This window comes from Pseudoalteromonas sp. AS71 (genome assembly GCF_038900275.1).
Classification (GTDB): Bacteria; Pseudomonadota; Gammaproteobacteria; order Enterobacterales; family Alteromonadaceae; genus Pseudoalteromonas.
In genome coordinates, this window is sequence record NZ_JBBMQZ010000003.1 from 1 (window position 1) to 57,671 (window position 57,671).

A 57,671-nucleotide genomic window follows, 5' to 3' on the forward strand; every position below is an offset into this window, starting at 1 on the left:
CTACAACGTTGATAGGCAAGATGTGGAAGTGGTGTGAGCCATTAAGCTAACTTGTACTAATTACCCGTGAGGCTTAACCATACAACGCCAAACGCGTTTTATGTGATAGTGAAACAAGCGAAGAAGTTAATATGACTAAAGTAGATATTACTTAGAAAGACTTAAAAAATATTATCAGATATTTTCCAAATTCAGTTAGTGCGTAGCGATACGGATTAACGCCCAAATTTGCTTGGTGACAATAGCGTTTTGGACCCACCTGATTCCATGCCGAACTCAGTAGTGAAACGAAACAGCGCCGATGATAGTGTAGCATTTGCTATGTGAAAGTAGGACATTACCAGGCTTCAAATTGTAGAAAGCCCGAATCTAACGATTCGGGCTTTTTTACGTCTGCAGAAAAGTGAAATACGCGCAATTAATACACACTCACATCAACACGCATCACGTAGGGCGGGCGAGCATAGCGACTCCCGACGCTGATATACTGCGTAGCGTACCGACTTTATATTGTAGAGCGTCTGAATCTAATGATTCGGGCTTTTTACGTCTTCAAAAAAGTGATTCAGGGATTCCTCTAGAGCGAAGGACTTCTTAGTAAATCATTTATATCGATCAGCAATAATATTTAATTAATTTGAGGGATTAAATCTGACGCTAACTGCGTTAAAAGCCTCATATATGAAACAACTGAATAACGAATTTTTTGCCCTTCTTTTATCGACTCCGCTTAGTTATTGCTCTAATCTCAATTTATGATCTGTTCAATTATGTAGTTTATAAAATGTGACAGAGTTCGTTTAGATAAAAATAGAATAATAAGGGTTTAATAATGAGTGAAATTGATAATCATCCACATGGCATTTTTTGTTGGTCAGAACTTTGTACACACAATTGGAAAGAAGGTAAGACGTTTTATACATCATTATTTGATTGGGGGTATGACGATCAACCTATTGGGGAGGACATATATTACACCATGCTACAAAAGCAAGGTGGTGATATAGCCGCTATGTATGAAATGCCTAAAGAGCAAATTAGTGAAGGGATCCCAAGTCATTGGTTGGCTTACATTGCCGTCGACAATGTTGATGATTGTGCGCTAAAAGCAAAAGAACTGGGTGCTGAAGTTATTGCAGGTCCTCATGATGTTATGAATGCAGGCCGAATGTTGATGCTAAAAGATCCTGTAGGTGCAACTGTAGCGCTATGGCAAGGCAATGAGCATAAAGGTTTTAAGCACTTAGGTGAATTAAACACGCCTTATTGGCATGAGTTAGCAACCAGAGATGGTAAAGTAAGTAGAGACTTTTACTGTGCTTTACTAGGCTGGGAAAGTGAAATAAAGCCAATGGAAGGTATGGACTACACTTTATTCTTAGTGGATGGACAGCCAATTGCCGGTATGCTTGAGATGACAAGCGACTGGCCCGAAGATATTCCTGCTCATTGGATGATTTATTTTGCAGTAGAGAGCTGCGATACGGCAGTAAATAAAGCCGCTAGCTTAGGTGGGCAAGTATGTGTTCCTGCAACAGATATCCCCGAAGTTGGTCGTTTTAGTGTTATATGCGACCCTCAAGGTGCGGTATTTTCGGTGATCGAATCTGTTATGGATGACGTTTAAACAACTACATTAGCTTTAGCGTTAATTTACTCGTTAGTTTGCTATAATACGCGCCAATTAAATCGTCAGAAAGTGCAGAGAACGCAATGGAATTTGAACAAGATAGTAATTTAACCCTCCCTTTATTTCTATTAGATGAATCATTAAGTAATAGAGACTTAGAGCAGCCTGATTTTGAAATATCAATTGGACTTGATGATGAGTTACTTGCTCAAATTTGCCAGAACCCAAGTGAAGATAGCAGTGTCGCTATTACTGTTAGCGGTTATGAGTTGCTTATAACTAATCCACTGTACTTAGCTATATTAGATCAAGAGCACGATGCGCAGATAACATTAACGCATGGCCCTCTTTTAAGTATTGTTTTGAATACTGAAGGTCAGAATACATTCGTTTCTCCTCAAATGGATATGATGCCCACCTTTGATTTAGGTGATGAGGACGACGAATGAGAAAAATACTAATAAGTACGATAGTACTCATTATTTTAAGTGGTTGTGCATATTTGGGAAATGCTCACTACGATGATCTTTTTGGACCTGAACAAACACAAGAGAGAATGGTGCCTCATACAACAGGTGCTGGTGCTGATTTTTTACAAAATGTAAAACCTGTACTCGATACCCGCTGCGTAGTTTGTCATGGTTGTTACGATGCACCATGTCAACTGAAGCTCTCATCCCCTGAAGGTATTGACCGAGGTTTGAGTAAAGAGCTCGTTTACGATGGAACTCGTTTATTGGCAACAACCCCAAGCCGTTTATTATTTGATGCAACTAATACTCAGCAATGGCGAGAGAAAAACTTTACGCCAGTGCTAAATGAGCGCGTGCAAAGTGAAGAAGCTAACTTAGCGGGCAGTGTGTTATTTAATAGCTTAGTGTTAAAGCAAAGCCATGAATTGCCAGTAAATGAAGTGTTAGGTGATGAGTTTGACTTTTCATTAGCGCGTTCGCAAACCTGCGCAACAATGGGTGAGTTCGATCGATTGGCAAGTGATCAACCTCATGGCGGCATGCCTTATGGTTTACCTGGTGTTTCGCGTGAAGAGTTTAATCACTTACAGAACTGGCTTAAAGGTGGTGGTAAAATGTCACATATTCAGCCACCAAGTAAATATGATCAGAATAAAATAGCGGGCTGGGAAGCATTTTTAAATCAAGATAGCTTAAAGTATCAGTTATCAGCACGGTATATTTATGAGCATTGGTTTTTAGCACATATTTATTTTACTTCAGAAAACCCACAAAGCTTTTTCAAATTAGTTCGCTCAAGTACGCCTCCTGGTGAGGAAATAAAGTTAATTAACACGCGCCGCCCATACGATGACCCTAAAGTTAGCCGTGTTTATTATCGTTTTATGCAAGAACGTACAACCATACTTTCTAAAACACATTTACCACTTGAGCTTAATGAAGCTAAATTACTGCGTTTATATGAGCAGTTTATTGCGCCAGATTATACTGTTACGAAAATGCCTAGTTATGAGGCTAAGGCAGCATCTAACCCTTTTAAAACTTTCGAAGTTATTCCAATTAATTCTAAGTATCAATTTATGCTTGATGAGGCAGAGTTAATTATTATGGGCTTTATAAAAGGGCCTGTTTGTCGTGGTCAGATTGCTTTAAATGTTATAAACGATCATTTTTGGGTGGCTTTTGCTGATCCTAATAAAGTAGCGACTCCGGCTGTAGGGGAAATGCTAATGCAACATGAAGAGGCATTAGAACTTCCTGCCGCTGAGGAGAGTAATGCCTTACCCATTTCTAGCTGGGTTAAATATTCAGTTCGCGAGAAAAAGTATTTACAGGCGAAAGTAGAGTTGGCTAACAAAATGTTCAAAGGTGGTGAGCACCTTACAACAGACTTACTTTGGAAAGGTGATGAGCATAATAAAAATGCGGCACTAACTATTTTCCGCCATTTTGATAGTGCAACTGTAGTTAAAGGTTTTATTGGTCAAGAGCCTAAAACCACCTGGATATTAGATTATGCTTTGTTTGAGCGTATTCACTATTTGCTTGTAGCAGGCTTTGATGTGTACGGAAATATAGGCCATCAATTAGTGACACGCCTATATATGGATTTTTTACGTTTAGAGGGAGAGCAAAACTTTTTAGCATTGTTACCTGAGGCTAAACGTAATCAAATCAAAAAGCAGTGGTATCGTAATTCACCACCTGACTTATCTAAGTTCTTTAAAAGTAACCGAGAATTTAGCCAGCCCAGTGGTATTAACTATGTAACAGATGATCCACAGCATGAACTATATACTTTGATGAAAGAAGCCTTAGCGCCAGTTTTAAGTGAAAGATACAACTACACTGAAGTACCAAAGCCGTTAAATGTAGTAAGTAATATGCCAGCAAAAGCGGTAAACTTGTTACCTCAGCTTTCTTTTGTACTTGTAAAGCAAAAAGATGATAGCCATAAGGGCTACACTATTATTCATCATAATGCGCACTACAATATATCTAGTTTATTAAACGAAGATGGCCAACGTGCTTATGATGAAGATACCGCGACTATTGTTCCTGGCTTTATCGGTGATTACCCTGCAGCTATTTGGTATTTAAATAACGAGCAGCAAGTAAATGCTTTTGCCGAGCAATTGCCTATGATGCAAATAGAAGCCGATTATGGTGCTTTGAAATCTAAGTTTGGTATTCGACGTACTCATCCACAGTTTTGGCAATACAGCGATATATTGCACGATACAGCTAAAAAGTATCGTGGGATAGAATATGGAATGTTCGATTATAATCGATTAGAGAATCGCTAATATAATTTTACTACTATGGCCCAGCTTGATGCTGGGCTTTTTTATTGGGTATTAATAATTCGCTTAATTATTTTGACTGATTCTTCGTTTTAAAAAATTAGTCTACACTTATATAAAAAAACTGGTTTATACATGTTCAATATTATTAAAAGCGTGAGAACACGTTACCGATGGGCACTAATTGCAATAGCGCTATTAATAAGTGGCTCTGCTTTATTAATGCAGCATAGTTTTTCTGTTCAAAAGTTTGATGCAAAAATTATTAACATCGCTGGTAGCCAGCGTATGCTCTCACAGAAAATTGCTTGGCACAGTAATGCTATGCTTAACATCAGTAATTACTCGCCAGCTCATACTGAGTCACTTGAGAAGTCCCTCAATACATTTAAAAAGTCCCATCAAACATTATTAACTAAAAACTCTGATGACGAATACATTTACTTAAATCCAGCGTTAGTAGACTTATATTTTGGTGAAACGATAGGGTTAGATAAAGCGGTATTTGACTATATAGAACAAACAGAGCGGCTTTTGTATCAGCAAGGAGAGATAAACCATTCAGTATTTTCTATTAAGCATGTTGAAACGTTATTAACAAAGCTTGATAAGGCAGTGAGCTTATTTGAATCTCAAGCTGTTAAAAAAGTAAATTGGGTCGCCAACCTAGAGATACTATGCTGGTTATTGGCAATGACATTATTACTTATTGAGTTAAGATTTGTTTTTATACCAATGGAAAAAGAGGTTTCAGACACGCTTTTAGAGCTACAAAAACAAAAAGATTTTGTTTATCAAACAAGTCAAAATAAAGAACATTTTATTGCCAGAGCTAGTCACGAATTTAGAACACCTTTGCAGGGACTTATTACGTCTATTGAGGAGCTAGAGGTTTCTGATAAACAGCAAAGCGTTAAAACCCAAGCTAACTATTGCGCGCTTAGGTTAATAGCCATATTAGATGAATTACAAGACTTGCAGGCTTTAAGTGCAGGTAAATGGGTACCGCATTTAAATGATGAAAACCTTTTAGAGTCGTGTAATAAAGTAGTAATAGCTTACAAGCATGCGTGTAAGCAAAAAGGCCTAAAACTAGTTAGTCGTTTAGATGAATCGTTAAATTGTGTATGTAAACTGGATCATCAACGTTTGCAGCACACACTTACAGAATTAATTAGTAACGCTATTAAGTTTACACAAAAAGGTGAAATTACTGTTTCAGCTAAGCTTTTAAATGATGAATTTCATTTAACGGTGAGTGACACTGGCAGTGGCTTTTCGAAGAAGATTACCAGTCTTGAATTTGACTCATTTAAACAAACCAATCACTTTCAAGGGTTAAGAACTGGCCTAACCCGGGTTCAATACGTTGTAAAAGCACTGCATGGTGAAATTACTTTTACAAATAATAAAACTCATGGTGCTTTGGTGTCTTTGTATTTACCAGTGACTATAAGTAAAGCCCTCCCAACACCTCTTAAAGTAAACGACAAGCTAACGTGTTTAGTCGTTGAAGATAACCCATTAAACACTATGTTATTAACCCGCATACTTAGTTTATTAGGTTTAAGCTATGATTGCGCAGAAAATGGTAAAGTCGCGTGTGATATGGTGAGTGAAAATCAGTACGATATTGTTTTTATGGACCTAAATATGCCTGTAATGGATGGGTTTGAGGCTATTAAAAAAATACGTTCCGATCTTAATAAAGTAATGCCAATTATTGTTATAACAGCAAATACCTCACAAAATGATATAGAGCGAGTTTATGAATACGGAGCTAACCTCCATATTCATAAGCCAATAAGCCAGCAAGCAATTAAAGACGCATTAAATAGTATTAGCGTTGTTAGTGAAATAAATTAATTTTGCGGATAACAAGCTTGCTAAGCACTTTTAATATACGTTAACTTGCTGTTTTAAGGTTTATTAGGAAAAGTTAGTGCAGTCAATTACGCTTGAGCAATTTAATGGTTACTTACAAGGGCAAGGTAAAAGCCGTTACGATATATGCAACCTAGATTGGCAAGTAAACCTAGGAGAACATTGGTTACTTTTAGGTGCTAATGGAGCTGGTAAATCTGCTCTGACAGCTGCGTTAATCGGTGAGGCTAAGTGCGAAAGTGGTAAGCGTATAAGTAGTATTAATAAGCTTATGCTCGTGTCTTCAGATTCGCATAAACAGTTACTAGCTCAAGAATTAGAGCATGATAAGCACAGCCTCGTTAAAGACCTTGTTTTTACAGGGCATAGTAATAATGATGAGTTATTAGCGCAGCTAATAGAGTTATTTAAATTTAGCTCATTACTAAATAGGCATTTTAGAGACCTTTCAACGGGTGAAACTCGTAAACTCCTACTTATAAAAGCACTCAGCTCCCATAGTGAGTTAGTCGTGCTTGATGAGCCATTTCATGGACTCGACGTACAATCTTGCCAGCAGCTTAATAGAATACTCATAGAACTTAGCCAAACTATTACTTTTGTTTTTGTACTAAACCGCCTAGACGAAATTCCTTCATTCATTACTCACTATGGCTATGTAAACCAAGGTTGCTTGTTACATACTTTGGCAAAGCCAGGCAGTGAGCAATTGAGTGATTTACTAAAACTACTTCATTTAGAACATACCTCATTGGATGTGCCATCTCCTGATACCGAACAAGAGCAAAAGGCATTCACTGGTAATACCTTAGTTAAATTGAGTAATGCTAAAGTTAGTTATAGTGATGTAAGTATATTCAAAAATCTCAATTGGACTATAAAAAAGCATCAGCATTGGCAGCTCAGTGGAGCGAACGGTTCAGGCAAAACATGCCTATTAAATTTAATAACAGGTGATAACCCACAGTGTTATAACAATGACATTGAAGTGTTCGGTTTTAAACGCGGAACCGGGGAGAGTATTTGGGATATAAAACAGCATATTGGTTTTATATCTAACGTGCTACATATGGATTACCGCGTAAGTATATCGGCTTTAAATACTGTTATTTCAGGATTTTACGACAGCATAGGTTTATATCAAAAACCGAGCGACGCACAAATTAATATTGCTAAGCAGTGGCTGGCATTTATTGGTTTAAGTGACAAGCAAAGCACCTCATTCACTCAGCTATCGTACGGCGATCAGCGTATGTTATTAATTGTGCGGGCTATGGTAAAACATCCAACGTTACTTGTTTTAGATGAGCCTTGCTTGGGCTTAGATGAAGCAAACAGGCAGCGTGTACTGTTACTAATAGAGAAAATTTGTGCTGCCAATACAAGTACTGTGATTTATGTAAATCATCATGCGGCAGACAAAATTAAAGGAATAGAAAATTACTTAAAAATGGAAGACTTTAGTTGTTAGTTCGTTTTTTATATTTTTTATTAATGCTTTCTATTAAGTAAATAACAATTTCAATCGCAATAAAAATAGAGGCAAGGATTAACCCACCACTTGGTTTAAAATACCCCTCTTGGTAGTAATATACTCCATTGATAAAAAGCATCGTGAGAAAAAATAAAATCTCAAATTGAAAACGTTTCATAATTTACCTAAACATTATGAGCTTACTTAGCGAGTTTGTTTACGTAAGCTCTATTGGGGTCATTTTTATTTTAAAGACGAGTAACGCTAAAGCCTTTATCTCGAAGTTGTTTAAGTAACCCGTGTTTTTCAGGTAAATGCAGAGCGCCTACAGCAATAAATAGCTGCTCGTTTGCTAAACGCGGTGTGAGTTGTTTAACCCAATTATTATTGCGGTTAGTTAGCATTACTTGCTCGCTAATTTCACCGTAATTACTGTCATCAAAACTCATGTTGTAGTAATCGGTTAGTGTGTCCATGTCACCGCTTTTCCACGCATTAACTAACTTGATAAAGTAAGTATTAATATCGGCTAGTTGCTCAAAGGTTTCTTCAATCATTTCATTGCTTAATAGCACCATACCATCAAACATTTGTAGTTGTTGTTCTAGGGTTTCAAGCTCGCCAATTTTAATATTATGCTCTTTAGCATAACTAAGCACTTGCTTGTCTATGCCGGTTTTATCTGAATAACCTGCATTTTGAAATTCAATTTGCATCATAGTCACCATAACAGCCCAAGGCTTTAAGCCATTAAACATAGCAATATCAATCGACTTTTTAGCAAAGTAATCTTTTAGCTTGGTATAATTTTGCTTTGAAAGCTCAGTTTGTAATGTTTTACCGTCACTTAGCATCATAAATGGCATTGAGCGCTGCTGCATTTCAAGTGGAGTAAGTTTGCTTATATCAACTTCAACAATCACTTCTTTGCTTGCACTAATTGCATCGGTTACATTTTTAGGTAAGCCTTTCATGCTGGCATCACCAACGTGTACAGTGCCAAACAAGTAAGAGCTGACGCCATTTTTTTCTATTTTATATAAAGCAGGAGCTGCATAGCTGTTAAGGCTAAATGTTATAAGTAATGCCACAATAAAAAAGTGGCTAACACGGATAAGAGCATTCATGGTTTGTCCTTAAAATCTCAAAATTAGTAGTGTAAATACTAACCTAAATTTACTTCAGAGGTAACGTTAATATAAACGTTAGCGTATTGCTTTCGGTATTACTGGCCGTAATAGTAAAGCCATTTAAGTTACATAAGCTCTGTACAATTGATAATCCTAAACCATGGCGCTGGTTATTAGTTCTAGATGAATCTAGCTGATAGAGCGGGTCAAAAATAGCAGTGAGCTGTTCACTACTTAGTGGTTTATTTACTTTGTTACTAACAGAGATGGTCATGTTTGTGCTGTTATTTACGGCAGTTAATTTAATTGGTGCCTCAGGAAGTCCATAAAATAGTGCGTTATCGATTAAGTTACACAAAATGGTATTTAAACTAAATTCGTCAGCATTAAGTGTAATCTCGTCACTTATTTCGTTATTTAAACGCGTTTTAATAGTTGGGTGCTTAAAGGTCAGCTCATCAATAATTTGATTTACTAAGTTATTTAGCATGATATTTTGTGCATTTAATTGCATTGCACTGCTACTTGAGCGCTGCAACAGTAATAGGTTACTAACAATTGTTTTCATGCGCTGTGAAATATTAAGTACATCACTTGTATAGGTGTCGCTAATACGTTTATCGTCAGGGTAGCGAATAGCCACTTCTGAAAGGCTTATGAGTTCAGCTATAGGGGTTTTAAGCTCGTGTGCAATGTCGCTTGTTAGGCGTTTTTCATTACTATAGAGTTGCTGATTAACGGTAATAAACTTATTTAGCTCGTTACGTATAGGTTCTATTTCTTCCACTTTAAAGTCGCTTTCTATTGTTTGCGCAACACCGGTAATATCGAGTAACTTAATTTGAACGTTTAAGTTGTGTAGTGGGTGCAGGCCTTTATTTACAATACGTGTCACTAAATAGCGCACACCAAACACACCAAGTACACAGGTTAAAATAAAGACCACATCAATAATAATCAGTACTTTATTAAGTTCGGAGGTGGGCGCTGCGATTGCAAGCGTCATGGTATTAAAAACAGCAGAGTGGGTGGGATTTCTATCATCTTTTTGGGCTACAAAGTGACTTATAAGTGCGCGGCCATCACGCCCGTTAGGAAGCTCGTAATCTATAATTTTAGATTCATTTATCGGCATTTCTAAAAAAGGCAGGTTAGCATTTTCATAAAGCGCTAATGAGTCCGAGCGCTCAAAAACATCACTGCCATGCCATAACTGGTAAAACTCCGTGGCATCTGCAGCTTCATACTCCGACATAAACTCACCAGCAAAATCAAATTCAACCACGTTGTTGTCATCTTCAACTAAGGTTTTTAAGTAGTTAGCTTTATTAGTTAAAGACTGATTGAACTGATCTTCCACCCAAGTATCAACACTTAAATCAACGGTTAAAAATATGGTGAATAAAATAACTGAGATCACAGCGCTAATATTATTAACGAGTTTACGTTTTATTGAGTGATTTTTATTTTGTTGTTGCGACATAACCAAATCCACGTTTATTTTTTATCGGGAGCTCGCCATCAAACTGTCTTACTTTTTTACGTATGGTTGAGATGTGTGCTTCAAGCGCATTTTTAGAGAGCATATCAAACTGACCTACCACCGCTTCACTTATAAGCTCGAGCCCTAATACTCGCTCTGGGGCGTTAAATAAGCATTCTATTATTTTGTATTCATTGCGCGTGAGCTCAATGGCATGTTGCTCGTAATGAAGAGTTTTAAGGGAGAGATCTAATACGCAATCACCTACGGTTAGGGTATTTTGTTGGTTTTGCAGTGAACCGCGACGAAGTAATGCAAGGACACGAGCATGGAGTTCTTCAAACGAAAATGGCTTAGTTAAATAATCGTCAGCGCCTTTCATAAGGCCGCTAATTTTATCTTGAGGCTCACTTCGTGCCGATAAAATTAGCACACGGCTTTGGCTATTACTGCTGCGCAGTGCTTGTAAAATACTCATGCCATCAACACTTGGTAGCATTAAATCAAGTACGAGGAGGTCGTAGTTTCCACTCAGTGCCATACTCAGCCCTTCTGAGCCATCACCAGTTTCATCTACGGTAAAACCAAGGTTGCTAAGGCCAACTTGCAAGCTGCGTCTTAGTGCTTCAGAGTCTTCAATAACGAGGATTTTCATGTTTACTCGGTTTATAAAAATAGCCTTGTTACTTTAACAAGGCTTTATTATCAAGTCACTTGGTTAATGATACCAACCATTTGTGTAGGCTAAATTACCCAAGTTCGCGTGGGCTAGGGCTTTTCTAACTAGTTGCTCATCATTTTCACATGGTACAAGCTGGTTATTGCTATACGTATAGGTTGTTGCTGGTTTTTGTGGTTGTAACACCACCACTTTATTATCGTGCATGTAGGCAAAGTTTTTGTCGTATTGCATCATTGCGCGTTGTTTGTTGTCGCTAATTGGCTTTGATAAATCATGACCTATCATTGGGTGCTTACCACTTGCGCCAATTAAAGACAGTAGAGTAACAGGAATATCGAGCTGACTGGCTAGTTGGCTATCTCGTTTATGGGTAATACCTTTTCCAAAAATAACGGCCGGAATTTTAAAGTGATCCACCGGTACTAAATTCGAACCCGATACGCGCGAGTCGTGATCGGCAATAACTATAAATACAGTATCATCCCAGTAGCTCGATTTTTTAGCTTTTTCGATAAACGTGCCTAGTGCATAATCGGCATACTTGGCAGCATTATTACGGGTTTGTTTTTGTTTATCGTACAGCGTTATTTTATCGTCAGGAAAGTCATACGGGCTATGATTAGAGCTTGAAAATATAAGGCTGAAAAAGGGTTTATTTTGTTTTTTAAGCTTAGTAAGTTCTATGTCGGCTTGGTCGTACAAGTCTTCGTCTGATACGCCCCACGAGCCATTAAAGTCTATTTTTTTAAAGTTATTTGTATCTACAATACTTTTAAAACCGTTGCCTAAAAAGAAGCTTCGCATGTTATCAAAATGGCTTTCGCCGCCATAAATAAACTGCGTGTTGTAATTTTGCTTCGCTAAAAAATCAGCAATGGTAAAAAAGTCGCGTTGTGATTTATCAAGCTTAACAACCGCACGCGAAGGCGTTGGTGTAAACCCTGTAATTACCGCCTCAATCCCACGAACAGAGCGTGTACCCGTAGCGTATAAATTATCAAACCCCCAGCCTTGTTTATAAAGGGCGTCTATATTAGGTGTAAGTGGTAAACCGCCAAGCGTGCCTACATAACGAGCACCTAAACTTTCTTGTAAAATAATGACTAAATTTTTGGGTTTACCTGTATTACTTGCGCCATGAAACGTTTTTGTAGGGGCAGTTACATCACTAAATGCGGCTTGCGTATTTTGCATGTTACTACGCACAATACTAAGCAATTCATCGGTGGGCATTTTACCGTAATAGTCTTGGCTCGATTGCTCATTAGAAAGTTGCTTAACTGCAAACGCGACGCTATAAAGTGAGTTAAGGGTTAAGTCGTTAAGTAAGTGATCAGTAGAAAACGAGACCATGGCGGGGTTAAGTGGTCTGTGTCCTAATGAGCTGCGGGCGCCAAAAATAGTTAAGCATACTAAAACAAGCGCTAAAATTGATTGATTTAAACCTGTTAGTGATGACTTGCTTTGCCATTGATTGCTAAATATTTTACTTGCAAATTTACAGCTTAAAATAAGTGCTATAACAGCAATAAATACTTCTACCTTATAGCCTGAAAAAATCATTTTTGAGACTTCTTTAGGATAAATTAAATATTCTATAAATAAGCGGTTTGGGCGTAAATCGTACTCGTTTATAAACGTAGGCGTAATCACTTCAAAAAAAACAAGTAAAGCAGACATCGTCACTAAATAAATTTTAATGAGGCCGCGTACTTTATTTTGCCAACCTACGCTTTGCATCAGTAAAGTAAGTAGTAATGCGGGCATAATAATGTAGCTTAGAGTGGCTATATCAACTCTTAAACCACCTATAAATATAGATAACCACGCATGCAATCCAAATACACGCTCCCCTTGCCATACACTTAATCCAAAGCGAGCAAGTGTTAAAAAGCTAAGTGCCAAAACAGCAAACACAACAAAAATCCATACAGGGCCAAGTGCATTTTGTATTTTAGGTATAAAAGTTAGCTTTATGCCCATAACACAGCCCACCAAATAAGAGCGGCAATTAGCATAGCTATAAACACGCTTGCAGAGGCTATATCTTTAGCTAGCCCCGAAAGCTCATGGTATTCACTGCCAATTCTATCAACTACAACCTCAACTGCCGTATTTACCAGCTCAGCAAACAATACAAAAAGCAGGCTAGCTATAAGCAGTAATTTATCCCTTAGTGCAATTTCTTGTAGCCACACAAACACACCGAGTAATGAAAACAGTGCTAGCTCTTGTTGAAACGCCGCTTCAAATCGACTCATCCATTTTAAGCCGTTAAAAGAATGGCTTAAGGTAAAAATAAGGCGCATTAAGCCTTGGCGTTTTATAACGGTTTTATTACTCATAGTTTTATTTCGCTTGGTGTTGTTTGGCAGTTAGCAAGTAAATCAAGTGATGCCTGATACGTTTTGCTTTTAATGCCAATTAAATTTAAAAGGGTGTGAAAAATATTGTTGTGTGAGCGTGCAGCGCGGGTGTCTAAATTAGCTAAACAGGTATTAGTAATGCGCTGATTATGCTCATCAGCCCACATATAAAGAGGAACGTGCGTTTGTGTGCTAGGTGCAAAGCTATACGGAAAACCATGTAAATAAGCACCGGCTTCGCCAAGTGATTCACCATGATCAGAGACATATAAAAACTGCTTATCTATGTTGTTTGGCAGCGCTTTTAATTGCTCAATTACCTGGGCGTTAACAAAGTCGCTGTACGCAATTGTGTTGTCGTAGGTATTAACTAATTCATCGTGTGAGCAGTTTTGAATGTCGCTTCTGTCGCACGTGGGCGTAAATTGCTTAAATTTTTCTGGGTAGCGTTTAAAGTAGGTTGGTCCGTGTGAGCCCATCATGTGTAGGACGATAACGGTATTAGCTTGGTTTAAATTAGCGAGTTTGCGCTTAAGTGGAGCAAGCAGTGCTTCATCAAAACAATATTTTCCATCGCAAAGCGCTGATGGGGTGGTTGGGATATCAATGTTAACAACACGGGTGCATACGTTTTTACAGCCGCTGTTGTTATCAACCCACAGTACGTCGCTGCCAGCTTGTTGTGCTAAGTCAACCAGGTTTTGTTGGTTGTCGGCTGCTAATCGATCAAAGTTATCTTGTGTTTGCAGTGAAAACATACACGGCACAGACACTGCAGTAGCGGTGCCACAAGACGCCACATTATTAAAATACGTCACATTATACTTTTGTGTATAAGGGTTGGTGTTGCGCTTATAACCTTGATAAGCAAAGTTTTCTGCTCGTGCGGTTTCGCCAACAACCATAACAGTTACGCTGGTGGTGTTAGGCGTAATGAGAGTGGGTGTTGTATCTATATTTTTAAATTCCATATTGGTATACAGCAGCTGATCGCGCATATATTTATAACCGCTAGAGAGATACTGAAATGGGATGAGTTCTTTTTTCAAAATGCGGTTATTGCGGCCAGTGGCTGCGTAGTCGGCGTAAAAGTTTACGACCACTAAAGCAATTAATGAGCAGCACGCTACAATAAGTTTTATACGACTAATCGCTTCTTGGTGAGGACGGGTAAAGTGTATTTTTACTTTGCTTAATATAAAAACAGGTAGCGCACAAAACAGTAGTAGAAAGCCTATGAGCTGCGGATTTAAATAGCTCAGTGCTTCGCTTGAATCAGTTTCGAACGTGTTTTGAATCATTGAATAGTCAAACACGACGCCGTAATTTAATGAGCCGTAAAGTACGGCACTCGAAATTATCAGTAAAAGGTAGTTAATTGGTTTTAGTAACCACCTAACCGACACTATTGAAAAGAAAATAATTAAAAGGCATAACAAAAGCAGTGGCACTGAAAGTAAAAATAGCCATGAAAAAGATGCAAGGGAGGTGATGGCGTTAAACGAACCTTGAATAAAAGGAATGTTTATAACTAAACAGTAATAACAGGCAATCATCACTACAAAGGCATTTGCACTACAGTGAATGTAAAACCGCTTACTACGATTTGGCTTTTTTTGTGCTGGTGTTTGGCTAGTTATGTTCATATTTAGGCTCGTTTAAAATAACAACGCCATGCTATGCAACAACACTTAAGAGTCGCTTAAGAGAACCTACGCATTACCTGAAGGTGATAAATAATTTTATTTATAAAAATATTCTCAAAAATTAATCAAACCTTAAATAAGGGATATAAGAATAGTGAATTTCTGAGATTAAAATTAGAGCATAAAAAAACCACTACCAGCTTGTATAATGAATTTTAAAACCTGATAAATTGCATTTTAATCTTTTTGTTAGATTAACTTTGGTGTTGACTTAAAGGGCCTAGCGCGGTACTAATATAAAAAGAGAGCGAAGGAATAACCTTCGCGATAATTGAACAAAATTTGGTATTAATTACATGCTTACAAACGCACTTAACCTAGTCCTGATTATTATCGTGGTGATTATTCCCGCGAGGGCTTCGTAGTGCTTTAAAAACTTAAGCATTAAAAAAGCCCTCCGCACTTAACCGTTCGGAGGGCTTTTTAGTTTTAAGGGTAAAATTTGTAATTGGGTTGTCACTGAGGAATGAGGGTTTATTAATGACAGGCGCAGAACTAACAATCGACTTATTGGCCAAACACGGCGTAAATGAAGTATTTGGCTACCCAGGCGGAGCTATTATGCCAATTTACGATGCGCTGTATGGCGCGCCAGTCAAACACTACCTTACTCGCCATGAGCAAGGTGCAGGGTTTGCAGCTGTTGGTTATGCTCGCAGTACGCGTAAATTAGGTGTGTGTTTTGCAACATCGGGCCCAGGTGCAACTAACCTAATAACCGCTCTTGCTGATGCAATGATGGATTCAGTGCCATTATTGGCGATCACCGGCCAAGTACCTACTGCAGCCATTGGATCTGATGCGTTTCAAGAAATAGATGTACTAGGTATGTCGCTTTCGTGTACTAAGCACAGCTACATGGTAGAACGAGCTGAAGACTTAGCAGAAATACTACAAGAAGCAATTCATTTAGCGCAAAGCGGCCGTCCTGGTCCTGTACTTGTCGATATCCCAAAAGATATTCAAATGGCGCAAGTCCCTTTTAAACCTTGGCTAGCAGCTGATGAATACTTACCAGAGTTAGATTTAAAGCAAGTTGCTATTGCTAATCAATTGTTGAGTGAGGCTAAACAGCCTGTAGCGTATGTAGGCGGTGGTGTACAAGCCGCTGATGCGCAAGACGAGTTAATGCAGTTTTTAAATAAAACCCAGATGCCTGCTGTATCAACACTAAAAGCATTGGGCAGTGTATTACCTGACTACGAGCATTACTTAGGCATGCTCGGTATGCATGGAACTCAATCTGCTAATATTGCAGTGCAGGAATGTGATGTACTTGTGTGTATAGGTGCGCGCTTTGATGACCGCGTAACGGGTAACTTAGCTAAATTTGCAGCTAAAGCTAAAGTAATTCATTTAGATATTGATGCCGCTGAAGTCGGTAAGCGTAAACCAGCTAAAGCTTCATTAATTGCTGATTTAAAAACCTCTTTACCCGCACTTGAGTGTTTTGTAACACCTAAAGCGTGGTGTGACACAAACAAAGAAATGAATATTAAGCACGCGTGGCGTTACGACTACCCGGGTGAGAAGGTTTATGCACCGTACTTATTAAACCAACTGAGCCAACGCATGCCAAAAACGGGTGTTGTGTGTTGCGATGTGGGTCAGCACCAAATGTGGGTAGCACAGCACATGAAGTTTAGCCACCCGAGTAATCATTTAAGTAGTGGTGGCGCTGGCACAATGGGCTTTGGTTTACCGGCCGCGATTGGCGCACAAGTAGCACGCCCTGATGACTTTGTTATTACTGTGTCGGGCGATGGTTCAATAATGATGAATATTCAAGAATTAGCCACTATTCGCCGTAATAATTTACCTGTAAAAATATTAATTTTAGATAACCAACGCTTGGGTATGGTTCGCCAATGGCAGGAACTATTTTTTGAAGGCCGTTACTCTGAAACTAACCTTTCGGATAACCCTGACTTTGTTCAATTAGCTGCAGTATTTGGTATTCCAGGGCAAACAATTACCCATGCAAACCAAGTTGATGATGCTATTACTGCATTAGTAAACAGCAAAGGTCCGTACATAGTACATGCCTGTATTGATGATAAAGAAAATGTTTGGCCACTTGTACCACCTGGGGCTGCTAACGACGAAATGATGACGGAGAAAGCAAAATGAAACATAGCCTAACTATTGCATTAAAAAGCCAAAGTATAGCGGTAGAGCGCTTTTTACGAGTGGTGCGTCATCGTGGTTTTGACCTTACGCATTTTCAACTCAATATAGATGATGGGTTATACAATGTAGCCATGACGGTAGATAGTGATAAACCTATTCACCTATTAACAAGCCAGCTAAATAAGCTAGTGGATGTTAAAGAAGTCACTTTACAAAATTTACAGCACCAACAGGCTGTGTAATTGCGAATTAAAAAATAATTTACGAGTAACTGAGACACTCAGTTATTTACCAATTTTAGAATGAGGAATGCCCGCTTTTATTGCGGCAAAAACAGAGGTAACTATGGCTAAATTAAGAAGTGCAACAACAACTGAAGGACGTAAACGTGCAGGCGCAAGAGCATTATGGCGCGCAACAGGTATGACAGACTCTGATTTTGGTAAACCGATTATTGCCGTAGTTAACTCGTTTACACAATTTGTACCAGGACATGTACACCTTAATCAGCTTAGTGAACTTATGGGTGAGACAATAACCCAAGCCGGTGGCGTTCCTAAAGAATTTAATACCATTGCGATTGATGATGGTATTGCGATGGGACACGGCGGTATGCTTTATTCGCTGCCTTCGCGCGATTTAATTGCTGATTCGGTTGAGTACATGGTAAATGGTCACTGCGCCGATGCTATGATCTGTATTTCAAACTGCGACAAAATCACTCCAGGGATGATGCTTGCAGCACTACGCTTAAACATACCGGTAATATTTGTATCGGGCGGTCCAATGGAAGCGGGTAAAACTAAGCTTGCTAACATCGATATTAAACTTGATTTAGTTGATGCCATGGTTAAAGGCGCTGATGAATCGGTAAGTGATGCAGATTCAGAGCAAGTAGAGCGTTCTGCGTGTCCTACATGTGGTTCGTGTTCAGGTATGTTTACTGCAAATTCAATGAACTGTTTGTTAGAGGCAATAGGCTTAGCACTTCCGGGTAACGGTACCACGCTTGCCACTCATAAAGACCGTAAACAACTGTATGTTGAAGCGGGTGCTCGTATTGTTGATTTATGTCGTGAGTATTATCAAAAAGATAATCAAGATGTATTGCCACGCGCTATTGCCAATAAAACAGCCTTTATGAATGCAATGGTTGTTGATATTGCAATGGGCGGCTCGTCAAATACCGTATTACATTTACTCGCTGCAGCGCAAGAAGCGGGCGTTGATTTTGATATGTCGCACATTGATGCGCTTTCTCGTAAAACACCGTTTTTATGTAAAGTTGCACCAGCAACACCAGAGTACCATATTGAAGATGTCCACCGTGCTGGTGGCATGATGGCAGTTGTTCGCGAACTTGGTAAAGCGGGTTTAGTTGATATGTCGGTTAATCATGTCGCTGGGTCAACGATGGCTGAGCTTGTTAAAAAATGGGATGCAACAGACCCAACTAACGAAGCTGCGCGCAAGTTTTATCGTGCGGGTCCTGCGGGCATTCGTACAACTAAAGCAATGAGCCAAGAGTGTCGTTGGGATGAAGGCGATAATGACCGTGTGAATGGGTGTATTCGAAGCGTTGAACACGCTTATCGCCAAGACGGTGGTTTGGCTGTGCTATCGGGCAACCTAGCCGTTGATGGGTGTGTTGTGAAAAGTGCAGGTGTCGTTGATGAAATGCTGCATTTTGAAGGCACCGCAGTGGTGTACGAATCACAAGATGATTCGGTAGAAGGTATTTTAAATAATGAAGTAAAAGCCGGTGATGTAGTGGTTATTCGTTATGAAGGACCAAAAGGCGGTCCTGGTATGCAAGAAATGCTATACCCAACAAGCTACTTAAAATCGAAAGGCTTAGCTGAAAAGTGTGCCCTTATTACGGATGGTCGCTTTTCGGGTGGTACGTCAGGTTTATCAATTGGTCACGTGTCGCCAGAAGCGGCAAGTGGTGGTGCAATTGCTTATGTTGAAAATGGCGATAAAATCATTATTGATATCGCAACACGCGAAATCACTTTAGCGCTAAGCGATGAAGAACTTGAGGCACGTAAACAAAAGCAATTAGCGCGCGGAAAACTAGCATACAAACCAGTTGATCGTGAGCGCTATGTATCGTCAGCTTTAAAAGCATATGCATTACTTGCAACAAGTGCCGACAAAGGCGCAGTGCGCGATTTAGCTAAATTGGAGGCGCTTAGTTAATTATGGTCTCTCAAGAGCTCGATTATTTTCGCGCTATTATTCAAGCAAACATGGAGCCTTTGGCTAAAGTTACTGAGGTCAGCGAAATGGCTGAACTCAGTAAAAAGCTAGGTAATCATGTTTGGTTAAAGCGTGAAGACCAACAGCCCGTGTACTCATTTAAGTTACGCGGTGCGTATAACAAATTAAATAAATTACCTAAAGGCTCAGTGGTTATCACTGCTTCTGCGGGTAATCATGCCCAAGGGGTTGCATTAAGTGCATCTCACCTTGGGCATCAAGCAACTATTGTAATGCCAGTAACAACACCTGAAATAAAAGTCAGCGCAGTCCGTGCACTTGGCGGTGAAGTTGTATTACATGGCCATCATTTTGATGCAGCAAAAGCATATGCGCTTGAGCTTACAGAGCAGCGTAACGGTATATTTGTACCACCGTTTGATGACCCAGACGTTATTGTTGGTCAAGGCACTGTAGCACGCGAGTTAATGCAGCAATTAAATGAGCTTGATGCTGTGTTTATTCCTGTTGGCGGTGGTGGTTTACTTGCTGGTATGGCGGTTTACATTAAATCGTTGCGTCCAGATATAAAAGTAATTGGTGTAGAAGCCGACGAAAGTGCATGTTTACAAGCAGCACTTGAAGCCGGTAAGCCAGTAGAGCTTGATCGCGTTGGTAGTTTTGCCGATGGCGTAGCGGTTAAAATTATTGGTACTGAAACGTTTCGTTTAGCGCAAAAGTTTTGTGATGAGGTTGTTACAGTAACTAGCGACGAAATATGTGCAGCCATGCAGGATATTTTTGTATCTACGCGTGCAATTGCAGAACCATCAGGTGCCCTTGCAACAGCTGGGCTTAAAAAGTGGAGTCAGCAATCGGGATTAAAAGGGTTGCACTTAGCCGCTGTTTTATCGGGTGCTAATTTAAACTTTGATCGCCTGCGTTATGTAGCAGAGCGTACTGCGCTGGGTGAAAAAAACGAAGCGTTATTAGCTGTTACTATTAAAGAAGAAAAAGGCAGCTTTAAGCAGTTTTGTGCTTCTTTAGGTGGCCGTGCTATTACTGAGTTTAACTACCGCTATGCAGGACCTGGTGAAGCGCAGATATTTGTAGGTATTGCCCTGCGCCAAGGCGAGCAAGAGCTTAATGAGCTAAAGCAAGACTTAACAAGTAACGACTATAAATTTTGCGATCTATCAGACAACGAACTCGCTAAATTACATGTGCGCTACATGGTTGGGGGCAAAGCGCCAGAGCAATTACATGAACGTCTACTTCGCTTTGAGTTTCCTGAATATCCGGGCGCACTTGCACGCTTTTTAGATACTTTAGGCAGTAATTGGAACATTACCTTGTTTCATTATCGTAATCACGGTGGTTCTATGGGGAATGTACTAGCCGGTTTTGCTATTGAGCCGAGTCAGTATGAGATGTTTAACGAGCATTTAAATCGCTTAGGTTACAGTGTACAAGATGAAACACAAAACCCGTGTTTTACCCAATTTTTAACATCAAAACCGCAAGCAGAAAAAGTCGAAAAACTCGCCTCAGTATAACCCTTCTTTAAAGGCAGGCACCTAACTAGGGTGCTTGCTTTATCACACGTTTTACATATAGTTACAGGTAATCGTCATGCTTTTGAGGACACCTCGTTGCTATTTAAAGGATTAATCATTGGATTGTGCTTTTTTTGCAGCCATATAATGGCGCAAGAATCAGTTACATTACAGTTAAAATGGACACATCAATTTCAGTTTGCCGGTTATTATATGGCAAAGCAAAAAGGTTTTTATAATGATGTTGGCCTTGATGTCACCATTAAACAAGCTAATCCAATGAAACCTGATACTTTTGGCCCTGTTGCAAGTGGTGAAGCGCAATTTGGCGTAGGGCATTCTGGTATTTTGCAGCAGCGTATTAATGGTCAGCCTCTTGTTGCTATGGCTGCTTTACTGCAGTTTTCACCTTATTGCTGGATGGTAAAAGACACCTCTGATATTTTTCACCCACGTGACTTCGTTAATAAGCGCATTACAGCGGTGAGTCTTAAAGATAGCACCGAGTTACTTGTTATGCTTAAACGCAGCGGTGTAGAAGTAGGTAATCTCAAAGTTTACGATGGCGGGAACCCAGCTCAGGCTTGGATTGAAAACAAACTAGATGCTATGCAAGTGTATGTTACTACAGAGCCTTATTATATGACTCAGCAAGGCGTAGCCCATCGGCTTGTTTGCCCACAGCGATATGGAATGGACGTGTATAGCGACATTTTATTTACCAGCGAAAACATGCTTAAGAAAAGTCCGCAAACGGTCGAAAAATTCTACCAAGCGAGCCTAAAAGGTTGGCGCTATGCAATGATGAATATGGATGAAGCCATTGCAGTCACCCAGCAAAACTATGCGCCGAGCAAAAGCTTTCATCAGCTCGCCTTTGAGGCTGAAGTACTAAAAAGTTATATAACTCCACCCACCACTAGTTTAGGGCATATGTCGATAGCAAAATGGCGCTTAATTGCTGACTTATATGGCATACAGCAAAACGAATTTGACGAAGTAAAATCTCACTTTATTTATAAATACCAAGAACCCGAAAAGATGCAATTATCTTGGATGCTCATAGCCGCTATTTTGGTAAGTGTTATTTCAATACCTTTGTATTTACGGCTGATTTTTAGCCAAAAATAACTGCTTAATGAGAACTCACTGAGCTGATATAATTAATTGTCTTTTTATTTTTTAAGCTGTTATGACTTTAGCCGAGCAATTTTTTGCACTTGATTCACTTTTAATGAGCCATCGTCAGTATTGGCAGTGCACCGCGTTTGATTTTGACACTATTCCTTGGCCAGAGCTGCAAGGCATGCTTAACGAACTAACTGATGATCAGGTAACAGTTCTTGATAATGATCAAAATCAGCTATACAAATTTTTTAGCCAACACATAAACCAACTTGATGAACTTGCTAAGCTATGTGAGTTACCTAGCTCTGCACAGTCTCGAGTCGACTATCCATTTTGGATAAGTAACGGGATTAAAGGTCGTAAGTTTGATCAGTTACAAGATTTTGTATCTGCATTACCTACTACTAAGCAACCGGTTTTAGAGTGGTGTGCGGGTAAAGGGCACTTAGGGCGAATGCTTGCTTTTAATGGCGCAAGTAATGTGCATAGTATTGAGCTGCAACAAAGCTTATGCGAGCAAGGGCAAAAAAGTGCACAGCAACAAGGCTTAGCAATGCATTTTAGCCAAGCAGATGTATTAAAAGACGATATCACTCAATTTTTTAATGCTGATATGCATGCCGTAGCGCTACACGCATGTGGTGGTTTGCACCAAGCATTTATGCGCCAAGCAAGTTTGGCGAAAGTTCAACAAATTAGCTTTTCACCTTGTTGCTATCATTTATTTACGGCTAATGAGTACCGTGCAATGAGTGAGGTTGCAAATCAAAGCAAGCTTAACCTAACGCATCGCGATTTAAAGCTCGCATTACAAGAAACCGTTACAGCACCTTCTCGCCTGGAAAAAGTACGCAAAACAGAACTAGAATGGCGGCTTGGTTTTGACGCACTTAGAAAATCGATTACTGGCGAGCAATATTATGTAAGCGTACCTTCGGTTAACAAAGCTATATTCTCAGATTCATTTAAATCATTTTGTGCATGGGCTGCAGACAAAAAGGCAATAAAAATACCGCAAGATGCTGATTATCATGGATATTTATTAATAGGGCAGGCTCGAAAAAAAGTAACTGACCGAGTTGAACTGGTTCGACATGTGTTCAGAAGGGCAATTGAGGTTTGGCTTGTGCTCGATCGTGCTTTATATTTGCAACAGCAAGGCTATCAGGTGAGCGTGAATACTTTTTGTGAAAAGCAGTTAACGCCTCGTAATATTTTGATTCTTGCTAATATCCATTAAATTTCCGTCCTCGACTTAATAAGAGATGCAATGAGAAAGTTAAAAAATTTATTCGATAACAATAAACGTTGGGCTGCACGTACAAGCGAAGCTGATCCTGAGTTTTTTAAAATTTTATCAATGCAACAAAATCCAGAGTATCTATGGATTGGTTGTTCAGACTCTCGTGTACCTGCTAATCAAATAGTTGATTTATTACCAGGCGAATTATTTGTACATCGTAACGTTGCTAACGTGGTTGTACACACTGACCATAACTGTTTGTCGGTTATGCAGTACGCTGTAGAGGTTTTAAAAGTAAAACATATCATGGTAGTAGGTCACTATGGCTGTGGTGGCGTACAAGCCGTTTTAAACAATGCAAAATTCGGCTTTATTGATAATTGGCTACGCCACGTAGGGGATGTAAAAGAAAAGCATCTTGAACAACTTGATGCAATGCCAGAAAGCGAACGTTTAAGCCGCCTTATTGAGCTAAATGTAATTGAGCAAGTACGTAATGTATGCCGTACTAACATTGTGCAAGATGCGTGGGAACGCGGCCAAGAGCTAAGCGTTCATGGTTGGGTTTATGGTTTAGAAAACGGCCACCTTCATGATTTAGAGTCTGTTGTAACGTGCGCGAGTGAAGAAACGCAAAGCTACAAAAAAGCAGTGCAGCACGTACTTAATAAAGTAGGCGAAAATAAATAAATTTATGACTAAAACGGCGATATTAATAGGTGCTACAGGTTTGGTCGGTAATGAGTTGCTACATAAGCTACTTAATAGCGATCGTTATACTAAAGTGGTTACGTTAAGTCGTCGGGCTTTGCCTATTACACACGCAAAGCTAGTTAATCACGTTATTGATTTTGAAAAATTAACTCAATACGTTGAGCTTTTTAAAGGTGACGTATTGTTTTCGTGTTTGGGCACAACCCGTAAACGGGCGGGCTCTACACAAGCTCAGCGTAAAGTAGATTTTGATTATCAGTTTATAGCGGCGCAGTTAGCGGCATGTAATGGTGTTACGCATTACTGCTTAGTGTCATCAAGCGGGGCGAACACGCACAGTAATAGCGCTTATTTAAAAATGAAGGGTGAGCTTGAGCAACATATTAAAGCACTCCCTTTTGATAAAATAAGTATTTTACAACCGTCTTTATTATTAGGTGATCGTGAGCAATTTAGAGTGGCAGAAAAGATAGGCAGTATTATTTTTCCTGTTATTACACGATTTGCGTTTTTAAAGCGTTACAAACCAATAACTGGCGAGCAAGTTGCGAAAAAAATGCTGAGTGTGAGTTTAGCGCAGCAGGTTAAGTTATCTTACTATGTACTTGATGAGCTATTTGAATAAACTTAGTAAAGCGCAAAAAGGCAGCCTAAGCTGCCTTTTTTGTACATTAAATTAATACCAATTTTATTAAAAACATGATCATTCTAGCGTATTAAATAACTCACTAACTACGTTAAAAATTATTTATATAGAACAACTATGTATCATAATTTTAGCCTTGTTATAGAGCTATTTCCTTATCGCTATAATAGATCACTAATTTAATGCAATTGGTATAATTATTCAGCGTCAGTTTTAGTGCTAAGTTGTTGCTCAAGTAAGGCAACTTTAGCTTCAAGCTCAGTTAACTTTTCGCGAGTACGAATAAGTACTTGGCTTTGCACATCAAATTCTTCACGGCTCACAAAGTCCATCTCAGCAAGCTTGTTTTGTAAAACTTGCTTTGTTTTACCTTCGAGTGTGTCTGCTAGGTTTTTTACACCTTGTGGCATATTGCTAGTAATTTGCTTAGCAATTTCTTCAAGTTTTGCTGGGTTGATCATAATTGTCCCTTCGATGCGGCCTAAAATAATAATAACTAATATTACCTTATACCCACGGTATTTAACACATGATCATCTTTACCTTAATTAATTAAGGCAATTGCTATGCTCGCAGTTATGGTTACGTTAAAATTGTGCGTCTTTTAAATTTCTTTGGTCGTTATGAAACTCAATCCTAAACAAGATGAAGCCGTAAAATATATTAGTGGTCCCTGCTTAGTACTCGCGGGCGCAGGCTCTGGTAAAACCCGTGTTATTACTAATAAAATCGCTTATTTAGTGAAAAAATGTGAGTACAAAGCGCGAAATATAGCCGCCGTTACTTTTACCAATAAAGCAGCCAAAGAAATGCGTGAGCGAGTACTGCAAACGCTTGGTAAACAAGACGCTAAAGGTTTATGGGTATCAACGTTTCATACACTTGGTTTAGAAATAATAAAAAAAGAGTTAAGTACATTAGGGTTTAAACCCGGCTTTTCGTTATTTGATGATCAAGATACTAATCAGCTTCTTAGTGAACTCACCGAGGATGAGCTAAAAAAAGACAAAGACTTACTCAAACTACTTAAAATGGAAATTGGTAGTTGGAAAAATGAATTAGTACTGCCAGAGCAAGCAATACGCGAAGCGCGTGATGCGCAAAAGGCATTGTTTGCACAGCTGTATGCTCGCTATCAAAATCAGCTACGTGCTTATAACGCACTGGATTTTGATGATTTAATTATGATCCCTACTTTGTTACTTACTAATAACGCCACGTCTCGTGAGCGCTGGCAGCAACGCTTTAAATACTTGCTGGTGGATGAGTATCAAGATACCAATACAAGCCAATATCAACTTGTTAAATTGCTAGTAGGCGAGCGTGCCCGTTTTACTGTGGTAGGTGATGACGATCAATCAATTTACTCATGGCGTGGTGCTCGCCCACAAAACTTAGTGTTATTAGGTAAAGACTACCCAGGGCTTAGACTTATAAAGCTTGAGCAAAACTATCGAAGTGCAGGACGAATACTAAAAGCGGCTAACATTTTAATTGCGAATAACCCACATGACATAGAAAAAAAGTTATTTAGTGAACTAGGTTATGGTGAGCCGATTAAAGTAATAGGGTGCCGCGATGAAGAGCATGAATCTGAACGCGTAGTTGCTGAAATAATTTCGCATAAGTTTATGAAGCGCACAAGCTATAAAGATTACGCGATTTTATATCGTGGTAATCATCAAGCACGTGGCTTTGAAAAGTCATTAATGAGTAACCGTATCCCTTATAAAATTAGTGGCGGTATGTCGTTTTTCGCTCGTTCAGAAATTAAAGATATTATGGCGTATTTACGTTTGCTAGTTAATCAAGATGATGACAATGCATTTTTACGTATTGTAAATACACCACGACGCGAAATAGGCACGGTCACACTTGAAAAGCTTGGAACGCTCGCTAACGAAAAACACGTGAGCTTATTTGCTACTTGTTTTGATAACGATTTAGGTTATAGATTAAAAGGGCGTGGCTTTAATGCGCTTGCTGGGTTTGCACGCTGGGTTGTTGAGCTATCTGATAACGCAGTACGTGGTGATACGCTCGAAGCTGTTAAAGACTTAGTGCGTAACATTAATTACGAGGCATATTTGTACGAGTCGTCACCGAGCGCAAAAGCCGCTGAAATGCGTATGAAAAACGTATCTGAATTGTATCGCTGGATCACCGATATGTTGACCGGTGATGCCGACAACGAACCAATGACATTAGCTGAGGTTGTTAGCAAGCTAACCCTTCGGGATATGCTAGAGCGCAACGAAGAAGAAGATGAAACCGATGCAGTGCACTTATCAACACTACATGCATCAAAGGGCTTAGAGTATCCATATGTATTTATGGTAGGCATGGAGGAGGGCTTACTCCCGCATCAGGTAAGTATTGATGAAGATAACGTAGATGAAGAACGCCGCTTAGCTTATGTTGGTATTACTCGTGCACAGCAGGAGTTAACACTTACTTATGCAAAAATACGTCGTCAATTTGGTGAAACCTCACAAACTGAGTTAAGCCGATTTGTACAAGAGTTACCGCAGGACGATCTCGCGTTCGAAAACAAAAAAGCGCCAAATACGCAAGCAGAGCGAATGGAAAAAGGCCAAGCAAGGGTCGCTAACCTTCGTGCAATGTTTAAAAAGCCTGAGTAATACCTCAGGCTAATTTTATAAAGACTGGGTTGCTTGTATTTCAGGTAACTCAGAACACACTAGAGCGTGTTGTTTTCCCACAAAAAATGCCAAACCGTGCTTGTCTAGTAAAGCCCTAAAATTGAGTATTGATGGCCCTTTAGCAATGACTTTCATTGCTTTGAGCTTCGTAATTGCTAGCACACCTTGTAGCTGAAAATCGTAACTTTCTTGTTGTAAAACACGTTTACTAAAGGTCGAGCTAAGTAGCAGATAATCAAAGTTAATATCGGTTAGTAAATTCAGTTCGCATCTATCTTTAGCAAAATTGTTTAAACCAATCGAATAGCCTAGTTGCGGCAGCTTTTTGAGGTTTTTTATTTGTGTTGCACTTGCATGGCGAATCTCTTGCTCATCAAATAGCAAACAGAGCTGGCTATGTCCTTGTTGTTTATTTAGCGTATCTGTAAATAAAACAAATTCGTACTCCTCAAGTAGTAAACCAGAACAAGGAACCAGCGCCATAGTTACATTTGCGGTAATTGCTTGTGCATAAGCGCGTTGTAATAATTGTAACTCTATCTCGAGGTGCTGTTCTTTATCTGATGCAAACTTTTTCAAAATATCAAAGCTAGTAAAGCCAAGTATTGGGTGTTCACCAAATGCTTCAAATAAAGATTCAGACTGATGCTGCTCATCAAGCGTAATTATTTCTGAGCCTCTAAAGCTCATAGGTAATATATCAAGGTGATGTTGTGCTTTTAGAGCCTGCGCAGGTATTGATTGTGTTAGTAGCGGATGAAATAGCTCGTAGCGATTTTTTCCTGAGTTTTTAGCGTGATACATTGCGGCATCAGCATCACGAATAATTTCATCCGTATGCATATAGCTTTTCTTTGAATAGGTTATCCCTATACTTGCACCACTTTGTAAATATTCCCCTTTAAGGCAAAAAGGCTTTTCCATTAAGTCGATAATGCGATTTGCAACATCTTCTGCTTGTTGAGGCTCAGTTAAATGCGTTAATAAAATAACAAACTCATCGCCACCTAAGCGTGCTAGTAAATCGTGTTCGCGGATACATTGGGCGAATAACTCACTGACATTAATTAAAAACTGATCGCCAGCATGGTGGCCCAACTGGTCATTAATATCTTTAAATTTATCTAAATCGATAAATAAAACGGCAAAGTGATGCTCAGGAAAACGTTGATAATGTTGTAGCGTTTTTTCAAGCTGAGTTAAAAATAGGCTACGATTAGGTAAGCTAGTAAGTGAATCATGGTGTGCATCATGATAAAGCTGTTGCTCTATTTTTTTACGCTCATCAATTTGCATTTGTAAGTGAAGGTTAGTTTGGCGCAATTCTTTGGTTTTTTCGTTTACTCTAAATTCGAGTTCTTGGTGGCTTTTTGCAATCGCTTGATTGGCTAGCTTGGCCTGCAAAACAGCTGCAATTTGATGTGATACAAAGGTAATTAACTCGCAATCATCTTGGCTGAAAATATGTTTATTATCGTAAGCTTGGCAAACAATAAGGCCGATAACACCTTGAGCGGTTTTAAGTGGAGCGCCTAGCCAACTGGTGGCCATTTGCTCTTTTTGTACAGGCTTGGCTCTTTGTACTACACCGCTTTCTATTAACTCTTTTGCCCTACATGGGTGTATTAGTTGCGTTTCTTCAGTGCTTATTACCAATTCACTATAACCTTTAGCAAAGCGTCTTGGTTGTGTATTTTCTTTAAATTCATCAACACAATAAGGAAAGCTTATCCAGCCAGACTCTTTATCATAAAGTGCAATATATAAGTTTTCTGCATAGGTAATTGTTTTTATTATTTGATGTATCTTAAAGTAAGCATCATCAAGATTTTTAGCTTGCGTTGCTATTTCAGATATTTTGAACAGAATTTGTTGACGTTGAAGTGCGCGTTTACGTTGCTCTATTTCAAGGTTCAATGCATCGTTACTTTGAGTGAGTGCTCGGGTGCGAATTTTTACTTCCGATTCAAGGAGCTCTCGTTTTTTTACACGCTCTATCGCAGTTGCTAAATAAAGCGACATAAACTCGAGTAATTGTATTTGTTGTGAACTATAACCTTGTTTTGTATCGTAACTTTGCGCTGCTAATACACCAATAATATTATGTTCTTGGTAAACAGGTACACCTACCCAATGCTCTGCTGGTGTGCCTAATGCTTTAAATAAGCCTTCGGCTGCAGCGTCTTGCATTTGCTTCTTCGTAAAGCATGTTGTTTTACCTTGCTTAAACACATAACCAGTTGCTCCTTCATCAAAGCTATTTGATTGATTAAGGGCAACAGCAATACCGTCTTTCTCATCTGAGAAGTAAGATAGCTCTAATGATTGACTGTGTTGATTTAATAGCACCACATAAAAGCTTTTACTCGGTACATACTTTTGTAAAATATCGTGGATGGCAGGGTATAATAGAGTTAGCTCGGCAACAGTACTAGCTTGCTCTGATAATTGGATCAGCGCATTTTGCAAGTGATGTGATTGTTTGTATTTTTTTAGTAGCGCTTTAAGACGTTTATTTTGATACGCTAATTTACTCGATACAGGGTGTTTATCTTCCAATGATCTAACCGGCTATTTTTATTGTATAGTTATTAGCCTTATACTTTCACTTTTAGCGCTTATCGTCAAGTTGATATTCGTACTACCATACTGGCTAGAAACACTATTTTAGGTATTAAAAAAGGCTTACCGAAGTAAACCTTTTTTGTGTATTTCAGCTGTATTTACTTAGATGTCATGAAGTCGATAGCAGCGCTTATCTCATCATCAGAACAATCCATACACGTACCCTTTGGAGGCATAGCATTAAAGCCATTTAGCGCATGCTCAAGTAAAGTATCTTTACCTTTAGCAATACGTGGAGCCCAATCGTCAGGCGATTTAGGCGCGCCTAGTGCACCAGTGCCGTGACATGCAAAACATGCACCTTGATATACTTGCTCACCAGAACGAGGACCTGTAGGCGCCGCTGCAACTGCAGCTTTATCGCCTTCAAGGTATACAGCACCAACCGGCGCGAGACGTGCTTTAATTGCATCTTCAGTCATAGAGTTATCATATGGCTGTGCGTATGCTGTGGTTGCTAGCATTAATAATGCTGCAGCTGTTAATTTTTTCATTTTGCCTTGCTCACTTCGATTTGAACGTGATCAATCACGATTAAAGATGACGGAAATTAAACCGATTATAACTCTCTGAGCCAATTTATAAAATGCTAAGAGGCGTTTTTATTAATAAAACTGACTACTTTTTGCGTTAACGCAATAAAATTTAATTATTTACTGTTTTTCGTTAAGCAATTTAATAATTGCAAACAGTCATACAATTAACTTTTAGATCCTAAGATCAATTTATTGATAATACGCTACTAACGAGTTTTTCGATCCCTGCATCGGCTTCAAGAATTGATTGCGCAAGCATATAAGCAGGGGTGGTAACTAGCTTATTTGGCTGATCAATAACAACATCATCTACTGCACAATTTATATGTTTAGCGCCTAATGTGCTTAGCGCTTGTGCTGTCTCTGCATCGCTACCAATAGTAAGTACAGCGTTATCGTAAATAAATGGGATCAAAGCGGGTGCAATACACATATAACCAGCAGGCTTATTTTCTTTTGCAAATGATTTACAAGCATTAAGTACGTCTTTATTAATATTTGCTTTTACGCCTTTAATTGCAAAGTCACATAAGTTTTTTGCAGCGCCAAAACCGCCAGGTACAATTAATGCGTCAAACTGAGTTACATCTAGTTCAAGCAGCGATTTAATGTCACCTCGTGCAATGCGAGCAGCTTCTGTTAATACATTGCGTTTATCAGGCATTACTTCACCTGTTAAATGGTTAATGGTATGAAGTTGCTCAATATCTGGTGCAAAACACTGATACATTGCGCCATTTTTGGCTATATGTAATAAAGTTAAAATTGCTTCATTAATTTCACTACCATCGTACACACCAGACCCTGCTAATATTACTGCTACGTTTTTCATGCTTTTGTGCCCCTAAAGTCTCTTTTATAAGTCGATCGGATGAAGTTTAACATGCTCAAAATTTCTCGCGAAAATAAATTTTTAGTACAAAAATCATTCGCAGTGCAAGTCGTTTTGCGGTTTATGCCATTTGCGATCACTTTGCCTTTAAAAAAATTATAAAGGATCGCTATGATCTTCGATCCATTGTGCTAGAATACTCCTCCGGTTATTTAAATGGACGCGAATAATCAAAGTGAATAACAACAGAAGCAGTCGTTAGAAAACCTTTTTCCACATTGGTTTAAAATAATAAAAAAAGAACCTCGTATTATCTTTTTTAAATTAAAACATACAGTTAAAGTATTTTCTAGGCATTTTATAATGCTTTGGAAGAATAGCTCGTGGCTGTTATCTACACACTTATCCACAGCTTGCTCTAGTTTTAATAACACGATAAACAGTAATTCACAGTCGTTTTATTTACTACCTTATGGCATGCTTATAATTACCTTAATTTTTTGCATTTAGGATCCAAATTCACCATGGCTCAGATCCCCGAAAACCCACTTATTTTAGTTGATGGCTCGTCATATTTATTTCGTGCTTATCATTCTCCGCCGCATTTAACTAATTCTAAAGGTGAGGCTACGGGCGCTATTTATGGCGTGATCAACATGCTTAAAAGCTTGATCAGACAATATGATCCCTCACACATGGTGGTTATATTTGATGCTAAAGGCAAAACGTTCCGTAACGATATGTATAGCGAATATAAGGCAAATCGCCCGCCGATGCCGGATGACTTACGTACGCAAATAGCACCAATACATAGCATTATCAAAGCGATGGGTTTTCCACTAATTAGTATCGAAGGCGTTGAAGCTGATGATGTTATTGGCACATTTGCACGCATTGCAACTGAGCAAAAACGGCATGTCCTTGTCTCCACTGGTGATAAAGATATGGCGCAACTTGTAAATGAACACGTTACATTAATAAACACGATGACCGACAGTATTTCAGATCCTGTTACCGTAGTTGAAAAGTTTGGTGTAGGCCCCGAACTTATTATCGATTACTTGGCACTAATGGGCGATAAGGTCGATAATATCCCAGGTGTTGAAGGCTGTGGTCCTAAAACTGCGGTTAAATGGTTAGAAAAATATGGCTCTCTTCAAGGTGTGATGGATCATGCCAGTGAGATTAAAGGTAAAATAGGTGAAAAGTTAGCAATTGCGCTTGATCATCTTCCTTTGAGCTACGAACTTGCGACAATTAAGTGCGATGTTGAAGTGGAATCTGACCTTGACACATTCAAACTTCAAGAGCCTAACAAAGACGAATTAATTGCATTATATGGTGAGTGCGAATTCCGTCGTTGGTTAGCTGAGTTACTTGATAATCCTAAAGATGCAGAAACGCATCTAGCTGTACCTACCGAAGCCACTGAATTACCAAAAGTAGAAGATGCCCATTACGAAACTATTTTAACGCAAGCGCAATTTGATACGTTAATAGAGCAATTAAATAGTGCCGAGTTATTTGCATTTGATACAGAAACTACCAGCCTTGATTACATGAAAGCGCAATTAGTGGGTATGAGTTTTGCCGTAAAAACGGGTGAAGCTGTGTATTTACCTCTAGCGCATGACTACCCGGGTGCGCCTGAGCAATTAAGTCTGGAATTTGTAATGCAAAAGCTAGGTCCAATTTTGGCCGATGAAAACAAAGCTAAAGTAGGGCAAAACCTTAAATACGACAAAAGTGTATTAGCGAATGCAGGTTTTGCGCTAAATGGTATTAAGTTTGACACCATGCTTGAGTCATACGTATTTAATAGTGTGGGTACACGCCACGATATGGACTCGCTAGCACTTAAATATCTAGGTCATAAAAATATTAGCTTTGAAGATATTGCTGGCAAAGGTAAAAAGCAACTTACCTTTAACCAAATTGAACTTGAAAAAGCTGCGCCTTACGCTGCAGAAGATGCCGATATTACTTTACGCCTACATGAAGTGCTTTGGCCAAAAATAGCGGCTGATGAAAAGCTAAAATCTGTATTCGAAGATATAGAAATGCCACTTGTTAGTGTGATTTCTGATATTGAACGAACCGGTGTTGCAATAGATAGCAATATGCTTGCAGCACATAGCCAACGATTAGGCGAGCGTTTAATTGAGCTTGAAAAAGAAGCATTTGAAATAGCAGGCGAACCATTTAATTTAAGCTCTCCTAAGCAACTACAAGTATTGTTGTTTGAAAAGCTTGGCCTGCCTATTATCAAAAAAACACCTAAAGGTGCACCTTCTACCGCAGAAGAAGTATTGCAAGAGCTTGCTCATGATTATCCACTACCTAAAGTAATTATAGAGCATCGTGGTTTATCAAAGCTTAAATCGACTTATACTGATAAATTACCATTAATGGTGAATGAGAAAACCCAGCGTGTACATACGTCATATCATCAGGCAATTACAGCAACGGGGCGCTTGAGTTCAACCGATCCTAATTTACAAAATATTCCTATTCGTTCAGAAGAAGGGCGTCGAATTCGTGAAGCGTTTATAGCTGCAGATGGTTACAAAATTGTCGCTGCCGATTACAGCCAAATTGAGCTGCGTATTATGGCGCACCTTTCACAAGACAAAGGTCTATTAAATGCATTTGCTAACGGCTTAGATGTACACAGTGCAACTGCCGCTGAAGTATTTGGTGTAGAGCTTGATGATGTAACTACCGATATGCGCCGCAAGGCGAAAGCAGTAAACTTTGGCTTAATTTACGGTATGTCTGCATTTGGTTTAGCACGTCAACTAGATGTGCCACGCCATGAAGCGCAGCATTACATAGATAAGTACTTTGAGCGTTTTCCAGGTGTATTAGAGTACATGGAAACAACACGTGAAAAAGCGGCTGAAAATGGCTATGTTGAAACAATATTTGGTCGCCGCCTACATTTGCCAGAAATAAACGCACGTAATGGGGCGCGCAGAAAAGGAGCCGAACGTGCTGCTATAAACGCACCAATGCAAGGTACTGCTGCTGATATTATTAAAAAAGCAATGCTGAGCGTTAACCGCTGGGTACACGAACAGGCGCCAAATACGATTAAGCTACTAATGCAAGTACACGATGAATTGGTATTTGAAATTAAAACAGACTGCGCACCTGAATACACAAAACATATTTGTGAGCTGATGTCGCAAGCTGCAGCGCTTGATGTGCCGCTTATTGTTGAAGCCGACGAAGGTGACAACTGGGAACAAGCCCATTAATGCAATTTGAGCATTTTAATTAAAGCGCCTTTTGGCGCTTTTTTTATGTTTAATAAAAATGGCGAATAACAGCTATTTAATTAGCTATATGCAAGCTTTAGTTAAAATAAGGTTAATTTAAGCAACTATTTGTATTAAATAGTTATATGTTCGTCAATTCGAGCTGTTTTACAGGAATATGATTGTATTTTAATGCGTGCTTTTGTTAAAGTCCCGCCTGTCCTATCCTGTAGGACATCCTGTTGATGATGCATCTGAAAGGGTGCAACAAATTGATAGCTTCTCCCCAGTTTGCTATACCGGCCTACCAACTTGTTTGGTGGGCCGTTTTTTGTTTTACGCCTGAAAATCCTATCTAATTAATTCTTTATTGCGCCATACCAATTGTATTATTCATTCGTCATTTCGAGGTGGTTTGGGTACATCGCAGGTGATACCATCGAAGCGATATTATTTTTATTCTTTTCATTTTATTACTAAGGAGTGCGTTATGTTTAAAGCATTAGCTATTGCAGGTTTTTCTTTATCAAGTTTAGTTATTTCTAATGTTGCTCAGGCCAATTGGCAGCTAGTGAATGATAAAAGCCAACTAAGCTTTGTTTCAATTAAAAAAGATTCGATTGCTGAAGCTCACCATTTTACTAACCTTGAAGGTATGCTTTCTGATAAAGGTGAGTTTAGCGTTAATGTTGATTTAACATCAGCTGAAACTTTAATTCCTATTCGTAATGAGCGTTTAACAGCACTTTTGTTTGAAGCAGCTAAATTTCCAAACGCGATTTTAACTGCAAATTTAACTAAAGAGCTGAGTAATATTGAAAAGCCTGGTCAATATGTATTGAAGGGTATTAAAGCTGAGCTTGATTTTCACGGTAATAAAAAGCCATTGGCAATTGATGTACTCGTTAGCAGTACGCAAAGTGGTGATTTAACGGTATCATCATTAACACCTATTATTATTAATAGTGCTGATTTTGGTGTAACCGAAGGCGTTAAAAAGCTGCAAGAGCTAGCGGGCTTACCTTCAATTGCAACAGCAGTACCTGTTACTTTTGCAATTACACTTAAAAAGCAGTGATTTCTTTAAGTGAGCTTAGCAAGCAATTAAGCGAGCCAAGCAAACCTTTTGATAGTTGGCAGCCAACTCATTGTGGTGAACTGCCAATTGTCATTAATCATGAGGGGAAATGGTTTTACGATGGCAGCGAAATAACACGCCTAGCCATGGTGAAGCTGTTTGCTTCTGTTTTATGTAAAGAAGGTGAGCTATTTTATTTAAAAACACCGGCCGAAAAAATAACAATAACGGTTGATGATGCGCCGTTTATTATTGTTGATTGGCGTTTTGAAAATACAGCGCAAGGGCCGGTGTTGTGTTGTATTGATAATTTAGCTAGGCAGTGGTTAGTGAGCCCTCAGCAACCCTTAGTTATAAAAGATTACAAAGGGTCTAAAGTACCTTATTTAAAGCTACCTTATGGCTGTAGTGCGCGTGTTACGCGAAGTGTATTTTATCAGTGGGCTGAAAAAGCCGAGACTGACAAGCTCGGCTATTTTATTAAATCTGCAGGAAAGCAGTTTTATTTATCGTAACGCCAGCGTTTAGGCTTCTGGGTTAGTTTCGTCTGTGATTGTTTCATCGGTAGGTGGTACAGCAATAACAGGACCTAAAAACCACTCATCTAGTTTTTTAGCCACTTCTGGTAAACCCGTGCCTTTTAATGATGAAAATGCATGAACTGTAATATCCCCATCAAGCGTACTTAATTCACGACGAACTTGCAGCACTTGTGATTTACGAGGACCTTGCTTTAGCTTGTCGGCTTTAGTTAATAGAGCCAATACTGGAATTTCACTGCCAATAGCCCAATTAATTAAATCGCGGTCTAAATCTTTTAATGGATGACGAATATCCATTAAAATAACAATGCCTTTTAAGCTTTGACGCTTTTGTAGATATTCGCCTAACGACTTCTGCCATTTCTTTTTCATTTCGATTGGTACTTTAGCAAAACCATAGCCTGGTAAATCGATAAGGCGCATATCGTCAACATCAGCTAAATCAAATGTATTGATTAGCTGAGTACGTCCAGGTGTTTTACTTGTACGTGCTAGTTTTTGATCGGTTAATGCATTTAATGCACTCGACTTACCTGCGTTGGAGCGACCGGCAAACGCAACTTCAATTCCCGTATCAGCAGGTAATTTAGTAATGTCGGGAGCGCTTGTTACGAAAGACGCAGTATTATATTTGATACGAGATTTGAGCACAGGCTCTCCTAAAACTTAAAAAAATAACGTTGAGTAAACCAAATTCACTCAGGGCGCGTATTTTATACTATAAAGGATGTATTAAAAAGCGTATTTAACCACCTAAAAACAGCACCTATGGTACATTTAAAACATGTTAAAGCTTAATCTAAGTCAAAACCCTGTAAATTATAAGCTTAATATGTGTAGAAAACGTGCCAGAGAATTTATTATCGTGTAGAATATATGTATTACAGCATCACGATTGTAGATGATACAGGGTCGGAAACAGAGAATTCACCATGAAAAAAATAGCACTATCTTTAACAATATTGCTTGGTGCGTTGTCAGCAAGCAACGCAACAGCATTTGATGGCGATGTAAACGCAGGTAAAGAAAAATCAGCAACGTGTGCGGCTTGTCACGGCCCAGACGGTAATGCGCCGGTTAATATTTACCCTAAAATTGCAGGTCAACATCCAGATTATATCCTTAAGCAACTTCAGGATTTAAAATTAGGTATGACGTCAGGCGGCAAAGAAGGACGTATGGATCCAGTAATGAGCGCTATGGCTATGCCACTTAGCGAGCAAGACATGAAAGATCTAGCTGCTTATTTTTCTTCAATGAACATGTCTGAAGGTGCTACACCTAAAGATGTTGTTGAAGTTGGCGAAATGCTTTTTAAAGCAGGCGACGCAGAGCGTGGAATTCCATCATGTGCAGCATGTCATGGTCCACGTGGTAATGGCTCGTCACTGGCTAAGTTTCCAAAAATTTCTTTTCAGCATCCAGGATACATCAAGTCTCAACTTGAAAAATTCCGTGATGGTACTCGTCATAATGACTTAAATGGCATGATGGGCGACATTGCAAAGAAATTAACAGATAAAGACATTGAAGTACTATCTCAGTACTTAGGTGGTTTACACTAAAGTCGTATTTATTTAGCAGTTAATAATAAATAAACTACAATGTGTTAAAAAAGCAGCCCTGGCTGCTTTTTTTGTGTCAAAAATTAACGATATCGCCCGCTTAAATGTAAGACATTGACCATGTTTGGCTGTAAGATAAGTCTTCTTTTTATTTCTTGTTGCACCTTAAGTTGTTGTAATTTATGTTAAGTTTAATATCCTAATGTAATTAATATAATAAAAGTTATATAAACCAGTTGTAACAAAATCATTAACGAGTAAATTAACCACTGTCGCAAAACAACAATAATAAAACGGAAATTACTATCAAGGAAAGTAGCGCGGCATGACTACATAGCACAAGATTAGTGCTACTAAAGGAAATAATAAAAAAGTGTCAGGATGGCCGATAATAATAAAAAACTCATGGAAGTTTAATAATAAAAACAAAATGGAATGTAACAAGGAACGTAAAAATAATAACAATACGGACTGATAATAATAAAAATAATAAAGACTAAAAAAAGTCGAAGGGAGAAGTGTCCAGATAATGGCGCTCAGATTAGCAGGCGGTAGAGATGTTTTCTCTACCGCCTTTTTATTTGTCCTGTTACAATACTCACCGTTTAAAATTAGCGATTAATTAGCTAAGGCGCTTTTAAATGGGAAACCCAACTTCTATAGCGCAAACTGAATTCTTCTGGCTAGGCCAGCACTGCGATGCCCATTAATTTGCGCTTCGCTCAAAACCTCTTAAGTGAGATGATCAAGATATGAGTAGAACTAAAAAGTCACGCAAAAGCCCAGCAAACGGACCTGTTCGTTTAAGCCAAGATAAGCTTAAAGAAATGCGCGCATTAAAAGAGCAGCGAGTTAAAAAAACCAAAGGCGCTAAGCCAGGTTCTCGTAACGCGCCAGATTTACTAGATAGCGAAAGCCACAATGGTGGTCACGCGCCTAAAGATAAGCGTGTAGGCAGTAAAAAGCCAGTACCATTAATTGCAACCGCGCCTGAACCTAAAGTTGAAATGAAACGCAACTTAAAGCCAACTATTGAGCTGAAAAAGGTAATCGAGCCTGAATTCACACCTGAACAAGAGCTAGAAGCACTTGAGAATGACGAACGTTTACTTAAATTAGTAGAGCGTCATGAAGAAGGTGAAATGCTAACAGGTAAAGATGCTAAGTACTTTAATAGCCGTATTGCTCGTCATCAGGCGTTATGTGAAATTCTTGGTATTGAAGACGAGGATGAAGACGAATTTGAAGATGACCTTGAAGATGATATTGAAAGCAAAGGCAATTCTGATTTCGATCAATACTTATCTGACGATTTAGCCAACGAATGGTTAGATGAAGACGACAAATAGTAAGGATAAATAATGAGTACCGCGGTAATTTTAGCCTTACTTTTAGGCGCTGCTATAATAGTTGGTCTGGCATTTTATGCGGGTCAGTTGCTGTACAAGTTAAATGCGCAAAAAAAGTTAATTGCTAAAACGCAGGCTGAACAAAAGCAAAAGCTTGAGAAGTCGCGTTTAAAGCGAAATGCCAAACTAGCCGATAGTATTCATTTAATTGCGCGTGCAATGAATGAAGAGCAGTGTGAGTTTTCTGAAGGCTGTTTACGTATTTGGGTACTTATGTCTCAATATGGCTTTGAGAGCGAGCGTGATTTAACAATACAGTACCCTGGCATTTATAAAATGTACCAGGTAGTTAAAGAAATGCCGACACACGATGCACGTAAAAAATATGCTAAAAAAGAAATTTTTAAGCTAGATAAGGCTCGCTGGCAAGCTGAAGAAACACTTAAAGATGAAGTTAAAGCCGATTGCGCTAAAATTATCATCGAGTTTAAAGCGGCTCCTGGCAGCGATAAAGTAGTTTTTAACTAGTTTTTCGAGTACTCAGAAAAAGCAGACCTTGGTCTGCTTTTTTTATGCCGGACAGTTTTTAGTTAAATCACTCGTGAAAAACGTGTCGCATTTATTTGTTTTTGTAAATGAGCGTCAAAGCACATGCAAATAATACGAATGAATAAGTTGCCGCGTGGTGTTACGCTAATTTTACTATTAGTTATAGTTACTAACTCATCTTTTATAAGTGGCGCGAGCGTAATTAACGCATCCTCAAAGTAGTCGTTAAATATAAGCTCATGTTTTTTACTAAATGCTTGTATATCTAGTTCAAACTGGCAAATGAGCTGCTTAATTGCATCAGCACGAATTACATCATCATGTGTTAAGTGCATACCTTTATTAAGAGCACAGCCGTTTTGTGTTTCTACGCTGTGGTAATAATGTTTTAATTCTTTTTGATTTTGTAAAATTGCGGTGCCAATTTGTGAAATGGATGACACGCCTAAGCCTAATAAATCACAATTTCCATGGGTTGTATAACCTTGAAAGTTACGATGTAGCTTGCCCTCATTTTGTGCAACAGCTAGTTCGTTATCGGTTTTTGCAAAATGGTCCATACCAATAAATTGATAGCTTGCTTGCGTCATCTGCTCCAGCGTATTTTTAAACATGGTGAGTTTATTATGTGCACTGGGTAAGTCGACATCTTTAATCTTTCGCTGCGCGGCAAAGCGCTCTGGTAAATGCGCATAGTTAAACACCGATACTCGATCAGGGCTTAACTCAATAAGTTGCTCTATAGTTTGCTTAAAGCTCTCTGGCGTTTGCAGAGGAAGCCCGTAAATCATATCTGCATTAATAGATTGAAATCCCAGCTCGCGAGCTTGTGTAATTAATTGCTTAACGGTATCTGCATTTTGCGGGCGATTAACAGCAAGTTGCACGTCGTCGTTAAAGTCTTGAATCCCAAACGAGACACGGTTAAAGCCAAGCATTCTTAAATCAACAAGCATATTATCGGCAAGTGAGCGTGGGTCTATTTCAATGCCGCGCTCGGTGGTGCTTGTAAAATTAAAATGCTGCTCTAAAAGCTTTATTAAACGGGTCATTTGTTTTGCGGTTAAAAAAGTGGGTGTACCGCCACCTAAATGTAATTGCTCAACCGTGTAGCTTTTAAATAAATGCGCTTGAGCAGTAATTTCTTTTGCTAAAAAGTCGAGATACGTATCTGCTTTAGTTTGATGGCGGGTAATTATTTTATTACAGCCACAGTAGTAGCAAAGCTGACTACAAAATGGAATATGAATATATAAAGAAAGTGAACGACTCGTTGACGATTCTATCGCGTTTAGTAAGTTTTGTTGCTGATAACCGTCACGCAGTGATAGAGCCGTGGGGTATGAGGTATAACGCGGGCCAGACACATTATATTTGTTTATTAGGGTTTGATCCCACTGTGGAAGTTTAATCATCACGCGCACCTAAGTATTTATTTAGGGGGATTATAAAAAAGTACGCAGGGAGGCGGCTTGATCTATAACAAAAAAGGTGCCGAAGCACCTTTTTTAATAAAATATCAATTAATACGGTCTAATTAATACGTAACGGTATGTGCATCTTTGAGATATTGAAATAACTCTTTATAACCTTTACCAGGCTTTTCAGCTTTCGCTTCTTTTGCCGCATTACGAACCAATTGACGCATTTGCTGACGATCAAGAGACGGGAACTGCTCAATAGTCTCATTGATAAGGTCATCGCCTTGTTCAATTAAGTCTGAACGTAGTTGCTCAATTTTTTTGACCAATACTTCAGCTTGGTTATTTTTATTAAGCATTACGTCGATAATCGCTCTAATAGCGTCAATGTTTTCTACAGTACGCAACGTTTTAGCAATGTAGTTTAAGTGACGGCGATACGCATCGCTTTTATTACTTATTTTATCAGCAACAACCATTGCCGCTTTTAAATCGTCATTTAATGGCAGGCGTTCGCGCTGTTTTTTACCCATTTTGGCAATTTCAGTACCTAACTGATGAAACTCTTGCGCTTCGCGTTTGAGCTCCGTTCTTGATACATATTCAATTTCTTCTTCAATTTCAGCAGGCTTGCCTTTTTTCTTTGCCATGGGGTGCTCTTAAATAAAAATAACTTTTGCCATTATACATGAATATGATACTTAGGAATATTAGCTGATGTGATGCATTGAGTGTGTTAGCATTTAAATATAAGAAATGCGTGCATTATGCCTCTAAGGCTCAGGACTTAATTTATGAAAAGCCAACAAAACGATCCAATTTATTCTCAAATATCGCAAGTTAAAGATGCGGTAGCAGAAGTACTCGAACATGCTAAAAAATTAGGTGCTACGGCTGCCGAAGCGGCCATGTCTAGTACATCTGGTTTATCGGTTAGTACTCGAATGGGTGAAGTAGAAACCATTGAGTTTAACCAAGATGGTGGCTTAGGCATTAGCGTATATGTTGGTAATAATAAAGGCTCGGCGTCAACCGCTGATTTAAATCCAAAAACGTTGCGTATGGTAGTAGAAAAAGCGATTGATATAGCTAAGTTTACATCTGATGACCCATTTAACGGCGTTGCTGATAAAGAATTGCTAGAATTTAATCCTAAAGATTTAGATTTATACCACCCTTGGGATGTAAGTCCTGAGGAAGGCATTGAGCTTTGTCATGCTGCAGAGCAAGCTGCACTAAATGCAGATGAGCGTATTGTTAACTCTGATGGTGCGAGCTTTTCATCGCATCAAGGGCTACGCGTTTATGGTAACAGCCATGGTTTGATAACCGGCTTTCCACGCACTCGTCATAGCATTAGCACTATGGTAATAGGTCAAGATGGCGAGCAGATGCAACGCGACTCTGCTTATACTGTTGCGCGCGATCAAGCGGGTTTAAATGACGCAGCGGCAGTTGGGATTGAAGCAGCAGCTGAAACGCTCGCTAAATTAAATAGCCAAAAGCTAGGCACAATGAAAGTGCCTGTTGTTTTTAGAGCCGATATTGCAAACTCATTGTTTGGTCACTTAGTGTCGGCAATTGGTGGTGGCGCGCTTTATCGTAAATCAAGTTTTTTACTCGATAGCTTAGGCACGCAAGTATTTAGTAATTGTGTGAATATAGCTGAGCGCCCGCATATTTTAAAAGGATTGGCATCGTCACCGTTTGATAGCGAAGGTGTTAAAACATTCGATAGAGAAATTATTCAAGGCGGCGAGTTACAAACTTATTTATTAGCAAGTTATGCCGCGCGTAAAATGAATATGACGCCAACAGGGCATGCGGGCGGTATACATAACTGGCTTGTTGAACAAACTCATAACGATTTAAGTGCGCTATTAAAAACCATGGGCACCGGCTTATTAGTAACAGAGCTAATGGGGCAGGGCGTAAACACAGTAACAGGTGACTACTCTCGTGGCGCTGCTGGTTTTTGGGTTGAAAATGGTGAAATACAATATCCAGTAAGTGAAATTACCATTGCTGGTAATTTAAAAGATATGTTTAAAGGCATTTCTGCTATTGGTGGTGATATAGAGCGCCGTGGTGGTATTCAAACTGGCTCAATATTAATAGAGCAAATGCAAATAGCCGGCGCGTAGTATTAATAGGCAGTGTATACTTAGACCTAGAGTATTATCTCTGGGTCTAAGTGAGTTTTTACGAGGTGTAAAATGGCTAAAGATAGATATGCACCAAAACCGCTAACCGATATTATGGCGGGGTTAAATAATCGTTTATCGGCTTATGCAGGCAAAAGCCAAGCACTTGATACACAGCAAACCTTATTAAAAGATTTTTTAGGCCCTAAGTTGGGTGATAAATGCCGAGTCAGCAATTACCGAGACGGTACGCTAATGATAGAGGCGGTGTCTGCACCTATCGCGCTTAGGCTTAATTATTTAAAAATGGATATGCTTTCACATTTTAGAGCAGCCGGAATGGCAGAGCTCGGGCAAATAAAAATAACTGCAAATCCTCAAGCAACTCAGAGATTAAGTACAGCGAATAAGTCGGGCAGTCCTGCAGTTACCAACTCTCGTAAAATGAGTGAGCAAACAGCTGATTACTTAAACGCCATAGCATCTTCTGCACCCCCTTCTTTAAAAGAAAAACTTGAGCGTTTAGCGCTTCATGGAAAAAATAAAAGCGAGCCTTAACTACCCACCATCTTGTTATTGGTGGGGCCAATTTGGCAGCTCACCGCATTCAAAATACTTTGTTACATATTCCATTTTATTGTTGCCCTAATGAGGTTTATGATACTGGCTGGTAATGTATATTGATTGAAGTCCCTGATACCCATTCCATTAAGTAAAAGCGTGTAGGCAGTGCTATTTTTACTCCTGCTATATTCAAGAATTTAATGGAGTTGGTATTAAATTCTAACTAACAAACGGAATCATTATGAATAAAGTAACAATGGCCGCTGCGAGCATTGCGCTTGCACTTGGTTTAGTAGGTTGTGGTGAAAAACAACAAGAAGCTAAAGCAACCGACGCTCCAGTAGTAACAGCACCTGCTGAAAAGCCACTAGAGCTTGGTATTGAATTAGCCAATATGGATAGTTCAGTACGTGCACAAGACGATTTTTACTACCATGTAAATGGTGAGTGGCTAGCAAAAACTGAAATACCAGGTGATAAATCTAACTATGGTTCTTTTTCGCAGTTATATGATGAGTCGCAAAAAGCGATGAAAATAGCCCTTGAAAGTGCAGCCGCAAACAAAGCTGCTAAAAAGGGCAGTGATGAGTACAAAATTGGTGCATTTTATAAAAGCTATATGAATAAAGATGCGCGTAATGAGCTAGGTATTACGCCATTACAACCGTCATTAGATACAATTGATAGCGTTAAATCTAAAGCTGATTTAGTGGGTTTAATGGCTAAAATTCAAAAACAAGGTGGTACTTTACCGTTTGGTTGGTTTGTAAATAACGATGCTAAAAATTCAAGCGAGTATGCATTGTATTTATCTCAGTCGGGTCTTGGTTTACCAGATCGTGATTATTACTCAAACGATGACGAAAAATTCACTAAAATTCGCGCTTCTTACGAGCAATACATCACTGATATTTTAGCTAAGTCAGGCGTTAAGAATGCAGCAGAAGCTGCTAAGAGCGTACTTGCATTTGAAAAAACACTAGCTGATGCACAGTGGAGCCGCGTGCAAAGCCGTGACGCAACTAAATCTTATAACAAGATGACAGTAGCAGACGCAAGCAAGTTGATGGGCGACCTTGATTTAGCTGCATTCTTTAAAGATGCAGGTGTGAGTGCAAGTGAGATTATTGTACGTCAACCAAGCTACTTAGAAGCACTAGCTACTATTTACAAAGACACTGATTTAGCGACGTGGAAAAACTACTTAAAATTTCATTTTGTAAGTGGTTATGCAGAGCTACTTAGTGAAGATTTAGTTAACCTTAACTTTGACTTTTACAGCACAACACTTCGTGGCGTAGAAGAACAAGCACCTCTTTGGAAGCAAGCGGTTGATGCATCTAACAGTGTACTTGGTGAAATTTTAGGTAAGGTATACGTTAAAGATAACTTCCCGCCAGAAGCTAAAGCACGCATGGAAGAGTTAGTTGATAACGTAATTAAAGGTTATGGCGTTGCTATCGAAAATCTTGAGTGGATGAGCCCTGAAACAAAGCTTGCAGCGAAAGAAAAACTAGACAAATTTACGCCTAAAATTGGTTACCCAGATACGTGGAAAGATTACTCTGAGCTAGAGATTAATTCAGATGAGCTAGTAGGCAATTACATTCGTTATAGCGAATGGGCATACGCAGACATGATTGCTAAATTGGGTAAACCAGTTGATCGCTCTGAGTGGCACATGACTCCGCAAACAGTAAATGCGTATTACAACCCAGTAAACAATGAAATTGTATTCCCTGCTGCTATTTTACAACCGCCATTCTTTAATTTAGAAGCGGATGATGCTGTAAACTACGGCGCAATTGGCGCAGTAATTGGGCATGAGCTTGGTCATGGTTTTGACGACCAAGGTGCTAAATATGACGGTGACGGTAACTTACGTAACTGGTGGAGTGAGACTGACCTTAAGCAATTTGAAGAGCGTACAGCGGCTTTAGTTGCACAGTATAACGAATATAAACCATTTGAAGATGCAAGTGTTAATGGCGAGCTAACGCTTGGCGAGAACATTGGTGACTTAGGTGGCTTAACGGTTGCGCATAAAGCGTATATGCTATCTTTAGGTGATAAAAAAGCACCTGTGATTGATGGTTACACAGGCGATCAACGCTTCTTTATGGGTTGGTCACAAATTTGGCGTCGTAACTATCGCGATGAAGAGTTACGTAATCGTTTATTAACAGACCCTCATTCACCAAGTCACTACCGTGTAATCGGTATCTTGTCGAATATGCCTGAGTTTTACGAAGCGTTTGACGTAAAAGAAGGTGATAAAATGTATATCAAACCAGAAGATCGCGTAAAAATTTGGTAATTACATTGTATGTAAATAATAAAAACCAGTAAGTTTTTAGCTTACTGGTTTTTTTGTATCTTGAATTTGTTCATCGACTAAGCACGCGTGCATCCATTCTTCGTTACTCAGTATGTTTTTATAAAGCGCAAGTTGGTTTTGTACGCGCTCTAAATTGTGCTCTGCATGAGCCACTTTAAAGTACACATCGTTATTTAAGTAATCAGTTAAAAAGCGCACACTTAACATGAGCGGCATTATTTTAGCGCCTAGCAGCAGGCTTTCTTGTTCTTGTTTACTCATGCTACTTTTTAATGGCGTTACATAGCCTTTAACAATGGCTGAAAATATATCTTTTCGAATAACAACGTTGCGTAAGTTTGTTGAATCCTCGGCTTCGGGGGAGCAGAAAGTGCGTACCATGTCACCAAAATCATAAAGCCGAAATCCCGCCATGCAGGTATCTAAATCAATCACTGCTTTTGCTTTGTGAGTTGCACTACAAAAAAGCATATTATTTATTTTTGTATCGTTATGACACACTCTTAGTGGTATCTGCTTAGCTATACTACTAAGCTCAGTAATTAAATGCTGCTGCAATAAGCAATATTCTATTTCGTCAGCGCAGTGCTTTACTCTATTTACAGAGTTATTTGTGATTGCGGTATTTAATTGCTCAAAGCGCATCGCTAAGTTATGAAAATCAGGGATTACGGTGTGCAGCTGTTGTGCATCAAAGTCTTGTAAGGCATGAGAAAAAACACTAAAGGCGTAAGCCGCTTGCTCGCTTTGCTGGGCGTTTTTAACAACGTCTTCGCTGTAGCTGTCACTAATATAGTTAAGGATACGATAGTACGCGCTATCTATTTTTATTAAGCGCTCGTCGCTTTGTGTAGCTATATGTTTGATTATTTCAAGAGGGTAATTATTTTGCAGTTGTTTAGCATTTAGATGCTGCTCAATTAGTTTTGCATTACTTACTAACTGAGCAGGGTTTTTAAATACTTCAATATTAAGTTTTTGCACAATAAACTGTTTATCAATACATTTAAGTAACCATGTACTATTTATATGACCGCTACCAATTACACTAACTTGAGTTAACTCAGGGGGCAGTGCTAACAGTTCGCTTAGCTTATTTTGTATTGAGATGTTCATTGTGCTCACTTATGCCCATTTATTATGCGTATCGGGCAACTATTTTTTCGATAATTCCAGCATTCGCTTCAGGAAAATCATAATTTTCTAATTCACTAATTGCTACCCATTCACTAGGTTGCCCTTCAGCGCCATGTGCTTCACCACTAAAGTTACTTACTACGTGTACATCTAATTTAACGCATTTATCGCCGTAGTCATGTTCAATAACCATAAGTTGACTAGAGCTGTGAATTGTTAATCCAACTTCTTCAATAAGCTCGCGTTTAAGTGCAACAAAAACACTTTCGCCTGCTTCTACTTTGCCACCAGGAAATTCCCATAAACCGCCTTGATGTTGTTCATCTGCGCGTTTACAAATGAATATAGCGTTATTTTTCTTAATAACACCAACAGCTACATGTACAATTTCTATAGTCATTACTTTAAAACTCCATAAAAAAAAGCGACGCTAGCGCCGCTTTTTAATAAGCTACTGACAATATTGGGCTATTTTAATTTACCGCAACATTGTTTGAATTTTTGACCTGATTTACAAGGACAAGGGTCATTACGACCTACTTTTGGTTCTGTACGAGCCATAACTGTCGCTGTTTCTGGCGCTTCGCCACCTACTTGCTCAGCTTCTTCATGTTGGTACTCGCGAGGAGCATTTTCACTTTTACGGTGTTGCTCTTCTACTTTTTCAACATCTTCTTCTGCGCGTACTTGTACTTTACTTAGGATACTTACAACATCTACTTTCAAGTTTTCAAGCATTTCAGAAAACAGCTCAAACGATTCACGCTTGTACTCTTGCTTAGGATTCTTTTGTGCGTAACCACGTAAATGAATACCTTGGCGTAAATGATCCATCGCAGCAAGGTGATCTTTCCAATGTTGATCAAGACTTTGTAGCATAATCGCTTTTTCAAACTGACGTAAAACAGAATCGCCTACTTGCTCTTCTTTTTGCTTGTATGACTGCTCAACAGCTTCTTCAATACGTTCACGAAGCTTTTCTTCATATAGCTTATTGTCATCAGCTAACCACTGAGTGATTGGTAACTCAATTAAGAAGTCTTGCTTTAAACGCTCTTCAAGGCCAGGAATATCCCACATTTCAGCAAGGCTTTGCGGTGCAATGTACTGATCAGTTACACCAGCAAGAACATCACCACGAATTGCTGTGATAGTTTCTGAAATATCGCCTTCTTCAAGTAGCTCGTTACGTTGAGAGTAAACAACGCGACGTTGATCGTTTGCTACATCATCGTACTCAAGTAATTGCTTACGAACATCAAAGTTACGTGCTTCTACTTTACGCTGTGCATTTTCAATCGCACGGTTAACCCATGGATGTTCAATTGCTTCACCGCGTTGCATACCTAGTTTACGCATCATGTTAGTCATGCGTTCACCAGCGAAGATACGCATTAACGCATCGTCCATCGATAGGTAGAAACGGCTAGAGCCGGCGTCACCTTGACGACCAGAACGACCACGTAATTGGTTATCTATACGACGAGATTCGTGACGTTCAGTACCAATGATATGTAAACCGCCAGCATCAATTACAGCGTCGTGGCGAATTTTCCAAGCCGCTTTAATATCAGCAATTTGCTCAGCAGTTGGGTTCTCAAGTTTTTCAACTTCACTGTTCCAGTTACCGCCAAGCACGATATCGGTACCACGACCGGCCATGTTGGTTGCAATTGTTACTGTACCTGGAAGACCCGCGTCTGAAACGATGTCAGCTTCTTGCGCATGAAATTTAGCATTAAGTACGTTGTGCTTAATTTTTTCTTTGCGTAAAAACTGTGATAAATACTCAGAGCTTTCAATTGAAATAGTACCTACAAGTACCGGTTGTCCGCGGTCTTGGCAGTCTTTAATGTCAATTAAAATTGCTTCGTATTTTTCTTCTTGCGTTAGATAAACTAAGTCGGCGCGATCATCACGAACCATTGGCTTATTAGTTGGCATAACAACGGTATCTAGGCCGTAGATAGATTGAAACTCAAAAGCTTCAGTATCGGCAGTACCTGTCATACCTGCTAGTGTTTCGTATAAACGGAAGTAGTTTTGGAACGTAATAGATGCAAGTGTTTGGTTTTCGTTTTGAATTTTCACACCTTCTTTAGCTTCAACAGCTTGGTGTAAACCTTCTGACCAACGACGACCTTCCATTGAACGACCAGTATGCTCATCGATAATGATTACTTCGTTTTCTTTTACAACGTAATCAACATCTTTTTGGTATAGCTTGTGAGCACGAAGAGCCGCATAAACGTGACTTAATAGCGTAATGCTTGCTGCTGAGTAAAGCGAATCGCCTTCTTCAATTAAACCGCGTTCAGTAAGTAGCTCTTCTACTTTAATTTGACCACGTTCTGTTAAATGAACTTGCTTAGACTTTTCATCAATAGTGTAATCGCCGTCGCCTTCAACACCTTCTTCGTCTTCTTTTTCTTGAAGTTCAAGTAAAGGAACGATGGTATTTATTTCAGTGTATAGCTCAGAGCTGTCCTCAGCTGGGCCTGAAATAATAAGCGGAGTACGCGCTTCATCAATTAAGATTGAATCCACTTCATCGACTACAGCATAAAATAATGGACGCTGAACACGTTCATCAATACTAAAAGCCATATTATCGCGAAGGTAGTCAAAACCAAATTCGTTATTTGTACCGTACGTAATGTCAGCAGTATAAGCTAGCTTCTTCTGCTGTGGCATCATACCAGGTACGTTACAGCCTACAGTAAGGCCTAAAAATTCAAATAACGCACGGTTGGTTTCAGCATCACGTTTAGCAAGGTAGTCATTCACAGTAATTACGTGAACACCTTTGCCTGTTAAGCCGTTTAAATAAGCTGGTAGGGTAGCTGTTAATGTTTTACCTTCACCTGTACGCATTTCTGCAATGCGACCTTGATGTAAAACCATACCACCTAATAACTGCACGTCGAAATGACGCATGCCATTTACACGCTTTGACGCTTCACGTACCACAGCAAAAGCTTCAGGTAGAATGTCGTCAAGGCCTTGTCCGTTATCGTAACGTTCTCTAAACTCAGCTGTTTTAGCTCTTAAATCTTCATCAGAAAGCGCTTCAAGTTGCGTTTCTAGCGCATTGATTAGCGCGACCGTCTTTCTTAAGTTTTTAATAGTGCGGTCATTGCGACTACCAAAAAGCTTGGTAAATAAATTAGATATCATGATAAAACCGTTACAATGTATTCTTTGTCAGCCGAGTATCGGCTAACCCATTTTTAACAATTGGTAATTAATATGTGCTTTTAAATAACACTTAGAACATATTAATTAGCAATATTGTATTAAACCGCTCAAAAAGCACTGTTTATTACGTGCGCTACTATACCAGACTCTGCCAAACAACAAACTATCTCAATAAAAAGATCTGTGTATAAAATCGAAAAATTTGATCTGGTTCGCAAAAATAACTTTGTATTACTCAATTACAGTAAAAATAGTAGCGAACTGTAAAGATATGGTGCTAAATAAATTAAAAACAAGGGTTATAGCTGCGCTTAAGTTTGACGCTTAAACACAGCTATTAAATGAGAGTTTTATAATTTAAATTGATTAACCGTTTTGTTAAGCGCTGCAGCTAAATCACTTAAGTCACGAGCTTCGTCAGCGAGGGTGTGTGCATGGTCAGCGGTACTGTTCACTAAGTTATTAATTGCCGAAAGGCTCGTATTAATATCTTCAGCAACGACTGTTTGCTCCTCAGTTGATGTTGCTATTTGATGACTTTGGTCTTGTACTTTAGTGACCGACTGCGCAATATTGTGAAGTGAGCTAAGTACTTCTTTAGTTTGCAGTACTGAGCCTTCTGTTTGGTCTTGTCCTTGTTGCATCATCACCGAGGCCTGTTGAGCTATTTGCTGCAAGCGCGAAATCATATTACGAATATCGTCAGTTGATTCTTGTGTACGGCTTGCTAGTGAGCGTACTTCATCCGCAACGACGGCAAAGCCTCGACCGTGTTCGCCGGCACGAGCTGCCTCTATAGCCGCATTAAGTGCAAGTAAGTTGGTTTGATCGGCAATTGAGTTAATAACATCGACTAATGCACCAATGTTATTACTTTCTTGTTCAAGGCCCGCAACCACTTTGGATGCTTCACCAATATGCAACGCCAGTTCAGTCATTACTTTTTGCGCCTGTGTAGAACGGCTTGCACCTTCAGCTGTAATTGCCTGAACTTCTTCAGCTGCGTTATTTGTATGTTGTGCATTACGTGATATTTCAAGCACGGTAGTTGCCATTTCAGTTACCGCAGCGCTCACGCTATCAACTTGTTGCTTCTCTTGTTGAATTTCAGAATTAGTTTGCTCAGAAACATGTCTTAGTTGAGCTGCTGCGTTGCTTAGTTGCTCTGCTTGAGCTGCGGTTTCGAGCATCATGGCGCGTAACTTATCAATAAACGTATTCATGTGATTGGCCAGTTGGCCGACTTCATCTTGGCTATCAATATCAATTTTTTGAGTAAGATCGCCTTCGCCCGATGCTATATCACGCATAATGTGTGTAAGCGTTGTAATGGGTTTTGAAATCATATGGGTAGCCCATAAAATCATAGCTAATATAATAATTAAGATAATAATTACTGCAGTTGTTGTTGCAGTTACTGCAGCATTTACGGGCTCTTCAATCATGCTAGTAGGAATAAGTAGACCTACATACCAATCTATATAAGGCTGCTCTAACTGCAGACGATGGTAAACCACATAAAACTGCTCTCCTTTAAAGGTAACCATTTGGCTGCCTTCAAGGTTATTTCGCATTTGTGTGTTTAACTCTTTAAAGCCTGCGGTATCTGTGAATTGTTGTTCAAGCGCATCGAGTCCTTCTTTACCGTTTGCACCTTCATCTGTAATTGAAAGCTTGTGCCCAGTGGCTTTTGAAAAGTGCACTACTTTTTGATTTCCATCGAGTAAAAAACCATAACCTTGGCCGTTAAAGCGAATATTTTCGACCATGTCGTTAATTTTGTTTAATTGTAAATCAACACCGCCCATACCAATGAGTTTACGCTGTGCGTTATAAACAGGTTGTTGTACAACTGCGGATGCTACGCCTGTGGTTAAATCAACGGAGATTGGACCTACGTAAAGTTTGTTAACTTGCATGGCTTCTTGCCACCAACCACGCTTGTAGGCGTAATAAGGCTGGCCGTTGTAGTGACTTGTACGTTCATTTTCTTTAAAGTATTCACCGGTGGTTGCTGAGGCAAAAAAGGCCGATAAAATATTTTCGTCGTTTGAGCTTAAACGCACAAAGTCTTGGTTTACTTCGTTGTAACCTGGCGCGCTTTCAAGTGCTTGATCGCGAGTATCCCAATTTTCAAAAAAATTGATTAAATGTGGGTTATTAACAAAGGTTGATACCATTTTACCGTACATCGCAAAGTAACTTTGCATTGAAAGTTGCTCGGTCTGTAGATAACTTTGTGCTTCGTTTTCTATGTTTTCTCTAGAGAGGCTGGCAATGTGTTTAACAAAAAATGTTGAGGCGATAATTAGTAAAACGGTAATTGTTCCACCAATCAATAATAATATTTTCTTCCGTAATGATAAATTATTTAGCATGAGTACGCATATTTTTATTATTTATGAAATTATATCTAATCATATCTTACTTAAAATCTCTATAAAGTTAGATAGAAAGAACTAATTATGCGTTTAAAATAAAGGCTTATACAAAAATGACAAATAAAAGTAATAAATTAGTAGTATTAGGTGCAGGATGGTTAGGACATGCTTTATGCGTAAGTGCGCAAAAAGCTGATTGGCAAGTACAAGGAACGCATAGAACAGATATACACGAGTTTGACTTTGAGCGTCAGTTTACGCTTGAAGATGGACAATTAGTGCATCAAGTTGATTTACAAAATGCTTGTTGGGTATGCGCTATTCCACCACGTAGCAGGCACAGTGAGGGTAATTATCCTGAAACACTTACCGCAGCGCTTAAGCTTTCAAAGGAGTTAAACGCAAAGGGCTTTTTATTGTGCTCATCAACCGGGGTATACGATCAAGAGCCTGGTGTATATAGCGAAAGTAGCGATATTTCATGCACAAACGAGCGCCAAATAAAGCTCTATGAGGCAGAAGAGCAAGTACTTGAGCAAGACGGAAAAGTACTGCGCTTAGCTGGATTACTAGGGCCAAATAGAGAACCAGGTCGTTTTGTGGCAGGTAAAGAGCTCAATACATCAAGTGAGCAAGTGGTAAATATGGTGCATCAACAAGATGTAATTAATGCTATTTTTGCGGTGATAGAGCACTGGCAAGTAGGGCAAAATATTTATAATGTTGTTAATCCTGCGCATCCCACAAAAGCTGAATACTACGCAGTGAAGTGTGCAGAACATGGCGGCGAGTTACCACGCTTTATCAGTGATGATAAAGCTGAGCGCAAAGTTATTGGCTCAGCTATCGAAGCGCTAGGCTTTACTTACCAATATGGTATTTAATATGCTGAAGGCAGGGGACTGCTCTCTATGAAGTCGCATAACTTACCTTCACTTAATAATGTATTGGCAGCTTCTATATCGGGTGCAAAATAGCGGTCTTTATCATAATAACTCACATGCTCGCGCAATAACGCTTTAGCGCTTTGTACTTTATTTGATGGTTCAAGCGGTTTTCTAAATTCTAGCCCTTGAACCGATGCTAACCATTCTATTGCCAAAACACCTTGGGTATTATTGGCCATTTCATCTAAGCGCCTTGCTGCAAAGGTTGCCATAGAAACATGATCTTCTTGATTTGCAGATGTAGGCAAGCTATCAACCGAAGCTGGATGCGCTAATGATTTGTTTTCTGACGCAAGCGCTGCTGCGGTAACTTGAGCAATCATAAAACCTGAATTTACACCGCCGTTTTCAACTAAAAATGGCGGTAACTTGGATAGGTTTGAATCGATAAGTAATGCAATTCGCCTCTCTGCTAATGCGCCAATTTCGGCAATTGCGATAGCTAAGTTATCAGCGGCCATTGCAACGGGCTCTGCATGAAAGTTTCCTCCCGATATTATGTCGCCTACATCGGCAAAAACTAGCGGATTATCGGTTACACCGTTTGACTCGCATAACAATACTTCTGCGGCTTGGCGTATCTGAGTTAGGCAAGCACCTAGCACTTGAGGTTGGCAGCGAAGGCAATAAGGGTCTTGTACTTTTTCACAATTGACGTGGGAATCACTAATTTGAGAGTGCGTATCGAGTAGCTCTCTAAATACTTGAGCAGTGTCTATTTGTCCGCGCTGACCACGAATATCATGAATACGTGCATCAAATGGCGCGCGACTACCCATTGCAGCTTCTATGCTTATCGAGCCGATAACGCAGCTTTGTGCATATAAGTTCTCGCTTCTAAATAGGCCTTGTAGTGCAAATGCAGTCGACGCTTGTGTGCCATTTAATAATGCTAAGCCTTCTTTAGCTGCAAGGGTAAGAGGTTCAAGCCCCGCTATTTTTAACCCTTGTGCTGCACTAATTATTTTTCCTTTATGTCGCATTTGACCTTCAGCTAATAAAGGTAAGCACATATGCGCAAGAGGGGCTAAATCTCCCGATGCCCCCACGGAGCCTTTTTTAGGCACACACGGATATACTTCGCTACTAAGCAGCTGCATAAAAAATTGGATTACTTGCAGGCGAATACCCGAGTAGCCGCGCGAAAGCGAGTTTACTTTTAAGGTGATCATTAACCTTACTGTGCTGTCATCCATGTATTCGCCAATGCCCGCAGCGTGTGAAAGCACAATGGAGCGCTGTAATAATTCAAGTTCGTCGTCGGCTATTTTGGTATTAGCTAATAACCCAAAGCCGGTGTTAATCCCATATACAGTGCGGTGCTCATTAATAACGTTTTGAACGGTTTGTGCGCTGGCTGCTATTTGTGATTCAGCATGCTTTACAAGGCTTAATTTTACTGGTGAATTATTAATTTTTCTCAGTGTGTTTAAATCAAGTGAGCCTGGCGTGAGAGTAAGTTCGAACATGATTATTCCTTGTCTAACATTGGTAAGTCTAAATTTTGCTCTTTAGCGCAGTTTTTTGCTGTGTCGTATCCAGCATCAGCATGGCGCATTACGCCCGTTGCAGGGTCGTTCCAAAGTACGCGAGCAATACGCTCTTTAGCTTCATTAGTACCATCGGCAACAATAACCACACCAGAGTGCTGGCTAAAGCCCATACCTACACCGCCGCCATGATGAAGTGACACCCAAGTAGCACCACTTGCCGTATTAAGGAGTGCATTGAGTAATGGCCAATCTGATACCGCATCAGAGCCATCTTTCATGCTTTCGGTTTCACGGTTAGGGCTGGCAACTGAGCCAGAGTCGAGGTGATCGCGACCAATAACTATAGGGGCTTTAAGTTCCCCATTTTTAACCATTTCGTTAAAGGCTAATGCAAGGCGTGCTCTATCTTTTAAACCTACCCAACAAATACGTGCAGGTAGCCCTTGAAATTGGATGCGTTCACGGGCCATATCAAGCCAGTTATGCAAATGTGCATCATCAGGAATAAGCTCTTTTACTTTTGCATCGGTTTTATAAATATCTTCTGGATCGCCCGATAAAGCTACCCATCTAAATGGTCCAATACCTTCACAAAATAAAGGGCGAATATAGGCGGGTACAAATCCAGGAAAATCAAACGCGTTGGTAACACCCTCATCAAACGCCATTTGACGAATATTATTACCGTAATCAGTAGTGGCGGCACCGGCTTTTTGTAGTGCTAGCATAGCTTTAACTTGGACTGCCATTGATTGTTTAGCGGCTTTTACTACGGCTTTTGGATCTTGCTCACGCATTTTTGCTGCGTACTCCATTGTCCAGCCTTGTGGTAAGTAACCATTTAATGGATCGTGAGCAGATGTTTGATCTGTGACTACATCAGGGGTAATGCCTGTTTTAACCAGTGTACTAAATACATCGGCAGCGTTACCTAGTAAACCCACTGAGAGGGCTTTACCTTTAACACATGCATCGGTTATTAATTGCAGTGCGTGTTCAAGATTTGTTGCTTTTACATCAACGTAGCCTGTTTTTATACGAAAATCGATACGGCTTTCATCACATTCAACAACCAGTGCACTAAACCCAGCCATTGTAGCTGCAAGTGGTTGCGCACCGCCCATACCACCAAGACCACCTGTTAATACCCATTTACCACTAGCGCTACCTGCAAAATGTTGCTTTGCCATAGCTACAAAGGTTTCGTAAGTTCCTTGTACTATGCCTTGCGAGCCAATATAGATCCAAGAACCCGCCGTCATTTGCCCGTACATCATCAAGCCTTTTTTATCGAGCTCGTTAAAGTGCTCCCAATTTGCCCAGTGTGGAACAAGATTTGAGTTAGCAATAAGCACGCGAGGCGCATTACTGTGGGTTTTAAATACACCAACGGGTTTTCCTGATTGTACAAGCAGGGTTTCGTCGCTTTCGAGCCTATCGAGGGTTTCTATAATTTTGTCATAACTTGGCCAATCACGAGCTGCTCGGCCAATACCACCATATACAACAAGTGCATGAGGATGCTCTGCAACTTCAGGGTCTAAATTATTCATTAGCATGCGCTTAGCAGCTTCTGTTTGCCAGCTTTTAGCACTTATTTTATCTCCGAGAGGTGCACGTATTACGCGACTTGTGTCGAGTCGGTTGTTCATGTTTTGCTCCTGTTGTATATACAAGATGATTTGTTATAAAAAAAGCGCAGTAAGCGCTATTGTTTGTTATTTTTTAAATGTTAAGTGGCCACCTAAGCGATATTTACTGCCTGGTGATACAAGGCGCGCAAAGCTTACAATGCCTTTAACAGACCAGGTGCGTCGGATTACTTGTAAGCATGGCTCTTCATTATATAAATTTAACCATTGGCACATTTCGCTGTTTGGCATAATGGCCTCTACTGTATGCCTTGCTTGGGTAAGTGGGGCAACACTAGATAGATATTCATGAGGTGTAAGCATGCTAAAGTCTTGTTGTAAGTAGCCAGTCGCAAGGGCAGGGTTTACAAAACGCTCTTCTAGCTGCAAAGGGCTGTCATTTTCGTTATGCACAAGTACACTTCGATATACAACACTGTCAACCTCAACACCAAGTGCAATGGCAATAGGTGCGACTGCATTTATTGATTCGAGTATGAGTACGCTACAGGTGTAGTTGCCGTTACGCTCTTTTACTTCATCAGCAATATTTTTTATTTCAAGTAACGATGACTGCGATTTAAATGTAGCTACAAATGTACCTAACCCTTGGCTGCGGGTTAAAATGCCTGCCTCGGTTAATTCGCTTAGTGCTCTGCGGGCTGTCA

Annotated in this window: 46 protein-coding genes and 2 rRNA genes (1 of these 48 running past the window's edge); 27 read left to right on the forward strand and 21 right to left on the reverse strand. The window is 39.5% G+C overall.

Annotation, left to right across the window (positions count from 1 at the left end; translation table 11 throughout):
• The 8 genes from WNY98_RS02990 to WNY98_RS03025 all read left to right on the forward strand — a co-directional run.
• Positions 1-81, forward strand: a 23S ribosomal RNA gene (locus WNY98_RS02990); the annotation flags it as partial.
• 150 nt (positions 82-231) lie between these two features.
• Positions 232-346: ribosomal RNA gene (rrf, locus tag WNY98_RS02995) — 5S ribosomal RNA — on the forward strand.
• 57 nt (positions 347-403) lie between these two features.
• Positions 404-598, forward strand: a complete 195-nt coding sequence (locus WNY98_RS03000; RefSeq protein ID WP_342877089.1) for a hypothetical protein — start codon at positions 404-406, stop codon at positions 596-598.
• A 234-nt stretch (positions 599-832) separates the two neighbouring features.
• Positions 833-1,627, forward strand: a complete 795-nt coding sequence (locus tag WNY98_RS03005) for a VOC family protein (RefSeq protein WP_342877090.1) — start codon at positions 833-835, stop codon at positions 1,625-1,627.
• A gap of 86 nt (positions 1,628-1,713) precedes the next feature.
• Positions 1,714-2,079 carry a hypothetical protein gene (locus WNY98_RS03010; protein ID WP_002959878.1) on the forward strand — a complete coding sequence of 122 codons (366 nt, stop codon included), beginning with the start codon at positions 1,714-1,716 and terminating at the stop codon, positions 2,077-2,079.
• Positions 2,076-4,409 carry a fatty acid cis/trans isomerase gene (locus tag WNY98_RS03015; protein WP_342877091.1) on the forward strand — a complete coding sequence of 778 codons (2,334 nt, stop codon included), beginning with the start codon at positions 2,076-2,078 and terminating at the stop codon, positions 4,407-4,409. The genes WNY98_RS03010 and WNY98_RS03015 overlap by 4 nt, the downstream gene beginning before the upstream one ends.
• Positions 4,410-4,541: 132 nt before the next feature.
• The gene (locus WNY98_RS03020; RefSeq protein WP_182721021.1) at positions 4,542-6,272 is read left to right on the forward strand and encodes a response regulator; all 1,731 of its coding nucleotides are present in this window, start codon (positions 4,542-4,544) and stop codon (positions 6,270-6,272) included.
• Between the two features lie 76 nt (positions 6,273-6,348).
• Complete coding sequence (locus tag WNY98_RS03025) at positions 6,349-7,761, forward strand: ATP-binding cassette domain-containing protein (protein WP_342877092.1); 1,413 nt, start codon at positions 6,349-6,351, stop codon at positions 7,759-7,761.
• On the opposite strand, the gene WNY98_RS03030 is transcribed toward WNY98_RS03025, so the two are convergent.
• From WNY98_RS03030 to WNY98_RS03060, 7 genes are all read right to left on the reverse strand, one after another.
• Positions 7,751-7,942: a hypothetical protein gene (locus WNY98_RS03030; protein ID WP_008166123.1), complete on the reverse strand. Its 192-nt coding sequence runs from the start codon at positions 7,940-7,942 to the stop codon at positions 7,751-7,753. The two genes, WNY98_RS03025 and WNY98_RS03030, sit on opposite strands and share 11 nt — an antisense overlap.
• Before the next feature lie 70 nt (positions 7,943-8,012).
• Positions 8,013-8,891 carry a TraB/GumN family protein gene (locus tag WNY98_RS03035; protein WP_342877093.1) on the reverse strand — a complete coding sequence of 293 codons (879 nt, stop codon included), beginning with the start codon at positions 8,889-8,891 and terminating at the stop codon, positions 8,013-8,015.
• Positions 8,892-8,940: 49 nt separating this feature from the next.
• On the reverse strand, positions 8,941-10,377 hold the full coding sequence (locus tag WNY98_RS03040; RefSeq protein ID WP_342877094.1) for a HAMP domain-containing sensor histidine kinase: 1,437 nt from the start codon (positions 10,375-10,377) through the stop codon (positions 8,941-8,943).
• The gene (locus tag WNY98_RS03045; RefSeq protein ID WP_182712166.1) at positions 10,358-11,032 is read right to left on the reverse strand and encodes a response regulator transcription factor; all 675 of its coding nucleotides are present in this window, start codon (positions 11,030-11,032) and stop codon (positions 10,358-10,360) included. The genes WNY98_RS03040 and WNY98_RS03045 overlap by 20 nt, the downstream gene beginning before the upstream one ends.
• Positions 11,033-11,095: 63 nt before the next feature.
• Entirely contained in the window at positions 11,096-13,042 is a 1,947-nt protein-coding gene (locus tag WNY98_RS03050) for an LTA synthase family protein (protein ID WP_342877095.1), read from the reverse strand.
• Positions 13,033-13,404, reverse strand: a complete 372-nt coding sequence (locus WNY98_RS03055; protein WP_007582120.1) for a diacylglycerol kinase — start codon at positions 13,402-13,404, stop codon at positions 13,033-13,035. The genes WNY98_RS03050 and WNY98_RS03055 overlap by 10 nt, the downstream gene beginning before the upstream one ends.
• The gene (locus tag WNY98_RS03060; protein ID WP_342877096.1) at positions 13,401-15,071 is read right to left on the reverse strand and encodes a phosphoethanolamine--lipid A transferase; all 1,671 of its coding nucleotides are present in this window, start codon (positions 15,069-15,071) and stop codon (positions 13,401-13,403) included. The genes WNY98_RS03055 and WNY98_RS03060 overlap by 4 nt, the downstream gene beginning before the upstream one ends.
• Positions 15,072-15,611: 540 nt before the next feature.
• Here WNY98_RS03060 and ilvG point away from each other — a divergent pair.
• The 8 genes from ilvG to WNY98_RS03100 all read left to right on the forward strand — a co-directional run bounded on the left by ilvG (position 15,612) and on the right by WNY98_RS03100 (position 24,729).
• Positions 15,612-17,261 carry an acetolactate synthase 2 catalytic subunit gene (gene ilvG / locus WNY98_RS03065; RefSeq protein WP_076925339.1) on the forward strand — a complete coding sequence of 550 codons (1,650 nt, stop codon included), beginning with the start codon at positions 15,612-15,614 and terminating at the stop codon, positions 17,259-17,261.
• The gene (gene ilvM, locus WNY98_RS03070) at positions 17,258-17,503 is read left to right on the forward strand and encodes an acetolactate synthase 2 small subunit (RefSeq protein ID WP_024600392.1); all 246 of its coding nucleotides are present in this window, start codon (positions 17,258-17,260) and stop codon (positions 17,501-17,503) included. Before ilvG ends, ilvM begins: the two co-directional genes overlap by 4 nt.
• Positions 17,504-17,606: 103 nt before the next feature.
• Positions 17,607-19,463 carry a dihydroxy-acid dehydratase gene (ilvD, locus tag WNY98_RS03075; RefSeq protein ID WP_342877097.1) on the forward strand — a complete coding sequence of 619 codons (1,857 nt, stop codon included), beginning with the start codon at positions 17,607-17,609 and terminating at the stop codon, positions 19,461-19,463.
• Between the two features lie 2 nt (positions 19,464-19,465).
• Positions 19,466-21,019, forward strand: coding sequence for a threonine ammonia-lyase, biosynthetic (gene ilvA / locus WNY98_RS03080; RefSeq protein WP_342877098.1), 1,554 nt, complete (start codon positions 19,466-19,468; stop codon positions 21,017-21,019).
• Between the two features lie 147 nt (positions 21,020-21,166).
• Positions 21,167-22,150, forward strand: coding sequence for an ABC transporter substrate-binding protein (locus WNY98_RS03085; RefSeq protein WP_342877099.1), 984 nt, complete (start codon positions 21,167-21,169; stop codon positions 22,148-22,150).
• 61 nt (positions 22,151-22,211) lie between these two features.
• A complete protein-coding gene (locus WNY98_RS03090) occupies positions 22,212-23,387 on the forward strand; it encodes a methyltransferase (RefSeq protein WP_342877100.1) in 1,176 nt (391 codons plus the stop codon).
• Between the two features lie 30 nt (positions 23,388-23,417).
• Positions 23,418-24,080, forward strand: coding sequence for a carbonate dehydratase (can, locus tag WNY98_RS03095; RefSeq protein WP_007582103.1), 663 nt, complete (start codon positions 23,418-23,420; stop codon positions 24,078-24,080).
• Between the two features lie 4 nt (positions 24,081-24,084).
• Positions 24,085-24,729, forward strand: coding sequence for an NAD(P)H-binding protein (locus WNY98_RS03100; protein WP_294120963.1), 645 nt, complete (start codon positions 24,085-24,087; stop codon positions 24,727-24,729).
• Positions 24,730-24,947: 218 nt separating this feature from the next.
• Here WNY98_RS03100 and WNY98_RS03105 read toward each other — a convergent pair whose 3' ends face one another.
• Positions 24,948-25,211, reverse strand: coding sequence for an accessory factor UbiK family protein (locus WNY98_RS03105; RefSeq protein WP_024600398.1), 264 nt, complete (start codon positions 25,209-25,211; stop codon positions 24,948-24,950).
• A 162-nt stretch (positions 25,212-25,373) separates the two neighbouring features.
• Here WNY98_RS03105 and rep point away from each other — a divergent pair, with 162 nt between their 5' ends.
• Entirely contained in the window at positions 25,374-27,392 is a 2,019-nt protein-coding gene (gene rep / locus WNY98_RS03110; protein WP_010553826.1) for a DNA helicase Rep, read from the forward strand.
• A 15-nt stretch (positions 27,393-27,407) separates the two neighbouring features.
• On the opposite strand, the gene WNY98_RS03115 is transcribed toward rep, so the two are convergent.
• From WNY98_RS03115 to elbB, 3 genes are all read right to left on the reverse strand, one after another.
• The gene (locus WNY98_RS03115) at positions 27,408-29,972 is read right to left on the reverse strand and encodes a diguanylate cyclase (protein WP_342877101.1); all 2,565 of its coding nucleotides are present in this window, start codon (positions 29,970-29,972) and stop codon (positions 27,408-27,410) included.
• 164 nt (positions 29,973-30,136) lie between these two features.
• The gene (locus WNY98_RS03120; RefSeq protein WP_007582093.1) at positions 30,137-30,532 is read right to left on the reverse strand and encodes a cytochrome c5 family protein; all 396 of its coding nucleotides are present in this window, start codon (positions 30,530-30,532) and stop codon (positions 30,137-30,139) included.
• A 226-nt stretch (positions 30,533-30,758) separates the two neighbouring features.
• Entirely contained in the window at positions 30,759-31,406 is a 648-nt protein-coding gene (gene elbB, locus WNY98_RS03125) for an isoprenoid biosynthesis glyoxalase ElbB (protein ID WP_342877102.1), read from the reverse strand.
• Positions 31,407-31,930: 524 nt separating this feature from the next.
• Between elbB and polA the strand changes: the two genes are divergently transcribed.
• The 3 genes from polA (at position 31,931) to WNY98_RS03140 (ending at position 36,259) form a co-directional block, all read left to right on the forward strand.
• Positions 31,931-34,666, forward strand: a complete 2,736-nt coding sequence (gene polA, locus WNY98_RS03130) for a DNA polymerase I (RefSeq protein ID WP_342877103.1) — start codon at positions 31,931-31,933, stop codon at positions 34,664-34,666.
• Between the two features lie 490 nt (positions 34,667-35,156).
• Complete coding sequence (locus WNY98_RS03135) at positions 35,157-35,744, forward strand: YceI family protein (protein WP_342877104.1); 588 nt, start codon at positions 35,157-35,159, stop codon at positions 35,742-35,744.
• Positions 35,741-36,259 carry a DUF1285 domain-containing protein gene (locus WNY98_RS03140; RefSeq protein ID WP_342877105.1) on the forward strand — a complete coding sequence of 173 codons (519 nt, stop codon included), beginning with the start codon at positions 35,741-35,743 and terminating at the stop codon, positions 36,257-36,259. Before WNY98_RS03135 ends, WNY98_RS03140 begins: the two co-directional genes overlap by 4 nt.
• Positions 36,260-36,268: 9 nt before the next feature.
• Here WNY98_RS03140 and yihA read toward each other — a convergent pair whose 3' ends face one another.
• Positions 36,269-36,937, reverse strand: a complete 669-nt coding sequence (yihA, locus tag WNY98_RS03145; RefSeq protein WP_007377272.1) for a ribosome biogenesis GTP-binding protein YihA/YsxC — start codon at positions 36,935-36,937, stop codon at positions 36,269-36,271.
• 281 nt (positions 36,938-37,218) lie between these two features.
• Here yihA and WNY98_RS03150 point away from each other — a divergent pair, with 281 nt between their 5' ends.
• The 3 genes from WNY98_RS03150 (at position 37,219) to WNY98_RS03160 (ending at position 39,728) form a co-directional block, all read left to right on the forward strand.
• Complete coding sequence (locus WNY98_RS03150; protein ID WP_024600405.1) at positions 37,219-37,851, forward strand: c-type cytochrome; 633 nt, start codon at positions 37,219-37,221, stop codon at positions 37,849-37,851.
• A 752-nt stretch (positions 37,852-38,603) separates the two neighbouring features.
• Positions 38,604-39,200: a Der GTPase-activating protein YihI gene (yihI, locus tag WNY98_RS03155; RefSeq protein WP_076925350.1), complete on the forward strand. Its 597-nt coding sequence runs from the start codon at positions 38,604-38,606 to the stop codon at positions 39,198-39,200.
• A gap of 12 nt (positions 39,201-39,212) precedes the next feature.
• Positions 39,213-39,728, forward strand: coding sequence for a DUF2489 domain-containing protein (locus tag WNY98_RS03160; RefSeq protein WP_024600407.1), 516 nt, complete (start codon positions 39,213-39,215; stop codon positions 39,726-39,728).
• Between the two features lie 62 nt (positions 39,729-39,790).
• Here WNY98_RS03160 and hemN read toward each other — a convergent pair whose 3' ends face one another.
• Positions 39,791-41,164, reverse strand: coding sequence for an oxygen-independent coproporphyrinogen III oxidase (gene hemN / locus WNY98_RS03165; protein WP_342877106.1), 1,374 nt, complete (start codon positions 41,162-41,164; stop codon positions 39,791-39,793).
• Between the two features lie 122 nt (positions 41,165-41,286).
• A complete protein-coding gene (yjgA, locus tag WNY98_RS03170) occupies positions 41,287-41,820 on the reverse strand; it encodes a ribosome biogenesis factor YjgA (RefSeq protein ID WP_007582068.1) in 534 nt (177 codons plus the stop codon).
• 144 nt (positions 41,821-41,964) lie between these two features.
• On the opposite strand from yjgA, the gene pmbA reads away from it, so the two are divergent.
• The 3 genes from pmbA (at position 41,965) to WNY98_RS03185 (ending at position 46,195) form a co-directional block, all read left to right on the forward strand.
• Entirely contained in the window at positions 41,965-43,314 is a 1,350-nt protein-coding gene (gene pmbA / locus WNY98_RS03175) for a metalloprotease PmbA (RefSeq protein ID WP_342877107.1), read from the forward strand.
• Between the two features lie 72 nt (positions 43,315-43,386).
• A complete protein-coding gene (locus tag WNY98_RS03180) occupies positions 43,387-43,872 on the forward strand; it encodes a DUF721 domain-containing protein (RefSeq protein WP_024605297.1) in 486 nt (161 codons plus the stop codon).
• A 247-nt stretch (positions 43,873-44,119) separates the two neighbouring features.
• Positions 44,120-46,195: a M13 family metallopeptidase gene (locus tag WNY98_RS03185; protein ID WP_342877108.1), complete on the forward strand. Its 2,076-nt coding sequence runs from the start codon at positions 44,120-44,122 to the stop codon at positions 46,193-46,195.
• 36 nt (positions 46,196-46,231) lie between these two features.
• On the opposite strand, the gene WNY98_RS03190 is transcribed toward WNY98_RS03185, so the two are convergent.
• From WNY98_RS03190 to WNY98_RS03205, 4 genes are all read right to left on the reverse strand, one after another.
• Entirely contained in the window at positions 46,232-47,332 is a 1,101-nt protein-coding gene (locus tag WNY98_RS03190) for a phosphotransferase (RefSeq protein ID WP_342877109.1), read from the reverse strand.
• A gap of 22 nt (positions 47,333-47,354) precedes the next feature.
• Positions 47,355-47,753, reverse strand: a complete 399-nt coding sequence (gene mutT / locus WNY98_RS03195; protein ID WP_342877110.1) for an 8-oxo-dGTP diphosphatase MutT — start codon at positions 47,751-47,753, stop codon at positions 47,355-47,357.
• 68 nt (positions 47,754-47,821) lie between these two features.
• Complete coding sequence (gene secA, locus WNY98_RS03200) at positions 47,822-50,530, reverse strand: preprotein translocase subunit SecA (RefSeq protein ID WP_342877111.1); 2,709 nt, start codon at positions 50,528-50,530, stop codon at positions 47,822-47,824.
• A gap of 371 nt (positions 50,531-50,901) precedes the next feature.
• Positions 50,902-52,929: a methyl-accepting chemotaxis protein gene (locus WNY98_RS03205; RefSeq protein WP_342877112.1), complete on the reverse strand. Its 2,028-nt coding sequence runs from the start codon at positions 52,927-52,929 to the stop codon at positions 50,902-50,904.
• Positions 52,930-53,045: 116 nt separating this feature from the next.
• Here WNY98_RS03205 and WNY98_RS03210 point away from each other — a divergent pair, with 116 nt between their 5' ends.
• The gene (locus WNY98_RS03210; protein WP_342877113.1) at positions 53,046-53,816 is read left to right on the forward strand and encodes an NADP-binding protein; all 771 of its coding nucleotides are present in this window, start codon (positions 53,046-53,048) and stop codon (positions 53,814-53,816) included.
• Here the strand turns inward: WNY98_RS03210 and hutH are convergent.
• The 3 genes from hutH to hutC all read right to left on the reverse strand — a co-directional run.
• Positions 53,813-55,348, reverse strand: coding sequence for a histidine ammonia-lyase (hutH, locus tag WNY98_RS03215; protein ID WP_197184498.1), 1,536 nt, complete (start codon positions 55,346-55,348; stop codon positions 53,813-53,815). The genes WNY98_RS03210 and hutH overlap by 4 nt on opposite strands.
• 2 nt (positions 55,349-55,350) lie before the next feature.
• The gene (hutU, locus tag WNY98_RS03220) at positions 55,351-57,024 is read right to left on the reverse strand and encodes a urocanate hydratase (protein ID WP_342877114.1); all 1,674 of its coding nucleotides are present in this window, start codon (positions 57,022-57,024) and stop codon (positions 55,351-55,353) included.
• 66 nt (positions 57,025-57,090) lie between these two features.
• A protein-coding gene (gene hutC / locus WNY98_RS03225) for a histidine utilization repressor (RefSeq protein ID WP_002959947.1) crosses the window boundary here: on the reverse strand, positions 57,091-57,671 show its 3' portion. It continues 127 nt past the right edge of the window; 581 of the gene's 708 nt are visible here — the last part of the coding sequence; the start codon falls outside the window, past its right edge; it ends in the stop codon at positions 57,091-57,093.

Bases quoted from the DNA above. Each gene is read 5' to 3' on its own strand.
- ilvM (WP_024600392.1), top strand. From the start codon at position 17,258: ATGAAACATAGCCTAACTATTGCATTAAAAAGCCAAAGTATAGCGGTA.
- WNY98_RS03020 (WP_182721021.1), top strand. From the start codon at position 4,542: ATGTTCAATATTATTAAAAGCGTGAGAACACGTTACCGATGGGCACTA.
- WNY98_RS03180 (WP_024605297.1), top strand. From the start codon at position 43,387: ATGGCTAAAGATAGATATGCACCAAAACCGCTAACCGATATTATGGCG.
- WNY98_RS03015 (WP_342877091.1), top strand. From the start codon at position 2,076: ATGAGAAAAATACTAATAAGTACGATAGTACTCATTATTTTAAGTGGT.
- rep (WP_010553826.1), top strand. From the start codon at position 25,374: ATGAAACTCAATCCTAAACAAGATGAAGCCGTAAAATATATTAGTGGT.
- WNY98_RS03055 (WP_007582120.1), bottom strand. From the start codon at position 13,404: ATGAGTAATAAAACCGTTATAAAACGCCAAGGCTTAATGCGCCTTATT.
- WNY98_RS03010 (WP_002959878.1), top strand. From the start codon at position 1,714: ATGGAATTTGAACAAGATAGTAATTTAACCCTCCCTTTATTTCTATTA.
- hutH (WP_197184498.1), bottom strand. From the start codon at position 55,348: ATGTTCGAACTTACTCTCACGCCAGGCTCACTTGATTTAAACACACTG.
- ilvG (WP_076925339.1), top strand. From the start codon at position 15,612: ATGACAGGCGCAGAACTAACAATCGACTTATTGGCCAAACACGGCGTA.
- WNY98_RS03160 (WP_024600407.1), top strand. From the start codon at position 39,213: ATGAGTACCGCGGTAATTTTAGCCTTACTTTTAGGCGCTGCTATAATA.
- ilvD (WP_342877097.1), top strand. From the start codon at position 17,607: ATGGCTAAATTAAGAAGTGCAACAACAACTGAAGGACGTAAACGTGCA.
- WNY98_RS03205 (WP_342877112.1), bottom strand. From the start codon at position 52,929: ATGCTAAATAATTTATCATTACGGAAGAAAATATTATTATTGATTGGT.
- WNY98_RS03190 (WP_342877109.1), bottom strand. From the start codon at position 47,332: ATGAACATCTCAATACAAAATAAGCTAAGCGAACTGTTAGCACTGCCC.
- WNY98_RS03090 (WP_342877100.1), top strand. From the start codon at position 22,212: ATGACTTTAGCCGAGCAATTTTTTGCACTTGATTCACTTTTAATGAGC.
- pmbA (WP_342877107.1), top strand. From the start codon at position 41,965: ATGAAAAGCCAACAAAACGATCCAATTTATTCTCAAATATCGCAAGTT.
- WNY98_RS03030 (WP_008166123.1), bottom strand. From the start codon at position 7,942: ATGAAACGTTTTCAATTTGAGATTTTATTTTTTCTCACGATGCTTTTT.
- secA (WP_342877111.1), bottom strand. From the start codon at position 50,530: ATGATATCTAATTTATTTACCAAGCTTTTTGGTAGTCGCAATGACCGC.
- WNY98_RS03150 (WP_024600405.1), top strand. From the start codon at position 37,219: ATGAAAAAAATAGCACTATCTTTAACAATATTGCTTGGTGCGTTGTCA.
- WNY98_RS03105 (WP_024600398.1), bottom strand. From the start codon at position 25,211: ATGATCAACCCAGCAAAACTTGAAGAAATTGCTAAGCAAATTACTAGC.
- mutT (WP_342877110.1), bottom strand. From the start codon at position 47,753: ATGACTATAGAAATTGTACATGTAGCTGTTGGTGTTATTAAGAAAAAT.
- WNY98_RS03040 (WP_342877094.1), bottom strand. From the start codon at position 10,377: ATGTCGCAACAACAAAATAAAAATCACTCAATAAAACGTAAACTCGTT.
- WNY98_RS03060 (WP_342877096.1), bottom strand. From the start codon at position 15,071: ATGAACATAACTAGCCAAACACCAGCACAAAAAAAGCCAAATCGTAGT.
- WNY98_RS03050 (WP_342877095.1), bottom strand. From the start codon at position 13,042: ATGGGCATAAAGCTAACTTTTATACCTAAAATACAAAATGCACTTGGC.
- WNY98_RS03045 (WP_182712166.1), bottom strand. From the start codon at position 11,032: ATGAAAATCCTCGTTATTGAAGACTCTGAAGCACTAAGACGCAGCTTG.
- WNY98_RS03185 (WP_342877108.1), top strand. From the start codon at position 44,120: ATGAATAAAGTAACAATGGCCGCTGCGAGCATTGCGCTTGCACTTGGT.
- hutU (WP_342877114.1), bottom strand. From the start codon at position 57,024: ATGAACAACCGACTCGACACAAGTCGCGTAATACGTGCACCTCTCGGA.
- WNY98_RS03035 (WP_342877093.1), bottom strand. From the start codon at position 8,891: ATGAATGCTCTTATCCGTGTTAGCCACTTTTTTATTGTGGCATTACTT.
- ilvA (WP_342877098.1), top strand. From the start codon at position 19,466: ATGGTCTCTCAAGAGCTCGATTATTTTCGCGCTATTATTCAAGCAAAC.
- WNY98_RS03120 (WP_007582093.1), bottom strand. From the start codon at position 30,532: ATGAAAAAATTAACAGCTGCAGCATTATTAATGCTAGCAACCACAGCA.
- WNY98_RS03005 (WP_342877090.1), top strand. From the start codon at position 833: ATGAGTGAAATTGATAATCATCCACATGGCATTTTTTGTTGGTCAGAA.
- WNY98_RS03085 (WP_342877099.1), top strand. From the start codon at position 21,167: ATGGCGCAAGAATCAGTTACATTACAGTTAAAATGGACACATCAATTT.
- yihI (WP_076925350.1), top strand. From the start codon at position 38,604: ATGAGTAGAACTAAAAAGTCACGCAAAAGCCCAGCAAACGGACCTGTT.
- WNY98_RS03210 (WP_342877113.1), top strand. From the start codon at position 53,046: ATGACAAATAAAAGTAATAAATTAGTAGTATTAGGTGCAGGATGGTTA.
- WNY98_RS03100 (WP_294120963.1), top strand. From the start codon at position 24,085: ATGACTAAAACGGCGATATTAATAGGTGCTACAGGTTTGGTCGGTAAT.
- hemN (WP_342877106.1), bottom strand. From the start codon at position 41,164: ATGATTAAACTTCCACAGTGGGATCAAACCCTAATAAACAAATATAAT.
- WNY98_RS03135 (WP_342877104.1), top strand. From the start codon at position 35,157: ATGTTTAAAGCATTAGCTATTGCAGGTTTTTCTTTATCAAGTTTAGTT.
- can (WP_007582103.1), top strand. From the start codon at position 23,418: ATGAGAAAGTTAAAAAATTTATTCGATAACAATAAACGTTGGGCTGCA.
- yjgA (WP_007582068.1), bottom strand. From the start codon at position 41,820: ATGGCAAAGAAAAAAGGCAAGCCTGCTGAAATTGAAGAAGAAATTGAA.
- polA (WP_342877103.1), top strand. From the start codon at position 31,931: ATGGCTCAGATCCCCGAAAACCCACTTATTTTAGTTGATGGCTCGTCA.
- elbB (WP_342877102.1), bottom strand. From the start codon at position 31,406: ATGAAAAACGTAGCAGTAATATTAGCAGGGTCTGGTGTGTACGATGGT.